Source organism: Legionella saoudiensis (assembly GCF_001465875.1).
GTDB lineage: Bacteria > Pseudomonadota > Gammaproteobacteria > Legionellales > Legionellaceae > Legionella > Legionella saoudiensis.
In genome coordinates, this window is sequence record NZ_LN901321.1 from 1 (window position 1) to 57671 (window position 57671).

The window sequence follows — 57671 nt, forward strand, 5'->3', positions numbered from 1 at the left end:
CGGGAGCCGCTGTGTTTGTTTCTGCAGTCTGTAAATGATTACCCAATACCCATCTCCCGCGCGTGACCACAGAGCCTATCAAGCTTCATTCGTGGGCGAGAGAGCCAAATACCAGCCATTATTTTAATTTTGAATCCTCCCATAGAACCCCATTGCCAGAGAGGAGTATGATTTTAATAGGGCTCTTCGCAAAATTCGCTCCCCGTCATTGCGAGCGCAGCGAAGCAACCCAGGGGTTCCGTGCCTCGATCAGCCTACCATTAATAGAATTAAATGCTAGCCTCAAAATCTTTCACGTAAGAGGGCTGATTATGAAGCATAAGAAAGGATCATGCTCACTATCGTTTTAGTTGCTGTTCAAGGAAAACCTGACCACTTAAATAGCAATAATTAATATTCATCTTGTTTCGAACTGATTAAAATAAATTAGCCCCGAATTTTTCCTATACAAAACGGCTAGAGAAATAAAAAGCAACTCATGCTTTATTTGTTCAATTAGTTGATTGTAAAGCCATTTTATTAATCAAAAGTTGCTTTTTTCTCGTCTTTCGTTTAAGTTATTTCCATTTAGGATAAATAATAAATTTTATGAAAGTCCAACGTATATCGCAATATATTGATGAGCTGCGCAAGGAAGAGATACAGGCTGAAGGCGATGCAGTTCTTTTGGATAGCATTTCAAGCTATTTTATTAATAAACCCTCAGAAACTCCTCTTGATAAGCAAGATATTATTTTTTTAATTGAATGTTTTAAGACACGCTGGGATTCGGAACGAGGTAAGGATCATGATTACACCTTAAGTAATTCTCCAATTGAACTAAAATGGGTTAACCTAGCTAAAGAATTGGGTGCATACGCAGATATTCCTTATTTAAAAATACTGATGCACACCATTACTAATAATACTGATCCGCATGACGGTTCCGCTTTAACGGAAACCGAAACAATGACAAATTTTTACCTTGCAAATAAGGGAACACTTCTCTGCCGTAAAAGGAGTCTTTGTGATCATCTATTAGATCACGGCCTTGAGCTTGCAACAAGTAGGAGTACAGAAGCTGCGGTTATTTTTACTTTAGAGGAATTAAGTAATTTAAAGCGTTGCAAAGTTAGCTCAGTTTTTTCTGTAGAAACCAAAATAGATACCAATCAAAATGGCATAAAAGAGAAACTTAAGATTACTGAATATTTCACAAGCTTTTGGGATTTTCTACAGAGAAAGATATTTGCGCATGGCTGCGTAAATGCCGAGGAATTACCCATAACCTTTTTTTCTCAGTTACTTGAGTTAATTGAGAGTTATATTAGCTTGAAAGCTGATGGCAAAGAGTTTGGTATATTTCAAAAAGAGGTGGGTAAATTTTTTGAGTATGTATATAACAGTCCTTTGCCCAAGGTTAATTCCCTATATGGAGAGAGAGTTTTTTACAAAGGTAGAGAACATTATTTAATCGATGTCTTGATTGCAATTTTTGATGCTACTCAATTTAACCTTGAACCAGAAATGCTAAGCATCGCTCGATTATTATTTACTATCCATCCAGAGCTAGAAGTTAAGAATAATGCTTTAAGGTTATTCTATCTTGATGAGCAAAAGAAGGTTGTGTACACCCAAGAAAATGAAGTTGAAGCTTATATTAATTGCTGCCGTTTGCTAGTTTCAATGTATGCAACTAAATTTGATTTTGGTTTTTTTGTTTATAAAGGGGAAGACATATTTGCTTGGGATCAAGAAAATGAAATCCCTCATGAATTTTCTAATATATACATGCACCTACTAAAAGTTTTTAATTCTGACAGGCCGAATTACATTGATGCTTATTATAATATTATTAAAAAAGAAATTGCATCTTTAGTAAGAGAAACGACTCATTGGGCTCGGGTAATTAGAACAAGTACTTCTCGCGAATGGTTGAAGAAGGTTCATAGTTCATCTTTTGCAGACATTAATGGATATTGGTATCCTCCAGAGGTCATTATCCATCGACTATTAAAATTTATCCAAACTAATACAACGTTTAAAAAGCAAATTAATGAGTTTTTGGATAAATTAGTTACTACTTATGCTCAGGAACAAGGTGATTTTAGAAAAGAGTTACGTGTTAATATATTGTTTGCACAGTTTCTTTCTAAATTAAGTGAACAGCAATGCAATAATTTAATTACGTTCATGAATAAGCGAGATGACGTATTAGCTGATGGAATTAAATCTGATTTTTTAAATCACTGTATTACACATATTAATAGTCGTTTAGTGGAGTTGGGCTATCATCGTCCGATTGAGAAATCCATTGGTTTCTTCCAAGTGCAGCTTAATTATGAAATTGATCCAGCGTTAGTGTTAGGAGTTGAACGTCTTATTGATGTGGTGGAGCATTATGCTACAGGACTGGAGTTAGGCCATCTTGATATTGAAGTGCAGGGGAAAATCCGCCGCTTTTTATTTGATTTAAAAGATCCAATTTTAAGCTGCGTTGATAGGAAAGAAAGTATAAAAGATTCGGAAACCAGGGTAGACCCTATTGGGCAGCCAAGCTGATAGGAAGGACAAGATAACTGATAAGCATAATTATGCATCATCACGAATGAGTTGGAGCAACCGGGATTTTGTGTCAAAATCCATAGGTTGCTTTCTTTATGACATTACTCTTATGACAAACGGATTTATGATGCCTTATATTGCGCACAAAGCTTAAGGAAGTTTTCATATCTTTTTTTCGCAATTAGTCCTTCTTGCATTGCCTTTATAATTGCACAATGAGGTGTATCTTTATGGGTGCAATTTCTAAATTTACATTGTGCTAAAAATGGCCTGAACTCACTATAACCCCGAGCAATCTCTGCTGCATCGATATGCCATAAACTAAATTCTCTAACGCCTGGCGAGTCAATTAGTGCTCCACCACTAGGCAAATGATAATAACGAGAATTACTCGTAGTATGGCGCCCTAGCTCAGAAACTTCGGAAATAGCTCCAGTCGCTATATTTTCTTCATGGGGTAAAACCGCCGAAATTAATGAGGATTTTCCCACCCCAGATTGTCCTACAAAGACACTTACTTGATGATCTAATATCCTTTTTAATTGAGCAATGCCATCAACATCATCTTGGCTGGTAAAGAGCAGGGGATAACCTAAATGTTGGTAGTCAGTCTGTAATTGTTCTTTAAGTTTGTCACAAGGTAAATCAATTTTATTTAAAAGTATAATTGCTGGTAATTGCAAGGTTTCTGCCATAACTAAGTAGCTATCTAGTAATGGCCAAGAAACCTCAGGTTTTGCTGCAATAACGATAATAATCTGGGTAATATTGGCAGCTACTGGTTTTACCACGCCTGTTCCTGTAGGTTTGGCAAGTACACTTTTTCGTGGATACAAACTTAGAACTACTCCTTGATTCGTTCCTTCGTTCTGCCATACCACGCGGTCTCCGGCAACTAATGTTTCGAGATTAGGACGAATGGAGCAGCGAATGTGAGTACCTTGATTATCTTCAAGTTCTACGTGGCGGCTAAATCGCGTAATGACTAGACCATCCATTAAATTATCATGGTCTTCCTTATTTGTTTGATACGTTTGTTGAATTTTTTCAATACGTGCAGACTGTTGTTTGTTAATACGTCTTTTACTCATGATTGCAATCTATATTATAATTAGGATAGTTTTTTCAAATTTTGTGCATTATTGGATAATAGAACAGAATTTGCTCCATTATGGCAAATATAAAATACAAAATTAACAAATACTTTTATTTAAACAGTATGAAGGTAAATTACATATAATGAAAGTCTACTTAGTTGGTGGGGCTGTTCGTGATCAGTTGTTAAATCTACCCGTAAAAGAGCGGGATTGGGTAGTTGTAGGCGCTAGTCCTGATGAATTGCTAAAAAAGGGGTTTCGACAGGTTGGGAAGGATTTCCCGGTATTTTTGCATCCCGAAACTAATGAAGAATATGCTTTAGCGCGAACCGAACGCAAAGCCGCACCTGGTTATTATGGTTTTACCTGTGATTTCAGTAATACGGTTAGCTTAGAAGAAGATCTAGCCCGGCGCGATCTAACCATTAATGCTATGGCTATGGATGAGCAAGGACAATTAATTGATCCTTATCACGGGCAGCAGGATTTACGCGATAAATTATTACGACATGTATCTCCGGCATTTGTTGAGGATCCCGTACGTGTTTTACGGGTTGCACGTTTTGCCGCACGTTTCCATCATTTAGGTTTTAAGGTTGCAGATGAAACGCGTTCGTTGATGTATGCTATGGTACGCAATGGGGAGTTAGCTCATTTAGTTGCAGAACGTGTTTGGCAGGAATGGCAACGAAGCTTAGAAGAGCGAAACCCGGAGCAGTTTATTAGTACTTTACGGGCGTGTGATGCATTGCGTATTATTCTCCCGGAAATACATGCTTTATTTGGTATTCCTAATCCTTATCGTTATCACCATGAAGTAGATAGTGGAGTGCATACGCTCATGGTCCTGCAAGCAGCAGTGGCTTTAACAACGGATCCAGTAATTCGTTTTGCAGCCTTAGTTCATGATTTAGGGAAAGCAACTTCACCGATGTCGAACTGGCCGAGCCATCATGGACATGAAGAGCGTGGCGTGCCAATTATTGAGGCCTTATGTACTCGTTTGCGAATTCCCAATGAATATCGTACATTGGCAATAACCGTTTCACGGTTTCATTTGATGATTCATCGCTTATCGGAGCTGCGTGCCGCGACTATAGTAAAAGTTTTAGAACAGGCGGATGCATTCCGAAGGCCGCAGCTATTTTATAATATGCTTATTGCCTGCCAAGCAGATGCTGAAGGATGTGGACGCCAGGTTGATTATCGACAAGCAAAGCTATGGAGTGGCTTATTAGCAGAATGTGCTAAGGTAAGTGTACAAACAATAATAGCGCAGGGTTATACCGGTGAGGCGATTAAACACGCGTTACACCAACACCGCATAGCCTGTGTTGATTTAATATTAAACTCCTGGAAGACAAATGAAAAACAATCATAATTTAATTTGGATTGACTTAGAAATGACGGGCTTAGACCCGGAAGAAAATCGTATTATCGAGATTGCTACAATTGTTACTGACCCCCATTTAAATATTATTGGTGAGGGTCCGGTTTATGCCGTTTCTCAGCCCAAGGCTTTATTGGATGCAATGGACTCATGGAATACTCGCCAACATGGCCAATCTGGGTTGGTTAAGCGGGTTTTAGAAAGCAGCGTCAATGAGAAACAAGCGGAGCAGGATACGATTAATTTTCTTAAACAATTCGTCGATAAAGGAAAATCTCCGATGTGTGGTAACAGTGTGTGCCAAGATCGACGTTTTTTATATAAATACATGCCCGAACTAGCAGCCTTTTTTCACTATCGTAATTTGGATGTAAGTACACTTAAAGAATTAGCGATTCGCTGGAAGCCGGAGTTATTAAATGGCTTTAACAAGCAATCAAAACATTTAGCTTTAGATGATATTAAAGACTCAATTGCCGAATTGGTTTATTATCGGCAGCATTTTATAAATTTACCGGAAGTAACACAATGATAGAAAGAGAGCGATTAGAATTGCCTAATGGGGCAGATAAATTATTACTGCACTCCTGTTGTGCGCCATGTTCTGGTGAGGTAATGGAAGCTCTGATCAGTTCAGAAATTAATTTTTCAATATTTTTTTATAATCCTAATATTCATCCAGTTCAGGAATATGAAATTAGAAAGCAGGAAAATATCAAGTTTGCCGAAAAGCATAATATACCGTTTATTGATGCAGATTATGACAAAGATAATTGGTTTGAGCGTGCTAAAGGCTTAGAGTGGGAGCCTGAACGTGGTAAACGCTGCTCCATGTGTTTTGATATGCGCTTTGAACGTACGGCTTTATATGCTCATGAACATGGTTTTCCCGTGATAAGTAGCTCCTTAGGTATTTCCCGATGGAAAGATATGAACCAAATTAATGATAGTGGTCTTCGTGCTGCTGCTCATTATCCTGAACTAGTTTATTGGACCTATAATTGGCGCAAAAATGGTGGTTCGGAGCGCATGTATGAAATTGCTAAGCGTGAGCAATTTTATAAGCAAGAGTATTGTGGCTGTGTTTACTCCTTACGGGATACTAATGCTTGGCGTAGGCAAAAAGAACGTAACCGCATTAAAATAGGCATTAATTATTACAATGCCGCAGAGTCTGAAAACAAAGAGGATTTATGAGTACACATTCACATGGTGATGCACATGAGCATCATGGGCATGCTCATTCGCATGGTCCTGTAACCTACGACCGGGCTTTTTTAATCGCAATCCTTGCAAATGGTCTATTTGTTCTTTTGCAAATTGTGTTTGCTTACTTATCAAATTCAACCAGCTTATTAGCTGATGCTTTCCATAATTTAGGGGATGTATTAGGCTTGGTTTTAGCGTGGATTGCGACGAGTCTTATGAAGCGAGCTCCCACGATGAAAGCAACCTATGGGCTGAAAAAAATCTCTATTTTATCGGCGCTAGCCAATGGGATTTTACTGGTATTCACTTGCGGTATTATTGCTACGGAAGCAATGTATAAGTTATTTTCGCCAACAGAAATCCAAGCGGTGTCCGTTATGATTGTTGCTGGTATTGGTATTGTCATTAATTCTGCCACGGCTCTTTTATTTATGCGAGGCACAGATGATTTAAATATCAAGAGCGCTTATCTGCATTTATTTTATGATGCATTAATTTCTGTGGGGGTAGTGGTATCTGCTGCTTTAATCTATTTTACCGGTTGGCAGTGGCTTGACCCTGTCGTTGGTTTAGTGATTGCCTTTATTATTTTAAAAGGTACGTGGTCTTTATTTGTTAATAGTTTCCGATTAATTATTGACGGCGTACCAGAGAATATCTCCTGGACGGCAGTGAGCGAATTTTTGCTAGCAAAACCCGGGGTTGATAGTTTTCATGATTTGCATATTTGGGCAATGAGTACACAGGAAAATGCCTTATCTGTGCATTTATATATGCCTGAAATCGAATTAAACGATCAAGTTCGGCTTGAGTGGACCGAACAATTAAGACACGAGTTTAATATTCAACATGTAACCATCCAAGTAGAAAAGACAAAATCTGCGTGTAATGATAATTGTCATACCCCAAGCTTTTTATAAATAAACAGCAGAAAAGCTTTTTTCGCGATTAGGCTCAGAAGCGAAATCATATTCCTCAACCTATACTTAATGTAAATCTTATAAATAGGTTGATGGAATTATGGCATTAAAGGAAATTCGCAATGAATTTACTCCTGCAGTAGTTGAGCACGTAGCGAGTAGTGCCCTTTTTTCTCATGATGTCTCTCGTGGTACTTTAGCGGGCTCTGGGAAAACCTGGATCAAAAAGGAAATGCTCGATCCGGAAGTGGCAAAAATAGAGCTTCTCGCGCAAGAGTTTTTCCGCTTAATTATTCCTCACCAAGGTGAAACACGTCTGTTAGAAAACAAAAGTACAGGAGTTCACTATATTCTTTCTGAAGAGGTTAAAGGCTATCGTGACTTACCTCGGGGTGAAGCTCATAATTTTGCTAATGGACATTATACCGGCTTGGGGCAAGCACTTGTTACTGCCATGTTTTTGCAGGAAATAGATCTTAAAAACGGTAACATTGGCCTTGATGAGCAAAATCGAGTGGCAAAAATTGATGGAGATTGGTGCTTTGCTGAGGGTCGTTACGGTGGAGGCTCATACAAAATTACCCCAGAGGCCATCGCACGACTTCCTTATCCACAGGATTTTTGTACCTTTAATTGGCTTGATCTCATTATGCAAAATACCATGCGTGCGAAAAGCCAGATTGTAAATCCATCATTAAGTAGTTCCCCGCAATTTCGCGCAGAGGTCAATCAGGCCTTATTGATGATTTGTTTGCTGCCAGATAGTTTTATTGGCCATTTTGTTGATGCCTACATGCCAGCAGGAGGGGAGCGTTTCGTTCATTTAATTAAATCACGTCGCGATCAATTACTTACCAGCGCTTTGCAAAATTCCTCATTTTTAGAGTATTGCAATTCGGCAGCAGCTCTTCAGGACTATAACAATCTTATGGTGCATATGGATTCGTTCCAGGCCAATGGGGAGGGTAATGTTCTCCCACTACATGCTCAAGAAGCCAATCATACTTCGGTTGCTGGACGATTAGATATTATAAATAGCTTCCTGGCCATAAGAGAGCATGGGCAAATAATCAATAAGATTTTATCCCACCAAGTAAATGATCAGGACATTCTTTTACAAACTTATGTCGCGGACATGCGAAAAGAGCTAGTAAAACACAGTTCTAATCCGCAAAAATTACAAGAAATAAAAAAACAATTGCTTGACGTGTTGGCTTCCGTGAGTTCGGCTGAGGTCTTAGCTGTGAAGAAAGCCGTAAGTGATTTACGAGATAACAGCCACTGGTATACACGAGGTATAATTAAAAAAACAGAACGGATTGAAGCCGCGTTATGTACAATACCGCTTCTTGAGCGAGGAACTGTGATTAGTGATAATGGTCCAGCAAATAAAGTTCAGGAAGCGCTTGCATCACATCGGCATTGGGGAAAAGGTGGGGCAGTCTATAAAGCGGGTGAGCAAATTGATATGGAGTATTCCGCTAAGACGTTTAAAGATCTAAAAGCACAATTTACTAAGTCGCGTGCCCCTACAAATGATGAGGATAGTCCTAGTCAAAATCCTCAAGTAAAATGATGAATCAAATTATTTAAGGATCTATCTATGAGCAATGACAAATTATATGGGTTATATGGTAAAGGGGCAAAAGATCCAGAAGAGCAGGTTACGGTCTTACGTAGTAAGCTAAAGGCTTTAATTGAAGAAAATAATAATATAACAAAACAAATATGGGATATTGATTTTCAACTTAATAATGCAGAGCTTTCCGAGACGCAACGAGCAGAGCTCATGGCTTTAAGTGAGGAATTGAACAAACAAATTTCGAAAGGAGATTATGCTCATCGAATTGATGAGTTTAAGCAACAGATCATTGATTTAGAAATGGAATTGTATGGACATTCAGATTTAGATAGTAATTCGCCTTATTCTATATAAGGAGGATTGGTTGCTTGTTTATAGGGTTGTAATCGCCAGCTAGGAGAAACCCTCTTCGCGGGCGAGGCAGCTAACCTTGGCATGAGGTGGCTTCCCGCCCGCGGGATAAGTTAGATTAATAACGTATTATACTAATATATGATGTGTTGTTAAGGCCAATCCCTTTTTATAACTATTACAGGCTTGATTGGCATCACCTAATTTTTCCTGTAGCTTGCCTAGAGTCATGTATGCCAATGGCGAAGGCTCGATTTCATTTGATTGCTCAAGATAATATTTGGCCTTTCCCCATAATTGACGATTAATACATAGTTGCCCTAAGCATAAATAAAGTTCTGCTGAATGCGCATGCTTTTTTAATAAACTCTCAGCAAAGGCAAGTTGGCTATCGTCACTGGGTAATGAGCCATAAAGCGTAATAAGTTGGGGATTAAATTCCTTACGAAGGTTGCGTCGTAATAGTTCTTTTGCCTTAGCATGTTCATTGTTCTTTAATAAGAAACGAACATACTCGGTAACGATATTGGGATCTGCTGCTAATGGCTTTGGCAAAGATTTAAATAATTGCGTTACTGCCTCTGGCTGATTTTGCTTTGTTAAATCCATAAGCGCTTGCAAATAAGCATTATGTTGTAAGGCCTCAAACTCTTGTGGCTCAATCACATTATATCGTTTTAAGCTCGGTAGTAAGGCAATTAATTGAGGCCAATCTCGAACTTCTTGGTACAGTTGCATGAGTAGTTTTAATACATAAGGGTGCCGTGGAGCAATATCATGCAAGTGTCTTAGAGTGGCTAATGCCTGCTCCCATTGATGGTTTGCCAATTGCAATTGAGCTTGAGTAAGCTCTACGGCAATTTTTGCTTCGGGCATTGATTGTTGTGCTTCACGGAGAAAGTCATCGCGTAATTGGCTATCTCCCATTTTTTGCGCTGCACGAGCAGCGGTTAAGTAATTTAGCAGTGGGGTATCGGTGTTAGGCAGAGCCTGAATTAAATGATTTTTCGCTTTATCCCAATATCCTTCACTGTATTCGATTAATCCTTTACGTGTAATGGCCTGAGCTTTTTGCGCTAAACGTTTAGAGTGCCAACGGCTCATCGCTTTAGGGGCACGAGTAACTTTATGGCATATGCGGGCCACTAAATATAAGATAAGAAATATAAGAATTAAGCCTAAAATCATCACCCATAATGTGGTTTCAACAGTCCAATGGTTTATAGCAATTAGCACATAGCCGGGATCTTTATTAAGCTGTACCCCTAAAATGATGGCGGCTAATAAGATAAAAAATGCAATAAAAAGACGCATCATTGTGAGGTTCCTCCCTGTCCTTCTTTCTCGGCCGGCTTGGCAGTGGGCTCTTTAGAATCAATTAATTGATTTAGTAACGGTAATGCGCTAACACCAACCTCGGGTCTTTTTTGCACTAATTGAATTTGCTGCAGTTCATTTAATTTTTTTATGAGGGCTGCGGTATTTGCTGCATTTTCATTAAAATTCTTTTTTAAAGTATTTATAGCCTGATTTAGCGCCAATTTATAGACCTCTGCATTATTATTCAGTACAGCCCATTGTGCTTCCTGTAAATTTAAGCGAATAGTTTCTTTGAGTAGGGCTTCAAGGGCTGGAGAAATAAGAGGTTTAACCTGCTCATCATTACGGCGAATGACCACGAGCTTACTTAATACATTCATGCTGTCTTGCCAGCGAAGACGCCAAACTGAAGTTTTATTTTCAGGGGTAGTAGTAGAGGTTTCTGCTGCTGGAGTTGCAGGTTTTACATCACTTAACGCCGAGGCAATACTTAAATTCTCAAGGCTATTTTGTGCTGCATCCAATTGGCTTAAGGCTCCTGCAATATCCATTTTAGGCATTGCTTTTAATTCGGCAATGTCTTTAGCTAGTGCTTGGCGGATTTCAAACACCTTGGGATCATTTAATTGCAGTAATAACTGATCCCCTTGTTGTAATAAGCTGATGGTAGCATCAATGCTATTACTCCAGTGTGCATTAATTTGCGCTAGCTCAAGATAATAGCGAGCTTTGAGCAATTGCCAATTTTGGTTTTGATAAAAACGCTCACTCATTGCCGCTTGTAATTGCTTGTTTAGCTCTGCAAATTGGTTTTGTAAAGTAGAGCGCGTTTCTTCAAGCTTATTGGTTTTAGTCTCAAGCTGGGCTTGGGTTTTATCTTGGTTTTGCTCTAGTTTATCTAATTGCTGACTTACTCGGCTGTTTTGACGGCTCTGATTGGCTAATTGTGCTTGTAATTGCTGATTGAGTGAGAGCGAATAGAGCGATGAGCCAAGGGCAGCAAGTGCGATTACAATAGCCCCAGCAGCTATGACTGGCTTTGTTTTAGCTCGTGGAGGATTAGTTTGCTCCATAGTCTGTGTGGGTTGTGCTTCTGCTGCTTTTTTTTGTTCTTCATTGCCATTGGTCATAAATTAATCCTTGATAACAGAGTCAAACAATGCATTCATTATCCCCTCGGGATGGCTACGAATAATATGTTTTATTCCCAGTGAGGAGGCACTTTGAGCCAGGCGTTCACTAATAACCAGGCATGTTTTACTGCGCAGCCAATGATGAGCATCTTTAGGAAATAATTGAAAAAGATGATGCATAGACTGCTCGCTAGTTAACAGTATAATATCCACTAAATCATCGCGCCAGATTGATTTTATAAATTGAACATTTATTTTTGGCAGGGCGCGTCGGTAAACATTTAATGCAATTAAATCAGCACCTTGTTGCAACAAGCGCTCCTCAATAAGAGGCCTGCCACCTTCTCCTTTAAATAATAAGATTCTTTGTTGCTCGGGTTGTTGTAAGCTCGGCAGTGCTAATAAATGTTCACTGTCGGGTATTGAGGGGGTGGCATGCACCTCTACTGCAAATTGCTTAAGGAGTGCGGCGCTACCGCTGCCAATGGCAATGACCTTAATGGTTGATGGCCAATGAATATGGGCTTGCTTTAATTGCATAAAACAATGCTGCACCGCATTTGCACTAATAAAAATAGCTTGTTGTACACTACTTAAATCGGGTAAATGGTCAAGCCAGTTAGTTACTGTTTGTATTTCCAGCGTAGGTAACTCAATAGCGATACCTTGCGCTGCCCGGATACTGGCGCTTAATTGTTGCGCTTGCTCTTGGGGGCGGGTATTCAAAATACGTAACCCATGCAGTGAATCTGTCATTTAGGAATCGACGCCAGAAGTTCTGCCCCACCTTCTGCAAGTAATTCTTGAGAACAACGTCTTGCTAATTGTGACGCGTCCTCCAGTGCCCCTGTTTGCTGATTGCTAAGAGCTTGTGTGCCGTCTTCATTTAATATTTTTGCGCGTAACATCAATTGATTGGCAGCGATGGGGGCGCAATAAACGGCTAAAGGCACATGGCAGTTACCACCTAACTGGGCATTTACCTGACGTTCGGTGTGGACACAAATAGCAGAGATAGGGTCATTGAGCCCAGCTATTAACGTTTGGGTATCTTGATCATCCGCTCGGCACTCAATAGCTAATGCCCCTTGCCCACAAGCTGGGAGCATAATATGCTCAGGAATTTGTTCGCGAATCGCTTCCATAAATCCCATGCGCTCAAGGCCTGCAGCAGCTAGAATGATGGCTTGGTATTCACCAGTCTCTAATTTCGCAAGGCGAGTATTGATATTTCCACGTAAAGGTTTAATGTATAAGTCAGCACGATATGCTAGTAATTGCGATTGGCGTCTCAGGCTTCCTGTTCCTACTATGGCTTGAGGAGGGAGATCTTGCAAGCTGTTGTATTGTTTACTAACCAGGACATCAAAGGGATTATCTCGTTTACAGATAGCAGCTAAACTTAAGCCCTCAGGAAATTCTGCAGGCATGTCTTTAGAAGAATGAACCGCTATATCTGCGCGTTTATCCAATAACGCTTCTTCTAATTCTTTGACAAATAATCCTTTTCCCCCTACTGCAAGCAGCTTATCTTTTAGAAATTTATCACCCGAAGTGGTCATCGGCACCAGTTCAATCTTTAGCATAGGCCATTGTGCTAATAACAAATCGCGCACATGGTTAGCTTGCCATAAAGCAAGAGGGCTTTGGCGGGTGGCAATACGTAGCGTTTTGATATTCATAGACATTAGAACGACTTGTTAATGATGCGCTATCATAACATTTTATTTGCAGGAGCGTGAGTTAGGTATCAAGAAATGTAACCTGGATTAGGCATTGCCTTGATCCAGGTTATATGTTTTTATCTTTTGTATCCCGCACGTAGCGCAAGAGCCATGAAAATATAAGTCCAACCGCTAACGATCATGTCTATGGCAATGAACATTCCGATAACCCATAAGCTACTCATCGGCCATTTGATAAGAATTAGAACTCCTAAAATCAGGGAAGTAATACCAGCAAATAATATCCAACCCCAGCCCTCAGTATCCCTTAACGAGATAGACATTGAGATGCGAGTTACGCCAATAATAATGAGTAACCAGGCAAGCATGGCAGTAATCACTGCGGATGCTAGAATAGGGTCATATAAAACCACCCCTGCCGCAATAACGTATAAAAAGGCGATAAGAATTTGCCATACAGCCCCTTTCCATTTTTTGTATTTGAACGCATCTGCAAAATGCGATAAGCCTGAGATTAACAGCATGGCTGCAAAAAAATACATGCTCATTAAGGTCAGCATAATATCCATGCCTAAACCAATAGTCCCAATAATCAGAAGAATTATTCCTAGTCCTAACAGCCACCCCCAATGACGTTGTAGTGAATCGACCATTGGGATCTGCATCTTTTCTGTGTTATCCATATCAGTTCCTTTTGATTGTATTATTTTTTAATATAGCCTATTTTCAGGCAGTTGAGATTTCTAATATTTTGGCTCAAACTAGCTGAATCTAAACTGCTCATAGTCTCTAAAACGATACAATTAATGAATAATTATCCGGTATGCTGGAAAAAAAGCTTACTTCTAGGTATGATTTTTAAATTGTGTTTTCGAGGTGTACGGGTATGAAATGGTCTGTGGTGATGCTGTTGTCTTTTTTCTCATTTGCAGGACATGCAAATAGTGATACAGAGCGTCAGGAAACGCAATTACGAATTCAGCCTATAGGCCAAGTTTCAGTGCAAGAACAGCCCGGTTCTGAACAGAAAACGGTTGCTGCGCCTGTCAAAAAAGAGCCAGGTGAAGAAACTTATGAGCAGTATTGTATTGTATGTCATAAAGCGGGTTTGGCTGGTGCTCCCAAGTTTCGTGATGAGCATGATTGGAAGCCCCGTTTAGCCGGTAGAACATTAGATGATTTGGTTGCCTCTTCAATAAAAGGTTTAAATGCGATGCCTACAAAAGGAACTTGTTTTAAGTGCAGTGAAGATGATCTGAAGGCTGCAATTTCTTATATGTTGCCTAGATCATGACAAAATTAAATTTTAAACGAATTCAAACATTCAATGCGGTAGTTACGTTATTTGTGCTGTTCGCATCATTTTACTTTCAATATATCGTGGGCTTGGTGCCATGCCCTTTATGTATGATGCAGCGTATTTGTGTTTTTTGCTTATTGGCCGTGATGAGTTTTAGTTTTCGGACGCAAAAAAGGGCGCATGCAATTAGCGGGTGGATAGTTTTTTTTGCCGCTTTAGGACTATTTTTTGCCGTTCGTCAGTTATGGTTGCAATCATTACCCGCAGGACAGGTTCCTGCTTGCATGCCGGGTTTGGATATTATGATTCGCTATTTCCCATGGAAGACTGTGGCTCAAGCTATGCTCTGGGGGTCTGGAGAATGTGCTGAAGCCACTTGGCATTGGTTGGGTATTTCTATGGCTGGTTGGAGCGCAATGTATTTTATTTTTATGATTGTGATGGGGATATTTTTATTTTGGCATACTCATCGCTCTCGCTTTGATATGATGTATTCAAAAATGTAATCAGTTCCCATCGTTAAATACGTGAGCGGGCCCATTGGCGATTAGGAGTGAGCCCGCTGTTGATAATAAATCGATCTAAATTTCTACTGTCTTATTAAATTTATCATTGGGTCCGGCAATAACTTGAACTTCCTCAACTGATTTTTTTCCATGTAAAGAATAGGGCGAACTATGTCCTTTAGAAAAACGGACCATCTGTTTTTTAAAAGCGGCAATGCGGGCAGCAGATTCAGGAGTTTGTTTAAGAGAGGAGGATTGCATTAGCTCCAATAACAATTCACGGGGTTGGTGGCATACGATTAACATATCACATCCTGCATTAAGCGCTCGTTCAGCTCTAGTTTCTAAATTGCCAATATCGGCACCTTTCATACTTAAACAATCACTTAAAATCAATCCATTAAACCCTAACTTAGTGCGTAGGATATCGTGCAGCCAAATCTTAGAAAAACCCGCGGGATTATCTTTATCAATCGCTTCATAGGTTACATGTGCTGGCATAATCGCAGTTAATAACCCTTTATTGATTAACTCACTAAATGGCTTTAAATCTTTTGCTTCTAATTCTTCTAAAGATGCTGAGGAGCTAGGCATCGCAATATGCGAGTCCGATACAATAGAACCATGACCGGGAAAATGTTTTCCCACCCCAGGCATACCTGCATCATTCATGCCTTGAATAAAGGCACCTGCTAATGCAGTAACTGCATCAGGATTTACATGAAATGCTCTATCTAAACCGGCTATAACACGGCTGTTGCCCTCTAGATCCAATATAGGGGCCAGACTCAGATCAATTGCATGGGCTAAAAGTTCTTGCGCCATGATTTTTCCATATTCTTGGGCATGAGCTAAACCTACGTCTTCATTGAGGTCATAGACCTTGCCATAGGAGCGCGCTGCCGGAATGGAGCTAAATCCCTGGCGTTGAAACCGTTGAACATTACCTCCTTCATGGTCAACTGCAATAAAAAGGGTGGAGTTAATGCTTCTTATCTCACCAATTAATTGTGCGAGTTGTTCTGGATTAATAAAATTACGGGTAAACAAAATTATCGCGCCCACACTTGGGTGCGCTAAAATTGTCCGCTCTATATTAGATAGCTTCGTTCCCTCTATATCAACCATGAATTGCGCTGGCATAATAATGCTCCCGTTTAACGTAACGCACGTCACCTCTCATTGTAAACTTGATGACGTAATTTAAGGTCTTAGACCTCATTACCGTTTAAATTAGCGCATGATTTTATCATAGATTGACGAAGGATTAATATTTCTGAGTATCCTTTACTGGTAATCTGAAGTCGAGTTAGCTATCATCGCCTTTTTGAATTATTTTTGACAAAATGAAAAGCTTTTCTTGCGAAGTGCTGTATCGGCATTCAGCCACCAAAGCACGGGTTACCCGTGTTACCACGGCCCATGGTGAATTTATCACACCAGTATTTATGCCTGTTGGCACGCGTGCCGGTGTAAATAATATGATGCCTGCTGAGCTACAAGAAGCACATAGCCAAATTATTTTAGGAGGTAATACCTATCATATGCTATGTGCTCCAGGTATGGAGGTTATTGAAAAAGCCGGTGGCATGCATCCTTTCATGGGATGGCATGGTCCTATGTTAACGGATAGCGGTGGCTTTCAAGTTTTTAGTTTGTCCAGAAATAAAGAAATTTGTACCATTGATGAAGAGGGGGCTCATTTTGTCTTGCCTGGCAAGCAAGGAATAATCCATATGACTCCTGAAATGTCTTTAAAAACTCAGAAGATTATTGGTGCCGATATCATTATGGCCTTTGACCAGTGTACACCAGATAGCTGTACTAAAGATGAAGTCAGCCACATTATGACGCGCACGCATCGTTGGTTAAAGCAATCAATCCATTATCATCAGCAGCATCCAGAATCTCGTTATGGCTACCAGCAAGCGCTATTTGGCATCATTCAAGGGGGCACGTTTAAGGATTTACGGCGAGAAAGTGCTGATTTTGTTTCATCTATGAATACGGATGGTCTTGCTATTGGGGGCGAGACTATCGGTTTTGATATGAACACTACCGTTGAAGTAATTCGTTGGGTGCGCGATTATTTGCCGGAAAATAAGCCGCGTTATACCATGGGGGTGGGTATGTCACCTCAAGATCTTTTGGACGTAGTTGCAGAGGGAATCGATATGTTTGACTGTGTTGCGCCAACGCGTAATGCACGACATGGAGCTTTGTATTGCGGTAAGTTAGTGCACGAAGGAAATTGGCTGCGTTTTGCCAGTGAGTATGAGAATGAACGTATTCAAATTAAGAAATCATGCTTTGCTGAAGATATGTCGCCCATTATGCCGGATTGTACTTGTTATACTTGTCGTAATTATTCACGCTCTTATTTACACCACTTAATAAAACAGAAGTCTAATCTTTTCACTGCTCTGGCGACAATTCATAACATCCATGTGATGCATGATGTTTGTGATAAAATGCGCGAGTTGGTAATTAATTCACAGGAGAAATAATGGTAGTTATTAGTACATCTAAAGGTGATATTCATCTTCAGTTAGATACAGAAAATACTCCAGTTACAGTTGAGAATTTTTTAAGTTATGTGCGCAGCGGGTTTTACGATAATACAATTTTTCATCGCGTCATTTCTGGCTTTATGATTCAAGGGGGCGGACTCGATTCCAATATGGAACAAAAGCAAACGCAAAGTCCAATTAAAAATGAAGCAAAAAATGGTAAGCCGAATAAACGGGGTACGATTGCTATGGCAAGAACTATGGACCCACATTCTGCAACAGCACAATTTTTCATTAACGTAGCAGACAATGCCTTCTTAAATTATACAGCAGACTCAATGCAAGGTTTTGGCTACTGTGTATTTGGTGAGGTAGTTGAGGGGATGGATATTGTCGATGCTATTGCTAAAGTGAAAACCGGGCAAAGCATGGGGCATGCCGATGTTCCTGTTGAAGAAGTAAGTATTCTTTCAGTTAAAGAAGTCGAGTAATTGCTTATTCTTATGAATTTGCTGCATGACTGATTTTATAAATCTGCCGTCATGACGAGCAAAGTGAAGCAACTCAGGTTTCGTATGGCGAACTCCTGAGTTGCTTCGTCACTCCGTTCCTCGCAATGGAAGATAAGTTAATATTTATGTCTATTTCTTAATTTACACTTTGCGTCATTGCTGTAAAGGGAAGCAACCCAGAGTTTTGTGCTGCGAGCTTCTTGCTATGTTCTTTGTATTAGGAAACTCATGAACGGAAATTCTATTCGCCTCGACGTTTCTTAATACTTTCCGAATAATCAAAAATAGGTATCTCAATATGAAAGAAAATAGCCAGTAGGCGTGCAATGAAAATACTTATCAGAGTAATGATTACACTAATATTTTCGGTAACTTGAAAATGATTCAGGGTAATAAAAAGCAGGGCTCCTGCAATAGCAATGACCGCATACAATTCTTTTCTCAGAACTAACGGAATGTCATTACATAAAATATCACGAAGCATCCCACCACAAATGCCGGTAATTACCCCACTAATTACGGCAATACTCGGAGACAATCCATGATTTAATGCTTTTTGAGTGCCAATGATAACAAAGGTTGATAGGCCCAACGCATCGAGAATTAGAAAGAGTTTCATAATTTTTATTAATGAATGAGCAATAAAAATAGTGAGAAATGCACATAAGGATGTGTATAATAAGTACTCTGGATGAAGTACCCACGTCAATGGGTAAGTATTAAACAGCGAGTCTCTTACGGTACCACCACCAAGAGCTGCAATACATGCAATAAGCATGACGCCAAAAAAATCCATTTTTTTGCGGCCGGCAGCCAGTGCACCTGTAACTGCTTCGACGCAAATGCCCATGATGAAAAGAAAATGTAACAACATACAACTCACTGCCTGTAAAAGGGCCAATGATAACATTGTTGAGTCAAGTGGCGGAAGATATAAACGTGCGAATTCTTTGTACAGAACTCGCATTAAAAGTATTTTTTATTTGGAGCGTATTCATGGAGATAAGTATGCCGTTTTTCCTAAATGAAATTGATACAGATGCACGTAAAAAAATTCTGGAGCTTGACCAAAAACTAAAGACTTTACGCGCAGAGGTAGAGTTGAAATTAAATGAAGCAGAGGAAAGCCATTTGCCTCATTTAATGCAAGATATTGAACAAGCTATCAAAGCAATCACACCAGTGGTGTCATTGGTTGCTGATGAATAAGCATGTTTCTAGCCCGTATTAGCGCAGTGTAATACGGGAAGATAAACCATTAATTATAATGAATACTAAATACCGGCGATTCATCTTTAATAGATGCGCTGGCATATTGATTCTTACCTAAACGATATCGTTGTGCCAAAATTTTAATATTGGTTAACACTATGGCCGCTAAGATAATAATGATTAGACTAGGGGAGCTAGGCATTTGGGTTTTTCGTGCTAAATAATCGGAAAGTAAGGGGGGAACGCCTGCTGCTAAACTGGCCGCAATTGAGTAAACAATAGACAAAGCAGTGCAACGTATCTGCAGCGGGAATAGCTCGGTGAGTAAAACGGTTGCTACACTGTAATAGCATGCGCAGGGAATAGAGATGAGCAGCTGCATTAAAATATAATAACCTGCATTCCCATAATTAATCCCATGCATAAATGGATACGCGAGTACTAATAAACCGCTGCTGGCAAACGTGAGCATTTTCAAACGGTCTTGTTTATCAGAAAGCCAACCAAAAATGGGAATCAGCACGGTGACTAAGGCTAGTGCTAAGGTATTTGAGGTCATAATTAAGGAGCGGGAAAGATGCGCATATTGAATTGCATGCAATGGAATATAAAGGTAGAAAAAGAAGCCTGTGGTGACTGAGAGAAAACTGGAGAAAAATGCGTAATGGAACATGAAGGGGTATTTTTTAACGTAATTTACCGATTGCTTATAGATATCCCGGGTTGTAGGTTTTGCTCGATTTGCATAATAGACAATATAGGCAAGGCTTTCTGGCATCTTAGCACGGATCGCAAAACCAATAATTGTGGTCAGCAAGGCAAATAGAAAGGGAAGACGCCAGAGATAATCTATTTCTGGATGAGCATCCGCGAAATAACGCATGCCCTCAACAATCAGGCATGCAAGTAAGTACCCCGCTTTGACACCAACTGAAGACCAACAGCCGCGAAAACCGCGTTGCTTATTATCACCACTTTCAACTAATAAGGATGCTGAATTCAAAAACTCAGAGCCTAAGGCCATACTTTGAATGATGCGTAAGGTTAATAATAAGCCAGCAGCGGCAAGACCTATGTGCTGATATCCAGGAATAACGCCAATTAGAGCAGTAGAAATCCCCATAATTAGGATTGATACCATCAGGACATTTTTTCGTCCATATAAATCCGAAAATAAACCTAAGATAAACGCGCCTAAAGGTTTCGCTAAATAAGCAATAAAGATTAAGGATAAAACAACAGTAAGACTGCCCTTATTATCACCAATCAAGTAGCGGGACATTTCTGTAGCCATAAAATAACAGATGGACATGTCATAGGCTTCTACGACATTTCCCATAAGGCCGCCGAGTATGGATTTATTTTGGTGTTTCATAGTTCAACCTGTATGGGTAATAGGGGTGAGGAGAACGGATCATAGATATTTAAAAGAGGAACTAGATTAGTTGAACAATATTGTCCAATTTTATAAAAGTCCTCATGTTGATTCGCAAAAAGTTCACGTGTATGCGCACAGGACTTTCGACTGGCCAGAGAATAGACAAAATATTCTTCCCCCATTTTGGCCGCAAGGCTTAATCCTAGGGGATAGCTGTGTTTGATTTGTTTTAAATAATACAGTTCATCGTAACGCGTATAATCATATAAGCTTTGCCAATAATCTTGTATGCATAATTCAAACCACTGATGTCGATAACTTTTATCATAACGCCAGAGAGGGCTATTAAATAAATTAAACTCCATAGCAGGGGTTGAGGATAAAGCAAGCAATTGATTGTTTTTGTTAATACGGGCAAAGGCAATGTGATCAATTTCATGTATGCCTAACACATCTCGGAATACAGATGAGACTTTACTTCTAAAGGCAAAAAGTACTTCCAGCAATTCTGGATGACAGGTTACTTCATTACGACAATTTTCCATAAAACCATTCTTATTTCAAGTTCCATGCGGCCGGCTAAAATGCTTTATTGAAGCTAAAGCCAGATCAATAATTCTTGTTGACTGCTCTTCATTGGCATTGATTAAACTTACGTCATTAATCAATTCCATCAAGAAGTCGGAGACTTCTTGTTCCATAAGCTGGCCATTATATAGATTTGCTGCCTTGGTGAAAATATAGTGAAGCAAAGTTTTACTAATTGAGATTTTATCTTGCTGTAAGCCGCGATCATCATGAGAGTCACCAAATAATAACCAGCCGGGCGAAACATGTAGTTTCGTAGCGATTTCAACAAGTTTTAATGGTTCAGGAATGGCTTCACCACGAAGGTATTTTCGGCAAATCTGTAACGAATAGCCGGTTATTTCCGATAGTTTATGAATGCAAACGCCAGATGTGGAGCGTTGAGAATTAAAGCCTGCAGCAATCATGGCATCGCGTAAGCGGTATGCAAATTGTTTTGTTAAATCAACTTTTTCCATGGGGCGTGCAATAACTTAAGAGTGAATCTGTGCTGAATTGTAGCAAAGGCCAACGCAACCTGCAAATTTTAGTAGTGAATGGAAACCTTTGGTTTCCTTTCGAAATTAATTGTTGACATTCGAAACTTAGGCGCTATAATGGCTGTGAAATTTACGGAAATAATTTCAACAAAGTCCAAAATACATGGAAAAACATGGCACCCGATGGAACATAGTGTCATGAATAGTTCAACAAACAGGAACAGTGGTTTTACCATAGCGGTGAACCTCGCAACACCAAGGCTTGAATGATGGAAATCATTCAGGCCTTTTTTTTTATCGCCTCTGTCCAAATGCAGCATCATCGATTGCCGAAGAGCAATTGTTGAAAAGTAATTTTGATTTAGGGGGCAAATGCCTGTTACTTAATCAGCCCTTAAGCTTGATTTTTTTATACTTTGGCAATGCAAAATTTGAGATAAAAAATGAGTAGAGCAAAATTAGAATGTCTGTCGAGTTAAAGAAATCGTATGCAGGGAAAGGACCTAGCCAACCTTCATTGGCTAGGAACCGATATCGAATAGTTATATAACTCCCATTCCTAACATACGGATAAATTCACGGTTAATTTCTACCATATGGTCAAGTTCGGTATCTTTGGAGTTTGGCCAGAACGTAAACTTTGCGTTACTCGAGTAATATTTTTTGGCTTCTTCTTTAGATGACATAACTTCGGGCTTTGGTGCAAGTGCCGAATCAAGAGATTTACTGCGTTGTCTTTTATGGCCTTTTTCTTCAAGCATAGGCTCAGCTTTTCTTTTAGGAAGCTGCGCATCTGCAGAATTGCTTCGCGGGCGTGTAGCAGGTTTTGTGGCATCTTTGGCTTCGTTATCTTTGCGTCGCTGTAACTCTGCTTGTTCCAGATATTCTGTCTCCAGAATTACATAGGTCGTTTGCAAGTGAGGGGATAGTGTTCTTGCCTCGGCATTTTTTGTGGAGATAAATTGTGCAAGAATTTCTTCCTTTTTCTTAACGTTGGCATAGCTTTCATGAGTGGTTTTAAGATTGGCACTTTTTAAATTTTTGTTTTCACCAAGAACCTCATTGAGGAACAATACGTCTCTGGATAATAAAAAGGTTGGTCTAAAGACTTTAGAGTCATTATTTGCTTGGATATGTTTTCTTAACTCTCGGAAATTTCCAACAGGGCTTACGTACGCTTGCAGTGCTTTATAGGTATCATAAGCGGTATCGGATAATTTTGTATCTAAAATTTTTAAATCAGTTTCTACTACAGACAAACGCAACATAACTAAGGCAAATGCCTCATAATTTTGGTACTGATTAAGAAGTATATTGGCGACTTCTATCCATCGTTCAAAAGCATGATATTGGGCCGATTTTTTAGTATGTGCGGCGATATTAGTTCCAACGTACTTATCTAGAATAGCGTAACATTGCAGATAGTTTTGTAGGTTGATACTACCGCGGCTACTGTCAGAAAAACCAGCTGGATTTGCTATATCCTTTTCTTCTAGTTTTTGAAAAAAGCTTCTTAATTTAATATCGAGCAGGTCGGCGTAATCTTGGGCGAGGCGTGCTTCAACTTGTTGGCACCGATCATTGGTTTCGGGACGGGTTGCCACAATTTTTCGTACCTCTTTTTTAGAAAATTTTTTGTCCCATTCTTGAGAGGTGGGAAGAGTATCTACAAATGAATTGTTTTCTTGGAACCAAGTCGAGAACGAGCGTGCTCTGAACCAATTTATAATAGTGTTTATTGGATTTGCCATGATTATTATTCTTATAAGTTAGACAAGAGACGATCACTATGTATTTTCTTTGTCAAAAAGTCAAATAAATAATTGCATAACTACGGTAAATAATAAGTTGCTTTGCCGCAAGCACTATTATATACTGCCTAACTATGCTTTATGCAGGTCTTTTTCTAGGCACGTAGCTCAGTGGTAGAGCACCACCTTGACATGGTGGTGGTCGGTGGTTCGATCCCACTCGTGCCTACCAATGTAACAGAATTCTTTTAAGTTATTAAGTGTAGAATATTTTACGCTTAGATTGTAGTTATTTTCAGATTATGTTAAGCCCTGCTCTGCAGGGTTTTTTTTTGAGATAAATGATCGTCGGACATACGGATACTAACCATGCCAAACATTAAATTACCTGATGGAAGTGTAAAACATTTTGAAGCGCCTCTGACTGTTTATGATGTGGCACACAGTATTAGTCCCGGATTGGCAAAAGCTGCTTTAGCAGGCCGTGTCGATTCACGTCTGGTTGATACGTCTTATTTGCTGGAGAATGACTGTTCTCTAATTATTATTACGGAAAAGCAAGAGGATAGCTTAGAAGTTATCCGCCATTCCACAGCACACTTATTGGCACAAGCAGTAAAAAGCTTATTTCCAACGGCTCAAGTAACCATTGGTCCAGTAATTGAAGATGGTTTTTATTATGATTTTGCATTTCAGCGGCCATTCACGCCTGAAGATTTAGAACAGATTGAGGCGAAAATGCAGGAGTTGGCCAAGGCTAATTATCCGGTCAGCCGCAGAGAGTTGCCTCGGGATGAAGCCATTAGCTATTTTAAGAGTATTGGTGAGGAATATAAGGCAAAGATTATTGCAGATATCCCCGCGGATGAAGTGCTCTCCCTCTACAAGCAAGGTGATTTTGAAGATTTATGCCGTGGCCCGCACGTACCTTCTACTGGCTTTTTAAAAGCATTTAAATTAATGAAAGTTGCTGGTGCCTATTGGCGAGGTGATTCTAATAATGAAATGTTGCAACGTATTTATGGCACTGCTTGGACTGATAAAAAATCTTTAGCTGATTACCTGTTTCGTATTGAAGAGGCCGAAAAACGTGATCATCGTAAGTTAGGTAAAAGCTTAGAGTTATTTCATTTCCAAGACATTGCTCCTGGAATGGTGTTTTGGCACCCCAAAGGATGGACCATTTATCAAGAGCTAGAGCGTTATATGCGTTCACGCTTAGTGGATTTTGGTTATCAAGAAATTAAGACACCTCAATTGGTTGATCGCGTTCTATGGGAAAAATCGGGTCACTGGGCTAACTTTAGAGATGAAATGTTTGTTACAGAAACCGAGAATCGCCATTATGCGGTAAAGCCAATGAACTGTCCTTGCCATGTGCAAGTTTATAACCAAGGCTTGAAGAGCTATAGAGATTTACCCTTAAGATTCTCTGAGTTTGGTAATTGCCACCGTTGTGAGCCTTCAGGTTCATTGCATGGCTTAATGCGAGTACGTAATATGGTGCAAGATGATGCCCATATTTTCTGTACTGAAGATCAGATTCAATCTGAAGTAGATATGATGTTGCAATTAGTGCAGTCAGTCTATGCCGATTTTGGCTTCCAGGAAATTAAATATCGCCTGGCATTACGCCCTGAAAAACGCGTGGGGAGTGATGAGGTTTGGGACAAAGCCGAAGGTGCTTTGAAACAAGCAATGAAAGACCGCAATATTGAATGGGTTGATGCTCCAGGCGAAGGTGCTTTTTATGGACCAAAGATTGAATGCTCTTTAGCGGACTGCTTAGGACGAATCTGGCAGTGTGGTACTATTCAAGTTGATTTTTCTATGCCAGGCCGTTTAGAAGCAAGTTACGTAGCAGAAGATGGCAGTAAGCAGACTCCTGTAATGGTGCATCGGGCAATTTTAGGATCTTTTGAGCGGTTTATGGGAATCTTAATTGAGCATTATGCTGGAAAATTGCCTTTATGGCTGTCTCCAGTACAGGCCGTAGTTTTAACTATTAGTGAAAAACAAAACGCATATGCTGAAAAAGTAACCCAAATTTTACAAAAAAGAGGGATTCGCGCCAACTTTGACTTGAGAAATGAGAAAATTGGTTTTAAAATTCGCGAACATACGTTACAAAAAGTTCCTTATCTCTTAGTGATCGGGGACAAAGAAGTCGAAGCAAACCAAGTTGCTGTACGTACCCGTGAAGGTGCAGACTTAGGTGTGATGACAATAGATACAATTTGTGATACCTTAGTGCAAGAAATTGCCCATAAGGGATCAATATCCAATTAACCAGCAGGGGAGATTAAGCCATTAGTGCACCGACTAAGCGTGAAAGTGATCGCGCACGAATTAATGAACAGATCAATGTACCTGAGGTACGCTTAATTGATGTCGATGGTAATCAGGCAGGAATTGTATCAATACGTGAAGCCCTGCGCCTTGCGGAAGAGGCTGGTTTGGACTTGGTGGAAATATCCCCAACAGCCAAACCCCCTGTATGCCGTATTATGGATTATGGAAAGTTTCTCTTTGAGCTGAGCAAAAAGCAGGCTGAGGCCAAAAAAAGGCAGAAGCAAACTCAGGTTAAAGAGCTGAAATTCCGTCCTACGACGGAAGATGGAGATTATCAGGTCAAGCTACGCAACCTGATCCGTTTCCTCAATCATGGTGATAAGGTCAAGATTACACTACGTTTTCGTGGTCGTGAAATGGCGCACCAAGAACTTGGTATGAAGATTCTTGAGCGTATTCAACAGGATACTGCTGAATTCGCTGTTGTTGAACAACATGCGAAACGCGAAGGAAGACAATTACTGATGGTATTATCGCCCAAAAAAACTAAGTAGCAGAACAAATGCGGAGTAATATGCTATGCCGAAGTTAAAATCACATCGTGGAGCGTCCAAGCGTTTCATTAAAACAGCAAGTGGTCGAGTAAAACGCCGTGGCGCTTACAGAAACCATATTCTCACCAAGAAGTCTACAAAGCAAAAACGCCATTTACGCGTTGGTGCGAGTAGTTTGAAAGCATGCGATGCACGTTTAGCAGAACGTATGTTGCACGGTAGTTAAGGGGAGAATAGAAAATGCCAAGAGTTAAACGTGGTGTGACTGCCAAAGCGCGTCATAAGAAAATAATGGTCCAGGCGAAAGGTTACTACGGTGCCCGTAGTCGTACCTATCGTGTTGCCAAACAAGCAGTGATTAAAGCGGGTCAGTATGCTTACCGTGATAGACGCCAGAAAAAGCGTCAATTTCGTGCATTATGGATTACTCGTATTAACGCACAAGCTCGTGAATGTGGATTATCATACAGTCGCTTAATTGATGGTTTGAAAAAAGCATCAATTGATCTAGATAGAAAGGTTCTAGCTGATCTAGCGGTTCATGACAAAGTTGCATTTGCTGCTATTGCTGAACAAGCAAAAGCTGCATTAGCAAAATAATTGCTTTAGCTTAACTGTTATAACAGTTAACTAGGACAACTATAGTGTATTTCTTAAGGAGGCCTAGGCCTCCTTTTTACTTGTGGGTATAATTATGCAGGATATCACCGCCATACAAGAACAAGCTTCTGACGCAATTAATCATGCACAAGATGTTGCCGCTTTAGAGTTAATTCGCGTTGATTTTTTAGGTAAAAAAGGCCGATTAACTGAAATCCTAAAAGGATTAGCTCATTTATCCGCTGAAGAAAAGCCTAAAGTAGGACAATTAGTCAATCAGGCCAAACGCGAAATTACCGCACTGATTGAGGCTAAAATGTACGAGCTCAAAGAAAAGCAATTATTAGAAAAGCTTACAGCAGAGCAAGTCGATGTGACCCTTCCAGGCCGTAATAAAGATAGCGGTTCATTACATCCTGTAACCCAAGTAAAACATCGAATTAATGAATTTTTTAGTCGTTTAGGATTTGATATTGTTGATGGTCCTGAAATAGAAACAGAGTTTTATAACTTTGAAGCGTTAAATATTCCTGGACATCACCCCGCACGGGCGATGCATGATACTTTTTACTTTGGCGATGGCCGCCTTTTGCGAACCCATACTTCACCGGTACAAATTCGCACAATGGAGCAACGTAAGCCACCATTTCGCTTAATCGCTCCTGGACGTGTTTATCGTTGTGACTCTGACTTAACGCATACACCAATGTTCCATCAGGTAGAGGGCTTGCTCATCGATAAGCAGGCGACTTTGGCTGGACTAAAAGGCCTATTGCAAGACTTTTTCGCTCATTTCTTTGGGCGTGAACTCGCGTTAAGATTCAGACCCTCTTATTTTCCGTTCACTGAACCTTCAGCAGAAGTGGATATTGAATGTACTCAATGTAAGGGTAAGGGCTGTCGCTCTTGTAAATTCACTGGTTGGTTGGAAGTATTAGGTTGCGGTATGGTACACCCAAATGTTTTAAAAGCAGTCAATATTTCTCCTGATGAATATCAAGGCTGGGCATTTGGTATGGGGATGGATCGATTAGCCATGTTGTATTATGGAATCGATGACTTGCGTATGATGTTTGAAAATGATTTTACTTTCTTAAGTCAATTTTAATTAGGTGGTAAGGACTATAAATGAAATTAAGTAAATTATGGTTACGTGAATGGGTTAATTTCTCATTAACAGAACAAGAATTAGCCGATCAATTAACAATGGCAGGTCTGGAAGTCGATGCAGTAAGCCCTGTAGCTGGAGAGTTTACCCACGTAATCGTTGCTGAAGTTCTTAGTACTAAGCCACATCCTGATGCCGATAAATTAACTTTGTGTGAAGTAAACATTAATACGGATACTCCTTTACAAATTGTTTGTGGTGCCTCTAATGTGCGCCCGGGGCTAAAAGTTGCATTAGCTATGATTGGCGCGGTCTTGCCTGGTGGCTTTAAAATTAAAGAATCAAAGTTACGTGGCCAGCTATCACAAGGCATGCTGTGCTCCGTAGCAGAACTAGGGATGGCAGAACAATCAGATGGAATTTTGGAACTGGAGCACGAAGCCCCTGTTGGCATGGACTTACGGGAGTATTTAACTTTAGATGACCATGTTCTGGATGTTGATTTAACCCCCAATCGTGCTGATTGCTTTAGCGTATTAGGGATTGCTCGCGAAGTCGCTGTATTAAACAAATTACCTTTGCTCGAGAAACCAATACCAGAGGTTGCTCCCAGCATTGATGATGTTCTTCCCGTAACACTGCTAAACCCAGAGGCCTGTGCACGCTATTGTGGTCGTGTTATTCGTAATATTAGTCCTCATGCAAGTACGCCTGTATGGATGTCAGAGCGCTTGCGTCGCGCTGGTATTCGCTCATTACATCCTGTTGTTGACATTATGAATTACGTCATGCTTGAGCTTGGACAGCCAATGCATGCTTTTGATCTGAACACGATTAAAGGCGAAATTAAGATTCGTTTTAGTCATGAAAACGAACAATTAGAATTACTCGATGGTCAAGAGCTCTGCTTCAACGCGAATGTATTGGTTATTGCCGATCAAGAAAAGCCCTTAGCCATGGCTGGAGTAATGGGGGGAGCGAATAGTGCCGTACAAGAGCATACAACGGATGTTTTCCTTGAGAGCGCATTCTTTAATCCCATTACTATTGCTGGTGTTGCTAGAAAATTTGGTCTATTTAGTGATTCGTCACAGCGTTTTGAGCGAGGAGTCGATCCTTATTTACAACGAAGAGCTCTGGAGCGTGCCACCGAACTTGTTTTGTCAATTGTTGGTGGGAAAGCGGGTCCTGTAATTGAAGCGAATAACAGCACATATATACCTACTACCGTTAATTTTTCTTTTGATACTGACAAAGTGAAGCGCTTGACTGGTCTTAATATCTCACGTGAAGAAATGAAAAGCCTCTTACAAGGAATTGGCATCTCTGTTGTCAACGAACACAGCAATACGATTCTTGAGGTAAGCATTCCTTCACACCGTTTTGATATTCAGCAAGATGTTGATTTAGTAGAGGAAATTATTCGCTTATACGGCTATGATAATTTAAAAGCAGAACCAATGCAGGCTTCGGTACAAGCAGGAACCACCTGTGCCAATGAAGAGATTGCGACTCGCGTAGCACGTTGGTTTAGCAGTAATGGATACAATGAAACCATCAGTTACAGTTTCGTAGATCCTCAACTACAAGAAGAACTTTATCCGCAATACCAAACCATGCAGTTATTAAACCCCATTTCTTCAGAACTATCGCAAATGCGGGTAGGAATGTGGCCAGGCTTAATTGCTTCGATGATCCACAATGTTCACCGCCAGCAGCAATCGGTAAAGTTTTTTGAGGTGGGAGTAGTTTTTGACCTTAAGCAGCAACACTTAGCCGAGCGCCCTTGCGTTGCAGGTTTGATGATGGGATCGATAGGTGATGTAAATTGGAGTGAAACCAGCCGCAAATTTGACTTTTTTGATTTAAAAGGTGATTTGCAATCTTTATTTGCTGCGTTAAAATTAAACCGCGTTGAGTTTATTGCGGCATCGCATTCAGCATTACATCCCGGGCAATCTGCTGAAATTTTAGTAAATGGGGTATTTGCTGGGTGGATAGGGGCATTACATCCGCGCTTAATTGATGCTTTAGATTTGCAAGACGATGTGTTTTTATTTGAATTAAATTTAAATGCACTTATTGGCCATGGTGCGCCTCGTTATCGACCCATATCAAAATATCCACAAATCCGCCGAGATTTGTCGTTTTTAGTGGACAAGCAAATTAGCGTGATGCAGATTGAGTCGGCAATTAGATCGGTTATTAAAGAAAATTGGTTGAAAGCCTTTGACGTATTTGATGTATATACTGGCCAAGGTATTCCAGAAGGCAAGAAAAGTTTAGCTGTTGCAATGACGTTACAAGATGATAGTCGTACATTAGTTGACGCTGAGATCAATTCTCTAATCAGTGCTATAATCAAAGCGTTAGAAAATGAATTTTCAATCATATTGAGGGAATAATCGTGAATGCACTTAGCAAAGCAATAATGTCTGAAACCTTGTGTGATGAATTAAACATGTCTAAATCTGCTGCAAAAGAAATGGTAGAAAATTTTTTTGAAGTATTACGACATGCACTTGAACATGGACATCATGTAAAATTATCAGGTTTTGGTAATTTTACCCTAAGGGATAAGCCACAAAGACCTGGTAGAAACCCGAAGACAGGTGAAGAAATACCTGTTGTTGCCCGTAGGGTAGTGACGTTTAAATCAGGTTTGAAGTTGAAAACCAAAATTGAAGAAATAGGAAAATAGTTCGTTGACTTATTATTCGAAACATGTACTTATATGCACTAACCAGAAGGCTGCAGGCAAACAATGCTGCGCTAACTCTGGTGGTGAAGAGTTTTTTACTTACATGAAATCACGCTTGTCGGAACTGGGTATGCATGGCCCAGGAAAAGTTCGTGTGAGTAAATCAGGTTGTCTTGGACGTTGTGATTTAGGGCCTTGTGTTGTTATTTATCCCGAAGGTGTATGGTATACCTACTCATCTTTTGCTGATATTGACACCATTATTGACTCGCACTTGATTTCTGGGAATATTGCCCAGGAATTAGCAATTGATCCTGAGCACGTGTAAATTATTTTACCTGCGCTCATAGGATAATTAAGGTTGTGAATGCATAATCACACCCATGTAAGAAAAAATCGTAGGCTGGGCTATAAGCTCAGCAGCGGTATTTCGATGAAGCCATTGCTGGGCTTCACAGCCCAGCCTACATCCATATTAGTTCGGTAATGAAACATCTGTATTTTTGTTTCTTTAACTGAACAATATTTTTATAGTGGTTTTATCAGACAGAATTTGTTATATTTACGCGGATTTATTTATTTGTTTGTAAATTTTTATCCTTTTTACTTGTAGGATGTTTCTGTTTTGGTTAAAATCGCCCGTCCATGATAGAAGATTACTAATTTAGGCAGTTCGGAGTTCATTTAATGAAGACATTTAGTGCCAAAAGCCATGAAGTCAAACGTGACTGGTTCGTGGTTGATGCCAGCGATAAAGTTTTAGGTCGCTTAGCTACTGAGATTGCCCGTCGTTTACGCGGAAAACATAAAGCTGAGTATACCCCCCATGTTGATACTGGTGACTACATTATCGTCACAAATGCAGAGAAAGTTACTGTGACCGGTCGCAAATTCAAAGACAAAATGTATTACCGTCACACAGGTCACCCAGGTGGTATTAAATCAGATAGTTTTGAAAAACTACAGGCTAGAAACCCTGTTCGAATTATCGAATTAGCTGTAAAAGGCATGTTACCAAAAAATCCTTTGGGTCGTGAGATGTATCGTAAACTTAAAGTATACGTTGGCAACGAGCATCCACATACAGCACAACAACCCAAGCAACTTGATATTGAGGAATAAGTATTATGGCTGAAATGAAGCAATACTATGGCACTGGCCGTAGAAAAAGTTCAACAGCTCGTGTGTTTTTGCGTCCTGGTAAAGGTGAGATCAAAGTTAATGGTCGCACTTTGAAAGAATATTTCTGCCGTGAAACTTCTTGCATGGTTGTGATGCAGCCACTAGAAACTGTTGATTTAGTTAACAAGTTCGACATCTACATTACTGTTGTTGGTGGTGGTGTTTCTGGTCAAGCTGGTGCCGTTCGTTTAGGTATCGCGAGAGCCTTAGTTAATTATGATGAGCATGGTTTAGCGGAAGATGCAGAACCAAATCCCGATTCATTCCGTAGAAAGCTTCGTGCTCGCGGCTTGTTAACACGTGATTCACGTCGTGTTGAAAGAAAGAAAGTGGGTCTACACAAAGCACGTCGTGCTACTCAGTACTCCAAACGTTAATCGTTTATTGGACACCAAAAACCCCGCTGTTGCGGGGTTTTTTATTGGTTGGGCTGTAAAGCCCGGACTACTGAGTTAAACTGCCCGGATACCCTAATATCATTCTGAGGTGCTCTCATAATGAGTGAAGTTACCGATCCAAATCAAAAAGTAGAAGATTCTATAGATGAAGGCAGACGCCGCTTTTTACTGGGCACTACCTGTGTTCTAGGCGGTATTGGCGCTTTATGCGCGTTGACGCCTCTCGTCTCATCTTGGTTGCCAAGTGCCAAAGCCCAAGCTGAAGGCGCTCCCATTCACGTTGATTTAAGCAAAATGGAACCTGGTGAGCAAGCAGTTGTTGAATGGCGTGGTAAGCCAGTATGGATTATTCGTCGTACACAAGAAATGCTACACAAGCTTAATGAAAATACCGGACAATTAAGAGATCCTCAATCCCTCACCGCTCAACAACCAGCTTATGCACAAAATCCACATCGTTCACTTAATCCGGAGTATCTTGTATTAATTGGCATTTGCACCCATCTTGGCTGTTCGCCAAAATACAAACCAACACTTGGCGAGTTGGGTCCTGATTGGCCTGGAGGCTTCTTTTGCCCCTGTCATGGCTCTACTTTTGACCTTGCCGGTCGAGTTTTTAAAAATGTACCGGCACCGATAAATATGGAAGTGCCACCTTATTATTTTATTGATAAGCATACCCTGGTAATTGGCGAAAATAGTAAAATGTAGCTACTTTAGAGAAAATGAATGAACAGATTATTTAAATGGTTGGATGTACGCTTCCCATTGATAAGTACCTGGAAACAATACTTTAGCGCCTATTATGTGCCCAAAAATTTAAATTTCTTCTACTTTTTTGGTTCTATTGCCTTGGTTGTTTTAGCGAACCAGTTTATTACTGGTTTATGGCTCACAATGTTTTACACGCCCAACTCAGAGCAGGCTTTTGCTTCAGTGGAGTACATCATGCGCGATGTCAATTACGGTTGGCTGCTGCGTTATATGCACTCGACAGGGGCTTCCGCGTTTTTTATTGTAATTTATTTACATTTATTTCGCGGCTTGCTTTATGGCTCCTATCAACGACCACGCGAATTAGTATGGCTCTTGGGTATGTTATTGTATGTTTTACTTTTAGCTGCGGCTTTTTTAGGCTACTTGCTGCCTTGGGGGCAAATGTCTTATTGGGGAGCAGAGGTAATTACTTCATTGGTAGGTGGTATACCCTATATCGGGGACAGTCTTGAAATCTGGTTAAGAGGCGATTATTCGGTGACTAACGCAACACTTCAGCGCTTTTTTGCGTTGCATATTGTTGGCATACCATTACTTTTTCTATTTCTGGTTTTTTTACATATTGTTGCTTTACATCAGGTTGGCTCCAATAATCCCGAAGGCATAGACATAAAAAATAATTTAGATTCGAAAGGAAATCCTGTTGATGGCATTCCGTTCCATCCCTATTATGTTGTTAAAGATTTTCTTGGCGTTTTGCTTTTTTTACTGTTCTTTTTTGCGGTGGTATTTTTTGCCCCAGAAATGGGAGGGTACTTTTTAGAGCATAGTAATTTTGCTCCTGCCAATCCTATGGTAACACCGGATCATATTGCGCCCATGTGGTATATGTCCCCATTCTATGCCATTTTACGCGCTATTCCTGATAAACTTTTGGGAATTATAGGCATGGGAGCTGCTGTTGCCATCTTTTTCTTTTTGCCTTGGTTAGACCGTAGCCCCGTGCGCTCTATGCGTTATAAAGGTCGTTTTTCACGCATCATGTTATGCCTCGGAGTTATGGCATTTTTAATTTTGGGGTATTTAGGCACTATTCCTGTAAATCCTTTGCGCTTACTCATATCCCGTATTTGTGCGGTCCTTTATTTTTCATACTTTATTTTGATGCCATTCTACACACGCTGGGAAGTCACGCGTCCAGTTCCGCTGCGGATAGGAGGCTAATATGCGAAAGCAAAGAGCACTTCTAGCAGGAGGAGTATTGGGATGCTTGTTGCTCCCAATATTGGGGGCTCAATCTTGGGCAATGGATAATAAGCCCAGCTTGCAGCGTGGAGCCAAGCTGTATATGAATTATTGTTCAGGCTGTCATTCATTAAAATATTTGCGTTACAACCATATGGCAGAAGGCTTAGGCCTTATAGGTTTTGATGGGCGTATTGATGAAGATTTACTTAAAAATAATCTTATTTTTACTGATGCAACCGTGAATGATCCCATTCGTATTGCCTTACCGCCAGAAGATGCCAAACAATGGTTTGGGGTAGTACCTCCTGATTTATCTTTAGTTACTAGAGAAAAGGGCGCCAATTGGTTATTCTCGTACTTAAAAAGTTTTTATACTGATAACTCCAGGCCTTTTGGGGTAAACAATTTAATGGTACCTGGGGTTGCCATGCCGAATATTTTGGAGCCCTTAATTGGTGAAATGACCTTAGTGCCTGGAACTAAAGAACAGGCGCCTCATTTATCCTTGGTTAAGGAAGGGGAGTTATCTGCGGCCCAACTCGATAGTCTTTTGCAAGACTTAGTGAGCTTTCTCATTTATGTAGGTGAGCCTACACAAGCGATTCGGCATCGGTTAGGTGGCATTGTATTGGCGTTCCTGCTGGTGTTTTTACTGGTTGTTTTCGCTTTAAAACGCGTGTATTGGCAAAAAACATCGTAGTTTAGATAACAAAGTAACCCAAAAGATTAAAAATATGGTAAAATGTTACGTTTGTACTGTAGGGTAGGGATTTGAGCAATAGCTCAGTAGTTTTCCACAGAATTATTACCCCTAGGTGCCTTACCGTTTTTCATGAAATGATAGGAGTTGCTCATGGCAATTGTTGCAAAGCGCACTATAATGTCTTTATTTTCTGATATTGATGATGTGTACAGCCATCAGGTTCGTATCGTTTTGGCAGAAAAAGGAGTGAATGTCGAAATTCTACCTGCCAAGCAAAATGAACCCAGCGCTGATCTTTTAGCTCTGAACCCTTACGGAACAGTGCCAACTCTGATTGATAGAGAACTTGTGCTGTATGAACCACGCATTATTATGGAATATTTAGATGAGCGTTTTCCTCATCCGCCATTATTGCCAGTATATCCTGTTGCACGCGCAGAAACACGTAAAATGATGCATCGAATTGAACATGATTGGTATTACTTAATGAACCAAATTTTAAGAGATACTAATGTAGAAGAAGCAAGAGCAAACTTATTTGAAAGCTTAACCAGTTTAGATCCTGTTTTTGCCGACAAGCCTTACTTCTTAAGTGATGAATTTTCGTTGCTGGATTGTGCTTTAGCTCCTTTATTATGGCGTTTGCCTCGTTTAGGTATTGATATTGGGCCTGAGCATAAAGGATTAATTGCATACATGCAGCGCTTGTTTAAACGGGAGTCGTTTCAAGTTAGCTTAACTGATGCTGAGCGACAATTAAGAGCGGCATAAACATGACTATGACATCAAACAAACCTTATTTAATTCGTGCTTTTTACGATTGGATTGTAGACAACGGATTAACACCTTACGTATTGGTTAATACCGCCTATGCGGGTGTACAGGTTCCTCATGAGCACATTGTTGAGGCACGGATCGTGTTAAATATATCTCCTGCAGCCACTCGCGGGCTCTTATTAGAAAACGATCGCATCGTCTTTACTGCGCGTTTTTCTGGGAAAACTGAGCAAATTTTTGTTCCTCCTAGTGCGGTATTAGAAATCTATGCCAAAGAAAATGGTCGCGGTATTGCGTTTGAGCTTGAAGAAGAGCCACCATCTTCGCCTCCACCAGCAACTGCTGGAGCTGATGCCGCTGCAACTATGGCTAAAAGTAAGCCGTCGTTAAAATTAGTTAAGTAATGTAAGGCTCGTCGCCTGCACGAAGTGAAGGATCTCCTGAATAAATCATTGATACTATGGTGCTATTCAGGAGGTCCTTTGTTGTAAACTTCTCAGGATGATAGGTAATAACATTCAGTTCAAACCAGGGTCTGGTAACAGCCCGATCGTTATTGGAGCAAACAGGTGATTAAACCAGAAAATGCCCTTTATCGTTGTGAACACATTAGAGCTTGCGAACAGCAAGCAACATCTTTATATCACCTAGATGAAAATGAATTAATGGCTCGAGCAGGTGCAGAAGCGTTCGCCTATATTCAAAAGCTCTATCCTCAGGTGAAACATCTCGCAGTATTTTGTGGTTCAGGTAATAATGCGGGTGATGGTTATGTGGTAGCCCGCTTGGCTCATGAATACGGATTAACAGTGACCATTTACCAGGCTAAGGCTTTAGCTGATTTACCTCACGCGGCACAATATGCGGCTTTAATGGCTATTGATGCGGGCGTCGAGTGTCAACCTGTTGATGAGCCTCTTGATAGTGAAGTTGAACTCATTGTTGATGCCTTGTTAGGCATCGGCTTGCAAGGCCCAGTTCATGGGTTAATTGCTTCTGCCATTAACCAAATTAATGACAGTGGCATACCGGTGGTTTCTTTAGATATTCCCTCAGGGCTTAATGCGAATACAGGTTGTGTCGAGAATCTTTGCGTTAAGGCTGCAACCACATTAACTTTTATCGCCCTAAAAGCGGGTTTATATACTGCCGATGCTCCTGATTATTGCGGCGATATTTACTGCTGCCCCATACAATTGGAAGCTTGTTTAGTCAAGCAGCCGCTTGCAGCGAGTTTATTGGGGCCGACAAATATTGGCCTGCCGTTAATGCCACGCAAAAAAAATTCTCATAAAGGTGATTATGGGCATGTATTAGTAATTGGGGGCGGGCCAGGTATGCCTGGGGCAATTAGTTTGGCTGCTAAGGCTGCCATGCGTACAGGTGCAGGCTCTGTAAGTATTGCAACCATTCCTGAACATGCGAAAGGAGCATTAGCGTTGATTCCTGAGGCGATGGTTTGGGGGATTAGTTCTGCATCAGAACTCCAACCTTTGCTCGCCAGAGCGAGTGTTTGTGTCATTGGTCCGGGTTTAGGAGATAGTGATTGGGCAGTTAGCTTATTTTTAGCGGCGATCACATCGCAATTACCCATGGTAATAGATGCTTCGGCCTTAAGGCTCTTGGCAGAACATCCGCAATTAGATGATAATTGGATTTTAACCCCACACCCTGGTGAAGCCGCAGCATTGCTTTCTTGCTCTACAGCTCAAGTGCAACAGGATCGCTATCAGGCTGCCGCAAACATTCAAAAGCAATATGGGGGAGTGGTCGTATTAAAAGGAGCTGGTTCAATCATCCAAGCCCCGGAACAAAAAACCTTTGTTTGCCCTAAAGGCAACCCGGCGATGGCGAGTGCGGGTATGGGGGATGTTTTAAGTGGCATTATTGCTGGCCTTTGTGCCCAAGGTTTGTCATTATCAGAGGCGGCTCGTTGCGGAGTATATGCTCATGCACTTGCAGGAGACAAAGTGGCTTATGCGCAAGGAGGTGTTGGATTATTAGCGAGCGATTTGTTTGACGTTTTACCTTATGTATTAAACTACTGTGAATGAATTAAATAAAGTGTTTATTTTAGACTTACCTGACGAACAAGCCAGTGAGCAGTTCGCGACCCAATTGGCTTCTTGCCTAAGTTCTCCGCTTATTCTTACTTTTAGTGGTGACTTAGGGACCGGAAAAACAACGATTGTTCGAGCGATGTTACGCCGTTTAGGCGTGCAGTCTGCGATTAAGAGCCCAACTTTTTCGCTTGTCGAAAGTTACTCTTATCAGAATGGAGTAATTCATCATTTTGATTTGTATCGTATTCATCATGAGGAAGAGTTAGAGTATTTGGGGTTTCGCGATTATTTTACAAAAGAGAGTATTTGCTGTATTGAATGGGCTGAAAAAGCAGGAAGGGCATTGCCTAAAATGGATATTCGTTTTAAGTTAAGTATTAAAGGGGTTGGACGTGAAGTGCAAATCGCTGCATTCAGTGATGCTGGCCAAAGAGTTTTAGCTTGCCTCTCAGGGGAATTATGATCTTACGTTCTTGGTCCTTATTGCTCGTGCTGCTTTTTAGCTCAGTAGATGCCTTCAGTGCTCAGCTCAAGGCTATTGCTTTAAAACAACAAAAAAATCAAACGTCTCTTTTTTTTACGCTTAATGGGCCGTTCATGCATAAGCTTTTTGTCTTATCTCAACCATACCGAGTGGTCGTGGATTTAAAAGACACGCAATTAGCAACTAATTTAAATCATCCCAGTTTAACGAATGCGCTTATTCGCCATATGCGTACGGGTAATGCTGACTCTAGAACCTTAAGATTGGTTTTGGATGTGAGCCAAAAGGTACAGGTCCGCTCTGCGCCCTGGCAGCCTCCTGGAGGTACGTATGGTGTGCGTGTTGATTTAATGTACACGCATGAACCGATCGCTGGGGTTGGGGCCGCTGGAACAGTCCCTGCGCCTACTCCAGTTAGAGCTCCTGTCTCCTTAAAAACGACAGCACCGCCTATAAAATCTATTTTAGCGCATCAAGCCCCAGTGAAGGTCAGTGCTGCTCCTGCAAAAGCGTTGCGTAACGTCATTGTGGTGTTGGATGCGGGGCATGGCGGTAAAGACTCAGGAGCACGAGGCCCGCATGCATCTAAAGAGAAGGATGTGGTTTTGGCTATTACCCTTAAATTAAAACGCCTTATCGATCAACAACCTGGAATGCATGCCGTCTTAACGCGCTCCGGTGATTATTACGTGGGGCTTAGAGAGCGTTTAGACATTGCCCGCAAATATAACGGTGACATTTTTGTCGCCATTCACGCGGATGCTTTCCATAATCCCCATTCTAATGGTGCTTCCGTATTTGCTCTATCACAAAGGGGAGCGACCAGTGAGGCTGCCCATTGGTTGGCAGAAAAGGAAAACTATTCTGAGTTGGGCGGCGTGAATTTAGGCGAATTAGACGATCAAAATGGCATTGTGCGCTCCGTATTAATCGATTTATCGCAAACGGCAACCATTAATGCTGGTTTAGAGATGGGTAAACGGGTGTTAAATCAGTTGGGCGGTTTTGCTAAGTTACATAATTCACGGGTGGAGCAAGCCCGTTTTGTAGTGCTTAAGTCACCCGATATCCCGTCGATTTTGGTAGAAACAGGATTTATCTCTAACCCCAGAGAGGAGCAAAATCTGACAAGCCCAGCCTATCAGTTGCGTTTAAGCCAAGCAATTTTCCAAGGAATAAAAGGTTATTTCTGGGAAAATCCCCCGCATGGTTCGCGAATTGAAGCCATGGTTGCAAACAAGTTCCATTTGGTGCGTGCGGGAGAAACCTTACCCGCAATTGCTGCTCGTTATCGCGTGACGGTGAATGCATTGCAGGCAGCAAATCATTTACGCGGAATAACACGCTTAAAACCAGGACAAAAATTAGTGATTCCAGCGGCATGGGCATGAGAATACATCAATTACCGCCATTAATCGCCAACCAAATTGCCGCAGGGGAAGTAATTGAGCGCCCCGCATCTGTAGTTAAAGAGTTACTGGAAAATTCTTTAGATGCAGGCGCAGATGCAATCACCATAGAGATTGGCTATGGCGGTTTGAATCAAATTAAAATCAGTGATAATGGGGTAGGCATCGTTGCGGAGGATTTACCTTTAGCGATTGCGGCTCATGCTACCAGTAAAATTAATACGCTAGATGATTTATATGCTATTGAGAGCATGGGCTTTCGCGGTGAAGCATTAGCCAGTATTGCTTCTGTAGCTAAAGTCACGATTAGCTCTAAACCGGCAGCACAAGATACGGCAATGGCGTTACGTGTTCAAGGGACGGATGTGACGATTACTCCATGTGCACGCAGCCAAGGAACGACCATTGATGTAGTGGACTTGTTTTTTAATGCACCGGTACGTAAACGATTTTTAAAGGGGGAGAAATTAGAGTTTCAAGCTATTGAAATAGTGGTGAAACGCTTTGCCTTAAGTGCCCCAGGCATCGCTCTAATCTTAAAGCATAATGGAAAGCAGGTTTTAACTCTGCCCGCGGCAACCAATGAGCAAACTCGGTTAACCCGCATGACGCGCATTATGGGCAGCACGTTTATGAAAAATGCTATTTACTTAGACGTGGAACGTGGCGCTATGCGACTTTACGGCTGGATTAGTGGTACTGGATTTCAGCGTAGTCAAAATGATCGTCAATGGGTTTACATTAATCAACGCATGGTCAAAGATAAGTTAATTACCCATGCGATAAAACAGGCATATGATGATTTATTGTATCCTGGTCGCTTCCCTGCCTGCGTATTATATTTTTCTATTGACCATATCGAAGTGGATGTTAATGTACACCCAACCAAGCACGAAGTACGCTTTCAACAACCACGCCTAGTGCATGACTTTTTTACCTCACAGTTGGCTGCGGCATTGCAATCGGCGCGGGTTGAACCTGAGGCAGAAAAAAATTATAAGCCAAGCTATACAATCTCCGCGCCATTGGCAAAAGAGATTTGTGAACCTTATCCGCAACTGGACTTACTCAGTAGAGAACGCACCCGTGTAGAGACAGATGTATCTTGGATTATTTTAAATAATCAGTATATCCTTAGTTTTGTACAGCATAAACCCTACCTGATTAATCTCTTTGCGTTGCATCAGCATGCAGTGCAAGAGCGTTTAGCACAACAGACTTTACCTTGGGCGAGTCGTCCTTTGTTGGTTCCTATTCGCTATGTCTTAGAGCCTGAACGGGCACTTAAGATGGTCGACTTAAACCATAGCCTTGAGCAATTAGGCATTCGTTGTGAGCTTTCAGCAACGCATGAGGTGCTGGTTCGCACGATTCCTATCAGTGTTCCTTATTTGGATTTGCGTTTATTTCTAGACGCTGTAGTTAGCTTAGATGGATGGAATTTGGAACAGCTCATCGAGTTAATGTGTCAGTCACAAGTTTTTGATCCACGATTATTAAGTCGGGAAGAAAAAATAGAATTAGATCGGATATTTGTTAAGCTTCATGGAGGGAAGGATAAAAAAGCAGGGCTCTTTAAGGCCTTAACAATTGAACATTGTCAGAGTTTGTTACATGTCTAAATTGATTTTTTGTTTAATGGGGCCAACTGCTTCAGGGAAAACCGCTTTAGCAATCGAATTAGTCAAGCAGTTCCCGTTTGAAATTATTAGCGTTGATTCCGCTATGATTTATCGCGACATGGATATTGGTACTGCCAAGCCTAGCGCGGAGGAATTGCAGGCAGCACCTCACCATTTGCTTGATATTATTAACCCTACGGAAAGCTATTCGGCCGCTCAGTTTTGTGCGGATGCAACATCTTTAGCGGATGAGATTCTCCAAAAAGGCAAGATCCCTTTATTGGTCGGTGGGACCATGATGTATTTTAATGCCTTACAACGGGGCTTATCGGCCTTACCAGAAGCTAACCCAGAGCTGCGCCAGCAACTCGAAGCGGAGGCGGCTAAGCACGGCTGGGCTATGATGCATCAACGGCTAGCGCAAATCGATCCTAAAGCAGCATTACGCATTCATGCAAATGATACACAAAGGATTCAGCGTGCTTTGGAGGTTTATCATTTAACCGGGACGTGCTTATCTGATTTTCTCGACCAACAGCAAAAAGAAGAATCCGCTTATATCTTTGCCAATTTTATTTTGTTTCCAGAACATCGGCCTTGGTTGCACGAGCGAATTGCTTGGCGTTTTGAGCAAATGTTGGCGCAAGGTTTTGTGGAGGAAGTCCAACGCCTACTGCAGAAGTGGAGTTTAACAACCAGTATGCCTTCAATGCGTTGTGTAGGCTATCGTCAAGTAATGGACTATTTGCAAGGTAATGATGATTACCCTATGATGCGTGAAAAGGGTATCGCAGCTACACGGCAATTAGCTAAGCGGCAGTTAACCTGGTTGCGACATTGGGAAGAGGGAGCGCGTTATGATCCACAAAATGCAGCTTTTGCTGATGAGGTTATAGCGAAAATTAGGGAAATATTAGATAATCGCTAAATGTTTCGGGGTGCATTGCACTTGATTCTTACCTCTTACTCATCGATAGGGGTATTTTCTAATTGAGGAACACAATGTTAAAAGAAAAGCTAGAACCAGCAAGTACAAAAAAAAATTATGTGGTACACCGTGATCAATTGCCTTTAAGCTGTCCTACAGATGATATGGTGTTGTGGAATGCGCATCCTAAAGTTTATCTACCTATAGATAAAACTGGTGTGGAAGTTTGCCCTTACTGCGGTTCGCGATTTGTATTACAGAATGATTGATTCTATTTGTATTGTTCGATTATCTGCTTTAGGTGATGTCCTAATGGCGGTTCCGCTCATTAGGACATTACAAGCCAGTTTACCGCACGCCCAATTGACCTGGATTATTTCTCGACCTGCTTTTGACTTAGTAGAGGGGATGGATGGTGTTGAGTTTATTGTAATCGATAAGCCTCATCGTTTAGTGGATTATTGGCGTTTTAAAAAACAAATGAGTGGTCGCGTTTTTGATGTGCTGTTAGCTCCACAAGCTAGCTTGCGTACCAATTTTTTGTATCCTTTTATTAAGGCAAAACGTAAAATTGGTTATGATGATCATCGGGCTAACGATGCGCATGGTTGGTTTGTTAATGAGCGTATTACTCCAGGTTTTGAGCATACTTTGGATGGTTTTTTAAAGTTTGCGGAAGCTTTGGGTATTAAAGAAAGAGTAATTCGTTGGGATTTACCTATTACTCCCGCTGATTATGAATGGGCAGAGCAACAATTACCAAAAAATAGGCCTATTTTGGTAATTAACCCCGCCGCGAGTAAGCCAGAGCGTAGTTGGCCTGTGGCCCGGTATATTGAGGTATTGCGCCAGGCCCAGGCAAAATGGCAGGTTCAAGTGGTTATCACTGGCGGACCAGGGGATTTTGATAAACAATTAGCTGAACAGATTCTTCAAGAAATTCCCGCCATTAATTTAACTGGGAAAACAAAGCCTAAGCAATTATTGGCATTGATTAGTAAAGCAACCGCTGTTCTTTGTCCTGATACCGGCCCATCGCATATGTCTACTGCGGTAAATACACCGGTTATTGCTTTGCATGCAGTAACTAACCCGCTTATTTCCGGCCCTTATCTTTTTCAGCATTTGGTGGTGAATCGCTACCCTGAAGCCGCCGAAAAAATTTTAGGTAGTGCCTCCATTGAGGATGTATGGGGACAGCATGTGCATGGTGAAGAAAGTATGCAGTTAATTTCGGTGGACGAGGTCATGAAGAAGCTTTCGGAAGTGTTATCGTAAGATTTGCTGCGCGAACGATCTTTTGCTGATCACATATACCTTAGCTCCATGTGATGGTCAGGCCTGAACCTTTACTTAATGGCGTCATAGGCTGAGCTGGCAAGCCCAGCCTACAATTCATAAGCATCCTCTCAAAGTAACCTGCTTAAAAGGCCAAAATACAGATTAAAAACCTTGATTACCTAGACATTGGATTGTCGAGGTGAGCTGATTGGTGTACTTGAATCGTCTCTGGGAGTTGTCGGTTCTGTGGCAAAAATAGAGAAAACACTTGCTTTTCCTTCTTTGCGTGGCGTTATTACGTTGCCATTGCGTCGACGTTGTAATCCTGAGAACTCTTCAGTCATCAATAATTCACTTAATTGCTGTATGGCCACAGAAGCATCAAGAGGAGCTATTTTGCTGTCATTATGGGTAGGGGTTACCGAGCTTATTTGTGGCAATTGTAAATTTTCTTCGATTGCTCCATAGAGTTCCATTCGGAACGATTCATCATGGGAGACACTATTAAACATCGCTGAGGCCAATGACTGCTTATCAAGTTGTTGCTCAACCCAGGAGGAACCTGGTGCTGGCTCTTTTCCATTGGTCTGTATTAACGGGGCGGTAATCGCTTGGATTGCTGAAATAAGTGTGTGAACATACCAGGTTTGTAAGTTAATCAGTTTCTCATTGCAGCGATCTTCACCTTCTGATTTTAGGTTAAACACACCAATAGAATTTAAATTCTCCAATGTTAAATGCTGCTTTGCTTCGGTAAGAATAATAGGATTGATAAAGCGCAATACGATGAACACCATAAGAGTGCGCATCAACGAATCATGATTGCCTGTTATATCATTTCGATTTACCAAATCACGGTACGCGCATTTTATTATTTCTTGCATTAATGGAGGGAAGTTTTGTGGATTAAGTATTTGCTTCACTACTGAGGCAAAAGCTTTTTGCAGCACTTCAATATCTCCTTGCTCTGCAGAAAAACTCTCAGGCTTAAACATTAAGGAGGAGCGTTGTTTAATATTAATTTTATCGAGCGGTTGTTTTAACGTAAAAACGGTATCCCAAATCAATTTTTTATACTCATTAAAACTAGGATGCGCTAAATAATGTTGGAGTAAGGTGTAAATAAGTTGATTGCCCCGACACCAACTTTGTTGATGTTCTAGCTTAAATAATTCAGCAAATACAAAAATTAATTCCGATTCACTTAAGTTTTCAAACAAGGTCTTGGTAATGTCTAGATGGTATTTATTGCTAGCAGCATTGAGGGCAGGAATTCCCCAGGAGTATTCACGCGTTGCTAAGGCAATTACAAATTGAGCAGCCTTTTCCCTATTACTGTCAAATAACTCCTCGAAATAAGTTTCCAGGCTGTCCTCCGCTAAAACTTGCGGTGCACGCGGAGATAGCTTGGCATTTGAAGAAGATGCCGCAGCGGAGTTAAGCGAAGGCACTTTGTAAAAGCTAAGATTTCTTGAGCGCTGTTGACTATATTCGCCTCTTAATTGAGCGCTACTGGTGGAGTTTGGCTTTTCCTCTTTTAGTAATGAGCTCAACGCAGCTATTTGCGGAACTGATGACTCGGTGTTAGAGCGACGGCGGCTATGTTGTACTTCTTTGGAAGCTTTGGTTTTTAAGGCCGAAGAGCTTGCATCGTAAGTACTTGGGAAATTAAGTGCCTCCATTAATTGCGTTTGTACATGAACTACAATATCCGCGAAGGAAAATTCTGTACCCTTGTGTTCCTTTATTTTTTTAAATGTTTTCTCACTGGGTTTAAAAAGCTTTTCAAAATCAAATTTTGTATTTGATTTGCTAAATAGAGCAATTAATTCTTTTTTTACTTGAGCATAGATTGTTTTTAGTGATTCTTCGGATGAGCCTTTGACTTTACTATTAAGATTTATAGCCTTTAGCTCGTTGGTTACTAAGGTAATATCAATAAGTTTTTTAAGCTCTTCCAGACGTGTAAGCTCAAGTTTATCATCGTGTTTTGCTGCCTCAGTCGCAGTTTTTATAATAGCAACTAAGAGTTGGTATTTTTCATGGATATTTAGGTGCATTAAGGTTCTCTGTGTATCAAGGGGGAAAAGGTTGCATTATACATCAATGAGGTTAAAAAAAGAACTAATCATTGCTTGTTCAGTCACCTTGAAAAATACCTGACATTTATTGGAAATGGTAAGTCAAAACTTAGTTGATTTGTCGAAAGATTTTATGCGATTCTAACCCCCCGAACCTAGTTGTATTTAACCATTTTATTTAAGGAAGAATGTATGGCTAAAATTCTTTGTGTTCTTTATGATGATCCCATTACTGGTTATCCTACCTCTTATGCGCGTGATGATTTACCTTCTATAGCGAGTTATCCTGATGGTCAAAGCTTACCAACACCACAGCATTCGGATTTTAAGCCTGGGGTATTATTAGGTTCCGTTTCTGGTGGATTAGGCTTACATCACTTTTTAGAAGCACAAGGGCATCAATTTATTGTTACCTCCGATAAAGATGGTCCTGACTCAGTTTTTGAGCGGGAGTTGGTGGATGCCGATGTGGTAATTTCACAGCCATTTTGGCCTGCTTATTTGACGGCTGAGCGTATGGCTAAAGCGAAGAAGTTGAAATTAGTCATTACGGCTGGTATTGGTTCTGATCACGTCGATTTGCAAGCGGCAATGGAGCATAACATTACCGTTGCTGAAGTAACCTACTCCAATAGCATCAGTGTGGCGGAGCATGTGGTGATGATGATTTTATCTTTAGTACGCAATTACATTCCGTCTTACCAATGGGTAGTAAATAAGGGATGGAATATTGCTGATTGCGTTGCTCGCTCTTATGATCTGGAAGGCATGACGGTGGGCACTGTGGCAGGTGGACGTATTGCAGTTGCAGTAATGAAGCGTTTAAAACCCTTTGATGTGGCGTTACATTACACGGATCGCCATCGCCTGCCAGAACATGTGGAAAAAGAGTTAGGACTTGTTTTCCATGAGGATGTGCAATCGCTGGTGAAAGTGTGTGATGTGGTTTCCATCCATTGCCCATTGACTCCCGACACAGAAAATATGTTTGATGAGCGCTTAATTAGCCAAATGAAACGGGGTGCTTATTTGATTAATACGGCCCGTGGCAAAATTTGTAACCGTGATGCAGTGGTCCGAGCTTGTGAAAGCGGGCAGCTTGCTGGTTATGCAGGAGATGTTTGGTTTCCTCAGCCTGCACCGAAAGATCATCCCTGGCGCACAATGCCACATCATGGCATGACACCCCATATCTCCGGTACGTCATTATCGGCTCAAGCACGTTATGCGGCAGGAACACGAGAGATATTGGAGTGTTGGTTAGCCCAGCGGCCTATTCGTGATGTGTACCTGATTGTTGATAAGGGGCAGCTTGCTGGGACAGGAGCTCATTCTTATATCGCGGGGAATGTTACGGGAGGCTCAGAGGAGGCGGTTCGTTTTAAAGAATAATAATTAGGAGTCTGATTGCTTGCAGTCGGTTTCTTACAAATATAGCGGTGCGGCGTTTCATGCTGGGCTTAACAGGCCCAGCCTATCGCTACGTTAATTGGGCTAACGCATCCAGGGTTTCTTGGTACAAAGTATCAACTAATTGGCTCGCATTCATACTGCGGATTAAATTGACACCTTGGCCTGCCCATAAGGATAAAAATTCTGCTTTGCCTAATTCGGCTGCTTTTTTTCGTATATCACGTGTAAACGCATTTTGTGCAGGGAAGGGTAAAATGGGTGACTGCTCCATTTCTTGCATAAAACGATTTGGTATTCCTCGTGCCCAGCGGCCGGAAAAAACGCGGGTAAGTTGGGTTCCCTGGTGGGCATTCTTTAATGCATCTCGATAAGCAGCAGTTGTTCCAGCTTCATCACATAATAAAAAGGCGGTGCCTAGCTGTACTGCTTGAGCCCCCAAGAGGAGTGCAGCAACAATGCCGCGCCCATCCATAATACCGCCGCTTGAGACTACCGGGATTTCTAAGGTCTGCGATAAAATGCGGGTTAAGGCAAAGGTCCCTATTAATGAATCATGTTGCTCTGGAGTAAAGGTGCCACGATGTCCACCGGCTTCTGCACCTTGGGCAATTACGGCATCTACTCCATATTCTTGGAGAATTAACCCCTCTTCTAAAGTGGTTGCAGTGCCCATAGTAAAGATTTTTTGTCGGTGGCATTCTTGCAACAGTTCTTTTTTTATGAGGCCAAAGGTATAGCTTAATACGGCAGGTCGGCAGCGCAAAACGCTTGCGAATTGCTCTTCAAAATTTTCGCTGAAAGGTGCTTTTATCGTGGGTGCAATGAGGCCAAGTTCTTGCCGATAAGCTTGGGTGGCCTTGCACGCTGCATCAATCGCTTCTTGGCTTAAATTAGGCATGTTTGCTGGAGCAAATAGATTAACGCCAAACGGACGTTGGGTGAGTTTTTGTGTTTCTTTAATTGTTTGTTCAATGCTTTGAGGAGATAAATAAGCCACTCCCAAAGAACCTAAACCGCCAGCATTTGAGACGGCAGCAACTAGTGCTGGAGTGGTTGGGCCTCCGCCCATAGGGGCTTGGATAAGCGGCCATTTTATACCTAATTGCGTGCAGAATGAGTTGTGAAGTAGCTTATTGGGCATAATTGTGCCTCCTTTCGTACATGCTATTAATTTGTTTTCCTTTTAGCCAATAATCCATTAAAAAAGTAATTAATACGTTGTTCTAACCAACACTTAGATTGATGTTTATTTTTGCCCGTAATAAAACCTACATGCCCGCCATGTTGACTTAACTCCAATATTACATTTTCAGAAAGCTCGCTAACGCCAGGAATCGTTGCAGGAGTCATAAAGGGATCATCTAAGGCATGAATAATTAAGGTGGGTACGGTGATGCCGTTGAGATATTGCCGAGAGCTCGCTTTTTGATAATAGTCTTCTACGCTGGCGAATCCATGTAAAGGGGCAGTGATTTGTTGATCAAAATCATAAAGCGTTTTTAGGCTAAGTAAGCGCTCCTCAGTGATAGGCAATTGGCAGTTTACAATATCCAGTTTTTGCAAAAATACCGCGCGCAAGCGTTGTAATAAGTTGGCTTGATATACTCGGGCGAATCCTTTATTAATATGGCTTACTACATCATGCAACTGAAAAGGGACGGATACGGCAACGGCTGCATCAATTAGTGCCTCTGAGCCTGACTCACCAAGCCATTTCAGCAGCACATTGCCTCCAAGGGAAATTCCAACTGCTGCTTTTGGGGTTTTAGGTTCCCTGGTTTTTAACAGCTCAAGAACATAGGATAAATCTGCGGTATCTCCTCCGTGATAGGCACGAGGCAGACGATTGGGTTCGCCGCTGGCTCCACGAAAATGCATGAGCATTCCTCGATAACCGAATTTATTAAATGCAGCCAGGAGGCCGGCTACATAGGCGGAGTTAACACTGCCACCTAAACCATAAAGTAAGATTACCAGCGGAGACTCGGAGCTGAGTCCATTAATTGCCCAGGCCAGATCAATAAAATCTCCATCGGGTAACTCAATACGCTCATTGAAATCAATGGGTGCCTGTAAACGGTTAGTCAGGGTACGATACAATGTTTGACCATGTTTGTTTGTTAGCCACCAAGCAGGCTTGAACTCACTATGAATAATCACGATACAACATCCAAAAAGTTGTTCTTATCTATTTAGTATAAATTTAAAACAACAAGAAATAAAATTGCTGCAACTCACATTGTGGCTATTCAGAAGTAAATTTACAATCCATCAATGGGATAGCCTTAGTTTTATTTATCCACTTATGCCCCAACCAAATGCATATAAATAAGGGAATGCATAGGTATGAAATCAGTAAACCATACCAGTCAATCGGATTTGCTATAAGTGCTGAATAGTTTTGTCCTCCGATAACAATCGTACATAAGACAAAGGCACAGATAGGCCCAAAAGGATAGGCTTTTGCGACATAGGGAAGTTTTGATAGGTCTTTGCCCTGGCGTATATAGGCTTTGCGAAAACGATAATGACTAACAGCAATTCCCATCCAGGCAATGAATCCGGAGAGACTGGTGGCATTAAGTAGCCAAAAATAAACAGTACCATTGCCAAAGATTGAGGATAAAAAGGCTAAAATGGCCACGCTACTGGTTAATGCTAAAGCATAAATAGGTATGCCTCGATGGTTTACGGTAGAAAAAATTCGTGGCATATGGCCTTCTTTGGCTAGATACCACATCATTCTGCTACTTATATACATGCCCGTATTGGCAGTAGAAATAATGGCAATGAGGATAACAGCGTTGACGATACTTGCCGCAAAAGTTTCATGATATTGTTTGAGCACTAAGGTAAAGGGGCTGGTTATCACATCCTCAGTGGCAAGTTGTGGTGCATTATAGGGTAGTAATAAGCTAATAATGAAAATGGATAAGATATAGAATATTAAAATTCGCCAGAAAACCATCTTAATGGCTTTCGGGATATTTTTTCGGGGCTCACTACTTTCTCCTGCCGCGATACCAATGAGCTCTGTGCCCTGAAATGAAAATCCAGCCACCACAAAAGCTCCGATTATTCCGCCCCAACCTCCATGGAAAGGGCCATCGCCAATATTCCAGTTGTGGAAACCTCCAGTTTGCTGGCCAGCAATGCCGGTCACTAAAAAAAAGCCAGTGACAATAAAGAGTACTACTACGGTAATTTTAATAAACGATAACCAGTACTCTACTTCACCAAAAGTCTTGGTGGAGATGGCATTAAACCCAATAATTAAAAAGGAAAAAATAGAGCACCAAATTAAGGGAGAACTATCGGGAAACCAATAACGCATAATCAAAGCTGCTGCGGAAATTTCTGAGGCAATATAAATGGCATAGCTATACCAATAGTTCCATCCCAAAGCATAGCCGAGAGATGGGTCGCAAAATTCGGAGGCATAAACATAAAAGGAGCCTGTAGTAGGCATTAGTGCAGCCATTTCACCTAGGCCTGTCATCAAAAAATAAACCATAATGGCCATGGTACAGTAGGCGAGCAGGGTGCCTCCAGGGCCTGCTAAGGCTAGGGCATTACCGCTGGCTAAAAAAATACCTGTGCCAATTGAGCCCCCCAAGGTAATCATGACTAAAACACGAGCGCTAAATTGCCGCTGTAAGGTGGGTTCTGGAGTTAATTCCTGCATTATCAATCCTTGTATCTTGAGAGGAGAACGATCCCTCATCATTTTTAGTCATTAAGAAACTCACACAGTAGACGTTGGAAATGATGTGTTCCTTGTTCTTTAGTGGGGGAGAAACGTCCAGTATTGTAAAAACGTGAACGGATCCCTTTTTGTACTGACTCCACAACGGCCTCATCTTCTCGCTCGACCTTATCCAGATCTCCTCCTGCTCCTTTGCCTAATTTTTCCGCATTCAGCACATACGTCAAAAATGAAACTTTAGTTAGCTCAGGTCCTAGCGGTTTGACAATGTTAACAGAGCATCCCCAGGGGTAGAAGTTGAGCATCGTATTGGGGAATATCCAATAGTAATAGGCCGCGACTTGTTTGCCATAGTCAGGTGAGTCTTTCGGTATATCAAAGCTTTCTTCTCCTGGACTTGCTAAAGCCAGTTGCAAATTACAGTAGGGATATAATTCAGTGGTATAGGTTGTACAGTCGATGACTTTTCTTAATGAATGGTGTACAAAGGGTATATGTAGCGCTTCAAGATAATTTTCACAGTACAAAGCCCAATGTGCTTTGACTAGATAATCTCGAGAGCGATTGCTATCTAAACGCATTTTTTCCATTGGTAACCAGTAAAGACGCTCCTCTATTTCCCTAAATACATCATTGAATGGTATTTTAGGAGTTAATGAAGCAAAAAGAAAAGGAGATAATTCGCCATAGGGGATTTGCGGTAAATTATCTTTGGCTGATGGAAAATTGCAGGCTTTTTCAAATTCAGGCATATGCAAAAACTCCCCGCGTAAACTAAATCGGCGTCCATGATAAGCGCATTTAATTTTTTCCGCAGTGCAGGGTGCTTCAATGAGGATATTGCCTCGATGTGTGCAAACATTACTTAGACAGTGGATTTTATCATCATGGTCACGTGCAAATAATAAAGGCTCATCCAAAAGCCCTGGAAGCAGGGTAAAGGGGACTAGTTTGGCATCTAATTGTAAGTCTTCAGTACTTAAACAAAATTGCCAGGTCGTGGTGAATATTTTTTCTTTTGCTTGTTCGTACCAGTCTGCAGAAGTATAGAAATGAGCCGGCAGGGTGGATGCTTTTTCAATGTCGGGGTCAACATACAATCTATTCATTACAAAAATCCCTTAATTAATACTGTAGCCAATTCTTTTCTGGTATTCTTTCGCCAGAAATTGTCTCATAAGATTTAAAAATATCACCATCTTGAGACAATAAAATTGCTATAGGTCGAGTGGCTTCGAAATGGGCAAATATGATCATCATCATCACCGTAATAGGTACGGAAAGAAACATTCCGAGAACACCCCAGATAGTGCCCCAAACTGTTAATGAGAGTAAAATGGCTAGGGGGCTTAAATTCAATGAGTTACCAAGAAAACGAGGCTCAATTATGTTCCCGACAAGAAATTGTATGGAGCCAAGACCGATAATGATTTCTAGAAAATGAAGCCAGTCGGCAAACTGAACTAGAGCTAATGTCGCTGGGAAAAAAATGGCAATAATTGCACCGATATTAGGAATAAAGTTGAGAAAGAAAATAAGTAGGGCCCAAAATTCTGCGAAATCAACCCCCACCCATTTCATAATGAACCAACTTGCTATTGCCGTAGCAATACTTAAAATCGATTTTAAGCCTAAGTAAATTTGGGTGTCATTAACAATGTGGGTCAAGATATTATTCACTAATTGTTGGTTTTCCAGTGAGGGAATTAGCGCATCGATCTTTCTTAGAAAGTAGTGTTGCTCTACAAATAAAAAAGCAACGTATAAGGCGATGAGTACGGTAGAGCTTGCTAGTGTAGTAAACACACCAGAGATTTTTAGAAGCATAGTTTGAATATTAATGGTCTTTATGATGTTATTTACATTGGTTAATACCTCAATGTGATAACGCGTATCAATACCATCAATGATAGACAATAAATGCTCTTGATAACGTCCAGATGCAAAAACAACGTTACTGACATTATTAGAAATAATATTCACGAAGATGCTAATAAAAATTCCAGCAACACCAAAGGCTAAAATCATACTTAACCAATTTGGAAGTAGAACGCCAATCTTAGGAGTGCGTTGGATAATACCTCGGATGGTATTGAGAATGTGCCAAATGAAAATGGCTAAAACAACAGGTATCAAGATGCTGCTACCGACGATAAGAAAATAACCTACTATCCATACGATAACTAAGCTGGCTGCAAATCCAATAACGCGCCCCATCGCTTTATCTCTTTTAAAGTGAACTCACGTTAATATACCTACTTTTTTTGAGCTGTGCTATGTTCGTAAGTGTTTAGAATGGTGTATTTTTTTTAAATGTCCTCATGGTTTACCAGTAAAACAACCACAGGGACCGTGCTTTTGAACTTCTGGGTTGCTCCGCCACTACGTTCCTGCTTAATTTCCACCAAAAACTCGATAAGAAGTCCCTGGGAGCGATTTCGCTTCATACATCGCCGCATCCGCTTGTAATAAGACAGACTCACTGCTGATATAACGATTATTATGGCAGTTAACAATACCAATACTAAGGGTTATGGGGAGTTCATTTCCCGATAAATTAAAAGGCGCATCCATCAAAGTAGCAATTTTTTGTGCGACAATTTCACTTTGATGAGGCTCCGAGAGGTTTTCGAGTAGGATTGCAAACTCGTCTCCGCCAAAACGTGCCACCACGTCATAGGAGCGCAACGATTGCCTTAAGCGAGAGCTTACTTCTTTTAGTAGTTTATCTCCAGCAATGTGCCCATAGGTATCATTTACTTGCTTGAATTTATCCAGATCAAGCAAGAGCACACTAATGATGCCTCCCAGTTGTCGCATTTTTGCCAGCGCAATTTCCAGGCGATTTTCAAAAAGCATACGATTGGCAAGGCCAGTTAGCATATCGAAATTGGCTCGAATAATAAGTACGTCTTCGAATTGTTTTCTTAATACCGCATATTGGATCGCACGTTTTATCAAATCAGCATCCAATTGATCTTTAAATAAATAATCTTGAGCTCCCTGCTTAATGGCTTCGAGAGCTAAGCGTTCGTCTTTGTAGCCGGTTAAAAAAATGATAGGCAGTTTGGGTGACATATTTTGGATACTATGCAATCCATTAAACCCATAAGAGTCAGGTAACGTACGATCTAACAATGCAACATCAAACTCTTGTTCGGATACAATCTTTAGTGCTTCACCAATTGTCGCTGCTCGTTCCAATATATGAGCTTGGGGCATAGCCTGCTGTAATACCCTGCTAATAATCATGGTATCGCCGACTGAGTCTTCGATGAGGAGGATTTTTAGCGGATTAGAGGCAGATGAATCGTGCATCATGTTTTCCTATGTTATTTAACATATCCGTAGGTGTCGTTTGCACTGCGAAGACATCAAAGTATTTTAGCTGCTATTATAATACTAGTCCTCTTATTTAGGCATGTAAACCGTTATTGTGTTTTGGAAGGGTAAGGGTAAAGTTGCTGCCAATTCCTAGCCTTGATGATACTGATAAAGAGCCATGATGATATTCAGCGATTTTTTTACAAATGGATAGACCAAGTCCGCTTCCTTTAATTGACTCCCATGCATGCAGACGTCGAAATGGTTCAAAAATTTCTTTAATAAATTGCTCATCAATTCCAAGCCCATTGTCTTGGATGTTGATTTTCCAGTTAGGGTCCGCATCCTCTACGCCAATATGAATAATAGGAACATTACCTGCAGGCTGGTATTTTATGGCATTAGTAATTAGGTTTTGCAGTACGCGCATAATTTGCATGGGGTTGCCGTAAAGCATGGGCATAGGATCATGGGTTATTTGCGCTTTTTGCTCTTCAATTAATGCTTTGATATTTTCCAAGGCATTATTTAAGATGTTTTCCCCATCAAAAAGAATACTCTTAGCATCCTCATGAACACGAGAATAAGTAAGTAAATCATTAATTACCTCACGCATACGAAGGCCTGCATTGGTCATAATTTTTAAATACTCTTTGCCCTCATCGTCAAGTTTATCCTGTTTTTCGGTTAATAAAAGGTCGCCGAAATTATTAATCACACGTATAGGCTCTTGCAAATCATGGGAGGCAACATACGCAAATCGCTCTAGTTCCGCGTTTGAACTTTCTAAGGCTTGCAGGAGCTTTTTGTTTGCTGCCTCTGCCTTTTTGCGATAGGAAATATTTTGCACTAATGAAACAAAGTATTTGGGGGCGCCCTCGTTATCCCACACTAGGGAAACACTTAGTAACCCCCAGACAATATGACCATCTTTATGAATATACCTTTTTTCCATTTGATAGCTATCTATTTGTTTATTGAGCATCAAAAGTACATTTTCTAGATCGGTTTCTAAATCATCGGGATGCGTTAGCGTTTGAAAATCGCTTTGCAATAATTCTTCTTCCGTATATCCAAGCATGGAGCAAATGGATTGATTTACTTTTAACCACTTGCCAGTAGGAGAAATTAATGCCATCCCAGTCGAAGCATGTTGCATGGCAGAGCGGAAGATTTCTTCACTGGCTTTGGTTGCATCTTCTTCCGCTTTGCGTTCAGTAATGTCTCGGGCAATAGTAGTAAGGCAAACCGGCTCTCCCATTGCATTTCGGTGTAAGCTTACGGATTGCAGTACGGGAATTTCTCGGCCACTCCGATGTAATAAAGCCAACTCCCCAGTCCAAAACCCTTTTTCAAAGGCACTAGGTATTACTTCATTAATTACTTTTTGTATGGCCCACTGAGGATGCATGTCAGAAATTTTTAGCGGTGACATATCATAATCATCGGGTAGACCAACCATTCGTTTGGCACTGCGATTATGATAGAGTAAATTTCCTTGTAAATCGGCAATGCCTACAAAATCGGAGGATTCCTCGATTAGCGCAATCAGTCTGGAATGTTCTTCCTCCATTTTGCGGTTTTCTGTGACATCCCGAGTTATATTCACAAATCCGGCTAATCTTTTTTTATCATTGTAGATAGGTTCTATTAAAACATGTGCCCAAAAAGGGCTGCCATCTCGGCGAATCCGTATTCCCTCTCCTTCAAATTTCCCTTGTTTTTGTGCTGTAGTTATCACATTTAAGGGAACACCTCTAACTGCATCTTCCCGAGAATAAAACAAAGAAAAGTGCTTGCCTATGATTTCTTTGTCCGAATATCCATAAACTCGTTGGGCACCAATATTCCAGCTTTTTATATGTCCTAAAGGCGTTAGGGTGAAAATCGCATTGTCTTTGATGCTATCTAAAATTATTTTATAGCGCTGTTCATTATCAAACAGTGATTTACTTTTTTCGTGTGATTTAAGTATTAAATACATACACACCGCCATGAGAACAGTTATCAGTAAGCAAAAAGTAAAAATAAGCAGTACAACCTGGAGGGCAGCAGAAGATTCCCCTATCCAACGGTGCAGGGTAATTAATGAAAAACTCATCACAATAATCAAGCATAAGAAGATAATCCATGCCCATGCGTTGAGTTTTCTATAATTTACTTCGCTCATCATTTTCCAAGGATTCATAAGAAGATTATTTTTTATATATTGAGGGCACTTTTTCTCCAAAAGCTCCATTGATAATGGACATCAAATATGGAGGGATCCTATTTTAAGCTTAGCAGGATATTAATCAATTTATGCATTTTAAATAAAATATGGTCTATATTTATTTATGTAAACTACGGATATGGAGTTCCAAATGAAGAAGAATAATTCAGCAATTAAGTATATTAGTTTAAGCCATTTTGTTATTGCGTTATTTTTGTTTGCTAGTCCTTTAGCAGGAGCCTATGCCGCATGTTGCGCAGGCCATGGTGGGGTCGCTTCATGTAATAAGGCTACAGGCGTTCAGATGTGTAAAGATGGTACTGCTTCACCAACCTGTACTTGTCCTAAATCAAAAACTACGAAGAAGAACGTTGCGCCTAAAACAACAAGCGCTACAGTCCCCGCAACAACCACCACAAAAAATAAAACAACCAAAACAGTTCCTGCAACCACTAAGAGCACCACAAAGTCAACAACGACAAAACCCAAAAGTAGTTGGTGGGGTGGTAAATCAAAATCTACAACAACAACCCCTGTAACTACAAAGGGAACTACAACTTCAGGAAGTGCTAGAGGTTGTTGCTCTAACCATGGTGGTATTGCTCAGTGTGACAAGTCAACTGGCCACCAATTATGTAAAGATGGCACACAATCACCATCCTGTACTTGCCGCTAAACCCGATATACTTGTGGTAGGGTTTCATACGAAGTTCCTGGCTCTACTAAGCAACTAGAGCTAGGAGTCGTATCATCTAGCGACTGCTTCAACTGAGAATCTTGTAAGCAGCGCTCTCTATTTTCACATGTAGGCATTCTCCGTAGCATATGTGAATGAGATAGCGTTTGAGATATTTGTTGAGATTCTTGGGCCTCTTCGGTCAAATGTTCGAGTGGTTGATTTTTAAATCGATAAACATTTAATAAAATGAGGCAGGCTTGAGACATCATCAGAACAACGCCAATTGCTGGGGGAATGGTGATGCTTGCAGTAATAAATAATAGACCAGAAGCAGCGACCATACCAAAATTGTAGGCAAAGCTTCCTGCCATGTTTTGATTAATATTCGCGACGGTTTGTTGGGAAATGGCAAACAAGGAGGCGATTGCCATTAACGCTCCGGGATGAATTACAGCATCCGCAGCTTCCTGAGTGACCTGATCTCCAGAGGCTATGGCGCCACTAAAATCGCTTGCGGCCATTGCTTCGGCGTCATTCCCTGCATCACCAAACATGGCTACTTTTCGTCCTCTGTTTCTTAACTCATTAATGTAAATCGTTTTTTGATTGGAAACGCATTCTGCATACACATGGTCAAGATTAATGCCCAGTTCTTTTGCATAGCGAAGAGCCGTTTCTTTGGCTGCTCCCGTACATAGATGAATTTCTTTGCCCATCTTTTT

General features: G+C 40.9%; 57 protein-coding genes and 1 tRNA gene (1 of these 58 running past the window's edge). 37 read left to right on the forward strand and 21 right to left on the reverse strand.

What is annotated here, in order from left to right:
* Nucleotides 1–588 precede the first annotated feature (588 nt).
* Nucleotides 589–2541, forward strand: coding sequence for a hypothetical protein (locus BN3124_RS02380; RefSeq protein WP_058533274.1), 1953 nt, complete (start codon nt 589–591; stop codon nt 2539–2541).
* Between the two features lie 125 nt (nt 2542–2666).
* On the opposite strand, the gene rsgA is transcribed toward BN3124_RS02380, so the two are convergent.
* Nucleotides 2667–3635 carry a small ribosomal subunit biogenesis GTPase RsgA gene (gene rsgA, locus BN3124_RS02385; RefSeq protein ID WP_058533275.1) on the reverse strand — a complete coding sequence of 323 codons (969 nt, stop codon included), beginning with the start codon at nt 3633–3635 and terminating at the stop codon, nt 2667–2669.
* Between the two features lie 148 nt (nt 3636–3783).
* Between rsgA and BN3124_RS02390 the strand changes: the two genes are divergently transcribed.
* The 6 genes from BN3124_RS02390 (at nt 3784) to BN3124_RS02415 (ending at nt 9096) form a co-directional block, all read left to right on the forward strand.
* Nucleotides 3784–5022: a multifunctional CCA addition/repair protein gene (locus BN3124_RS02390; protein ID WP_058533276.1), complete on the forward strand. Its 1239-nt coding sequence runs from the start codon at nt 3784–3786 to the stop codon at nt 5020–5022.
* Nucleotides 5006–5563: an oligoribonuclease gene (gene orn / locus BN3124_RS02395; RefSeq protein ID WP_058533277.1), complete on the forward strand. Its 558-nt coding sequence runs from the start codon at nt 5006–5008 to the stop codon at nt 5561–5563. Before BN3124_RS02390 ends, orn begins: the two co-directional genes overlap by 17 nt.
* Nucleotides 5560–6228, forward strand: a complete 669-nt coding sequence (locus tag BN3124_RS02400) for an epoxyqueuosine reductase QueH (protein ID WP_058533278.1) — start codon at nt 5560–5562, stop codon at nt 6226–6228. Before orn ends, BN3124_RS02400 begins: the two co-directional genes overlap by 4 nt.
* A complete protein-coding gene (locus tag BN3124_RS02405; RefSeq protein WP_058533279.1) occupies nt 6225–7160 on the forward strand; it encodes a cation diffusion facilitator family transporter in 936 nt (311 codons plus the stop codon). Before BN3124_RS02400 ends, BN3124_RS02405 begins: the two co-directional genes overlap by 4 nt.
* A 100-nt stretch (nt 7161–7260) precedes the next feature.
* Nucleotides 7261–8736, forward strand: coding sequence for a hypothetical protein (locus BN3124_RS02410; protein ID WP_058533280.1), 1476 nt, complete (start codon nt 7261–7263; stop codon nt 8734–8736).
* Nucleotides 8737–8763: 27 nt separating this feature from the next.
* On the forward strand, nt 8764–9096 hold the full coding sequence (locus tag BN3124_RS02415; protein ID WP_058533281.1) for a hypothetical protein: 333 nt from the start codon (nt 8764–8766) through the stop codon (nt 9094–9096).
* A gap of 126 nt (nt 9097–9222) precedes the next feature.
* Here the strand turns inward: BN3124_RS02415 and BN3124_RS02420 are convergent, their stop codons facing one another.
* The 5 genes from BN3124_RS02420 to BN3124_RS02440 all read right to left on the reverse strand — a co-directional run bounded on the left by BN3124_RS02420 (nt 9223) and on the right by BN3124_RS02440 (nt 13914).
* Nucleotides 9223–10410: a heme biosynthesis HemY N-terminal domain-containing protein gene (locus tag BN3124_RS02420; protein ID WP_058533282.1), complete on the reverse strand. Its 1188-nt coding sequence runs from the start codon at nt 10408–10410 to the stop codon at nt 9223–9225.
* Nucleotides 10407–11543, reverse strand: a complete 1137-nt coding sequence (locus BN3124_RS02425) for a uroporphyrinogen-III C-methyltransferase (protein ID WP_058533283.1) — start codon at nt 11541–11543, stop codon at nt 10407–10409. The genes BN3124_RS02420 and BN3124_RS02425 overlap by 4 nt, the downstream gene beginning before the upstream one ends.
* Nucleotides 11544–11546: 3 nt before the next feature.
* Nucleotides 11547–12302 (reverse strand): uroporphyrinogen-III synthase, encoded by a 756-nt coding sequence (locus tag BN3124_RS02430; RefSeq protein ID WP_058533284.1) that lies wholly within the window; start codon nt 12300–12302, stop codon nt 11547–11549.
* Nucleotides 12299–13228 carry a hydroxymethylbilane synthase gene (gene hemC / locus BN3124_RS02435; protein ID WP_058533285.1) on the reverse strand — a complete coding sequence of 310 codons (930 nt, stop codon included), beginning with the start codon at nt 13226–13228 and terminating at the stop codon, nt 12299–12301. Before hemC ends, BN3124_RS02430 begins: the two co-directional genes overlap by 4 nt.
* A gap of 119 nt (nt 13229–13347) precedes the next feature.
* On the reverse strand, nt 13348–13914 hold the full coding sequence (locus BN3124_RS02440; RefSeq protein WP_058533286.1) for an HdeD family acid-resistance protein: 567 nt from the start codon (nt 13912–13914) through the stop codon (nt 13348–13350).
* Nucleotides 13915–14117: 203 nt separating this feature from the next.
* On the opposite strand from BN3124_RS02440, the gene BN3124_RS02445 reads away from it, so the two are divergent.
* Nucleotides 14118–14525: a c-type cytochrome gene (locus BN3124_RS02445; protein ID WP_058533287.1), complete on the forward strand. Its 408-nt coding sequence runs from the start codon at nt 14118–14120 to the stop codon at nt 14523–14525.
* A complete protein-coding gene (locus BN3124_RS02450) occupies nt 14522–15037 on the forward strand; it encodes a disulfide bond formation protein B (protein WP_058533288.1) in 516 nt (171 codons plus the stop codon). Before BN3124_RS02445 ends, BN3124_RS02450 begins: the two co-directional genes overlap by 4 nt.
* A 75-nt stretch (nt 15038–15112) precedes the next feature.
* Here BN3124_RS02450 and nagZ read toward each other — a convergent pair whose 3' ends face one another.
* On the reverse strand, nt 15113–16180 hold the full coding sequence (gene nagZ, locus BN3124_RS02455) for a beta-N-acetylhexosaminidase (protein WP_058533289.1): 1068 nt from the start codon (nt 16178–16180) through the stop codon (nt 15113–15115).
* Nucleotides 16181–16383: 203 nt separating this feature from the next.
* On the opposite strand from nagZ, the gene tgt reads away from it, so the two are divergent.
* Nucleotides 16384–17544: a tRNA guanosine(34) transglycosylase Tgt gene (gene tgt, locus BN3124_RS02460; RefSeq protein WP_058533290.1), complete on the forward strand. Its 1161-nt coding sequence runs from the start codon at nt 16384–16386 to the stop codon at nt 17542–17544.
* Nucleotides 17544–18038, forward strand: coding sequence for a peptidylprolyl isomerase (locus BN3124_RS02465; protein WP_058533291.1), 495 nt, complete (start codon nt 17544–17546; stop codon nt 18036–18038). Before tgt ends, BN3124_RS02465 begins: the two co-directional genes overlap by 1 nt.
* A gap of 262 nt (nt 18039–18300) precedes the next feature.
* Here BN3124_RS02465 and BN3124_RS02470 read toward each other — a convergent pair whose 3' ends face one another.
* Nucleotides 18301–18933: a trimeric intracellular cation channel family protein gene (locus tag BN3124_RS02470; RefSeq protein ID WP_058533292.1), complete on the reverse strand. Its 633-nt coding sequence runs from the start codon at nt 18931–18933 to the stop codon at nt 18301–18303.
* Nucleotides 18934–19067: 134 nt separating this feature from the next.
* On the opposite strand from BN3124_RS02470, the gene BN3124_RS02475 reads away from it, so the two are divergent.
* The gene (locus BN3124_RS02475; RefSeq protein WP_058533293.1) at nt 19068–19268 is read left to right on the forward strand and encodes a hypothetical protein; all 201 of its coding nucleotides are present in this window, start codon (nt 19068–19070) and stop codon (nt 19266–19268) included.
* A gap of 49 nt (nt 19269–19317) precedes the next feature.
* Here BN3124_RS02475 and BN3124_RS02480 read toward each other — a convergent pair whose 3' ends face one another.
* The 4 genes from BN3124_RS02480 to BN3124_RS02505 all read right to left on the reverse strand — a co-directional run bounded on the left by BN3124_RS02480 (nt 19318) and on the right by BN3124_RS02505 (nt 23467).
* On the reverse strand, nt 19318–20646 hold the full coding sequence (locus BN3124_RS02480; protein ID WP_058533294.1) for an MFS transporter: 1329 nt from the start codon (nt 20644–20646) through the stop codon (nt 19318–19320).
* The gene (locus tag BN3124_RS02485; protein ID WP_058533295.1) at nt 20643–21194 is read right to left on the reverse strand and encodes a hypothetical protein; all 552 of its coding nucleotides are present in this window, start codon (nt 21192–21194) and stop codon (nt 20643–20645) included. Before BN3124_RS02485 ends, BN3124_RS02480 begins: the two co-directional genes overlap by 4 nt.
* Before the next feature lie 15 nt (nt 21195–21209).
* Entirely contained in the window at nt 21210–21695 is a 486-nt protein-coding gene (locus BN3124_RS02490) for a helix-turn-helix domain-containing protein (protein ID WP_058533296.1), read from the reverse strand.
* 563 nt (nt 21696–22258) lie between these two features.
* Nucleotides 22259–23467 carry a RasGEF domain-containing protein gene (locus BN3124_RS02505; protein ID WP_058533299.1) on the reverse strand — a complete coding sequence of 403 codons (1209 nt, stop codon included), beginning with the start codon at nt 23465–23467 and terminating at the stop codon, nt 22259–22261.
* A 157-nt stretch (nt 23468–23624) separates the two neighbouring features.
* Between BN3124_RS02505 and BN3124_RS02510 the strand changes: the two genes are divergently transcribed.
* The 23 genes from BN3124_RS02510 to BN3124_RS02620 all read left to right on the forward strand — a co-directional run bounded on the left by BN3124_RS02510 (nt 23625) and on the right by BN3124_RS02620 (nt 43531).
* Nucleotides 23625–23699: transfer RNA gene (locus tag BN3124_RS02510), tRNA-Val, on the forward strand.
* A 137-nt stretch (nt 23700–23836) separates the two neighbouring features.
* Nucleotides 23837–25756, forward strand: a complete 1920-nt coding sequence (thrS, locus tag BN3124_RS02515) for a threonine--tRNA ligase (protein WP_058533300.1) — start codon at nt 23837–23839, stop codon at nt 25754–25756.
* Between the two features lie 20 nt (nt 25757–25776).
* Nucleotides 25777–26313, forward strand: coding sequence for a translation initiation factor IF-3 (gene infC / locus BN3124_RS02520; protein ID WP_058533301.1), 537 nt, complete (start codon nt 25777–25779; stop codon nt 26311–26313).
* 25 nt (nt 26314–26338) lie between these two features.
* On the forward strand, nt 26339–26539 hold the full coding sequence (rpmI, locus tag BN3124_RS02525; protein WP_058533302.1) for a 50S ribosomal protein L35: 201 nt from the start codon (nt 26339–26341) through the stop codon (nt 26537–26539).
* A 14-nt stretch (nt 26540–26553) separates the two neighbouring features.
* The gene (gene rplT, locus BN3124_RS02530) at nt 26554–26913 is read left to right on the forward strand and encodes a 50S ribosomal protein L20 (protein ID WP_058533303.1); all 360 of its coding nucleotides are present in this window, start codon (nt 26554–26556) and stop codon (nt 26911–26913) included.
* 94 nt (nt 26914–27007) lie between these two features.
* Nucleotides 27008–28021: a phenylalanine--tRNA ligase subunit alpha gene (gene pheS / locus BN3124_RS02535; protein WP_058533304.1), complete on the forward strand. Its 1014-nt coding sequence runs from the start codon at nt 27008–27010 to the stop codon at nt 28019–28021.
* Nucleotides 28022–28041: 20 nt separating this feature from the next.
* Nucleotides 28042–30426 (forward strand): phenylalanine--tRNA ligase subunit beta, encoded by a 2385-nt coding sequence (pheT, locus tag BN3124_RS02540; protein WP_058533305.1) that lies wholly within the window; start codon nt 28042–28044, stop codon nt 30424–30426.
* A 2-nt stretch (nt 30427–30428) separates the two neighbouring features.
* The gene (locus tag BN3124_RS02545; RefSeq protein ID WP_058533306.1) at nt 30429–30722 is read left to right on the forward strand and encodes an integration host factor subunit alpha; all 294 of its coding nucleotides are present in this window, start codon (nt 30429–30431) and stop codon (nt 30720–30722) included.
* A gap of 4 nt (nt 30723–30726) precedes the next feature.
* Nucleotides 30727–31050, forward strand: a complete 324-nt coding sequence (locus BN3124_RS02550) for a (2Fe-2S) ferredoxin domain-containing protein (protein ID WP_058533307.1) — start codon at nt 30727–30729, stop codon at nt 31048–31050.
* A gap of 359 nt (nt 31051–31409) precedes the next feature.
* The gene (gene rplM, locus BN3124_RS02555) at nt 31410–31844 is read left to right on the forward strand and encodes a 50S ribosomal protein L13 (protein ID WP_058533308.1); all 435 of its coding nucleotides are present in this window, start codon (nt 31410–31412) and stop codon (nt 31842–31844) included.
* A gap of 5 nt (nt 31845–31849) precedes the next feature.
* Nucleotides 31850–32281: a 30S ribosomal protein S9 gene (rpsI, locus tag BN3124_RS02560; RefSeq protein WP_058533309.1), complete on the forward strand. Its 432-nt coding sequence runs from the start codon at nt 31850–31852 to the stop codon at nt 32279–32281.
* A 120-nt stretch (nt 32282–32401) separates the two neighbouring features.
* Nucleotides 32402–33013 carry a ubiquinol-cytochrome c reductase iron-sulfur subunit gene (gene petA / locus BN3124_RS02565; RefSeq protein WP_058533310.1) on the forward strand — a complete coding sequence of 204 codons (612 nt, stop codon included), beginning with the start codon at nt 32402–32404 and terminating at the stop codon, nt 33011–33013.
* Between the two features lie 18 nt (nt 33014–33031).
* Nucleotides 33032–34243 (forward strand): cytochrome b, encoded by a 1212-nt coding sequence (locus tag BN3124_RS02570; protein WP_058533311.1) that lies wholly within the window; start codon nt 33032–33034, stop codon nt 34241–34243.
* Nucleotide 34244: 1 nt separating this feature from the next.
* Nucleotides 34245–34967, forward strand: a complete 723-nt coding sequence (locus BN3124_RS02575; RefSeq protein WP_058533312.1) for a cytochrome c1 — start codon at nt 34245–34247, stop codon at nt 34965–34967.
* A 153-nt stretch (nt 34968–35120) separates the two neighbouring features.
* On the forward strand, nt 35121–35741 hold the full coding sequence (locus BN3124_RS02580) for a glutathione S-transferase N-terminal domain-containing protein (protein ID WP_058533313.1): 621 nt from the start codon (nt 35121–35123) through the stop codon (nt 35739–35741).
* Nucleotides 35742–35743: 2 nt separating this feature from the next.
* Nucleotides 35744–36151: a ClpXP protease specificity-enhancing factor gene (locus BN3124_RS02585; protein ID WP_058533314.1), complete on the forward strand. Its 408-nt coding sequence runs from the start codon at nt 35744–35746 to the stop codon at nt 36149–36151.
* Between the two features lie 165 nt (nt 36152–36316).
* Nucleotides 36317–37801 (forward strand): bifunctional ADP-dependent NAD(P)H-hydrate dehydratase/NAD(P)H-hydrate epimerase, encoded by a 1485-nt coding sequence (locus BN3124_RS02590; RefSeq protein ID WP_058533315.1) that lies wholly within the window; start codon nt 36317–36319, stop codon nt 37799–37801.
* On the forward strand, nt 37794–38273 hold the full coding sequence (gene tsaE, locus BN3124_RS02595) for a tRNA (adenosine(37)-N6)-threonylcarbamoyltransferase complex ATPase subunit type 1 TsaE (RefSeq protein WP_058533316.1): 480 nt from the start codon (nt 37794–37796) through the stop codon (nt 38271–38273). The genes BN3124_RS02590 and tsaE overlap by 8 nt, the downstream gene beginning before the upstream one ends.
* On the forward strand, nt 38270–39685 hold the full coding sequence (locus tag BN3124_RS02600) for an N-acetylmuramoyl-L-alanine amidase family protein (protein WP_058533317.1): 1416 nt from the start codon (nt 38270–38272) through the stop codon (nt 39683–39685). The genes tsaE and BN3124_RS02600 overlap by 4 nt, the downstream gene beginning before the upstream one ends.
* Complete coding sequence (mutL, locus tag BN3124_RS02605) at nt 39676–41325, forward strand: DNA mismatch repair endonuclease MutL (RefSeq protein ID WP_058533318.1); 1650 nt, start codon at nt 39676–39678, stop codon at nt 41323–41325. The genes BN3124_RS02600 and mutL overlap by 10 nt, the downstream gene beginning before the upstream one ends.
* Entirely contained in the window at nt 41318–42253 is a 936-nt protein-coding gene (miaA, locus tag BN3124_RS02610) for a tRNA (adenosine(37)-N6)-dimethylallyltransferase MiaA (RefSeq protein WP_058533319.1), read from the forward strand. Before mutL ends, miaA begins: the two co-directional genes overlap by 8 nt.
* Before the next feature lie 74 nt (nt 42254–42327).
* Nucleotides 42328–42522: a zinc-finger domain-containing protein gene (locus tag BN3124_RS02615; protein WP_058533320.1), complete on the forward strand. Its 195-nt coding sequence runs from the start codon at nt 42328–42330 to the stop codon at nt 42520–42522.
* Nucleotides 42515–43531 (forward strand): glycosyltransferase family 9 protein, encoded by a 1017-nt coding sequence (locus BN3124_RS02620; protein WP_058533321.1) that lies wholly within the window; start codon nt 42515–42517, stop codon nt 43529–43531. Before BN3124_RS02615 ends, BN3124_RS02620 begins: the two co-directional genes overlap by 8 nt.
* Before the next feature lie 182 nt (nt 43532–43713).
* On the opposite strand, the gene BN3124_RS02625 is transcribed toward BN3124_RS02620, so the two are convergent.
* The gene (locus BN3124_RS02625; protein WP_058533322.1) at nt 43714–45594 is read right to left on the reverse strand and encodes a RasGAP domain-containing protein; all 1881 of its coding nucleotides are present in this window, start codon (nt 45592–45594) and stop codon (nt 43714–43716) included.
* 213 nt (nt 45595–45807) lie between these two features.
* Between BN3124_RS02625 and BN3124_RS02630 the strand changes: the two genes are divergently transcribed.
* Nucleotides 45808–47007, forward strand: coding sequence for an NAD-dependent formate dehydrogenase (locus BN3124_RS02630; RefSeq protein ID WP_058533323.1), 1200 nt, complete (start codon nt 45808–45810; stop codon nt 47005–47007).
* Between the two features lie 88 nt (nt 47008–47095).
* Here the strand turns inward: BN3124_RS02630 and BN3124_RS02635 are convergent, their stop codons facing one another.
* From BN3124_RS02635 to BN3124_RS02665, 7 genes are all read right to left on the reverse strand, one after another.
* On the reverse strand, nt 47096–48169 hold the full coding sequence (locus BN3124_RS02635; protein ID WP_058533324.1) for an NAD(P)H-dependent flavin oxidoreductase: 1074 nt from the start codon (nt 48167–48169) through the stop codon (nt 47096–47098).
* A 26-nt stretch (nt 48170–48195) separates the two neighbouring features.
* The gene (locus tag BN3124_RS02640; RefSeq protein ID WP_058533325.1) at nt 48196–49188 is read right to left on the reverse strand and encodes a hydrolase; all 993 of its coding nucleotides are present in this window, start codon (nt 49186–49188) and stop codon (nt 48196–48198) included.
* Nucleotides 49189–49273: 85 nt separating this feature from the next.
* Nucleotides 49274–50713 (reverse strand): amino acid permease, encoded by a 1440-nt coding sequence (locus BN3124_RS02645; RefSeq protein ID WP_058533326.1) that lies wholly within the window; start codon nt 50711–50713, stop codon nt 49274–49276.
* 44 nt (nt 50714–50757) lie between these two features.
* Nucleotides 50758–51843: an SRPBCC family protein gene (locus tag BN3124_RS02650; RefSeq protein WP_058533327.1), complete on the reverse strand. Its 1086-nt coding sequence runs from the start codon at nt 51841–51843 to the stop codon at nt 50758–50760.
* A 16-nt stretch (nt 51844–51859) separates the two neighbouring features.
* The gene (locus BN3124_RS02655; protein WP_058533328.1) at nt 51860–52951 is read right to left on the reverse strand and encodes an AI-2E family transporter; all 1092 of its coding nucleotides are present in this window, start codon (nt 52949–52951) and stop codon (nt 51860–51862) included.
* Between the two features lie 177 nt (nt 52952–53128).
* Nucleotides 53129–54055: a diguanylate cyclase response regulator gene (locus tag BN3124_RS02660; RefSeq protein ID WP_078061457.1), complete on the reverse strand. Its 927-nt coding sequence runs from the start codon at nt 54053–54055 to the stop codon at nt 53129–53131.
* Between the two features lie 94 nt (nt 54056–54149).
* Nucleotides 54150–56246, reverse strand: coding sequence for a PAS domain-containing sensor histidine kinase (locus BN3124_RS02665; protein WP_196398891.1), 2097 nt, complete (start codon nt 56244–56246; stop codon nt 54150–54152).
* 175 nt (nt 56247–56421) lie between these two features.
* On the opposite strand from BN3124_RS02665, the gene BN3124_RS02670 reads away from it, so the two are divergent.
* Nucleotides 56422–56946, forward strand: coding sequence for a hypothetical protein (locus tag BN3124_RS02670; RefSeq protein WP_058533331.1), 525 nt, complete (start codon nt 56422–56424; stop codon nt 56944–56946).
* Here the strand turns inward: BN3124_RS02670 and BN3124_RS02675 are convergent.
* On the reverse strand, nt 56943–57671 hold the 3' portion of the coding sequence (locus tag BN3124_RS02675) for a heavy metal translocating P-type ATPase (protein WP_058533332.1). It continues 1806 nt past the right edge of the window; 729 of the gene's 2535 nt are visible here — the last part of the coding sequence; its start codon lies beyond the right edge, outside the window; it ends in the stop codon at nt 56943–56945. The genes BN3124_RS02670 and BN3124_RS02675 overlap by 4 nt on opposite strands.

Coding starts and splice junctions, on each gene's coding strand:
- BN3124_RS02380 (WP_058533274.1), top strand. CDS start 589: ATGAAAGTCCAACGTATATCGCAATATATTGATGAGCTGCGCAAGGAA.
- rsgA (WP_058533275.1), bottom strand. CDS start 3,635: ATGAGTAAAAGACGTATTAACAAACAACAGTCTGCACGTATTGAAAAA.
- BN3124_RS02390 (WP_058533276.1), top strand. CDS start 3,784: ATGAAAGTCTACTTAGTTGGTGGGGCTGTTCGTGATCAGTTGTTAAAT.
- orn (WP_058533277.1), top strand. CDS start 5,006: ATGAAAAACAATCATAATTTAATTTGGATTGACTTAGAAATGACGGGC.
- BN3124_RS02400 (WP_058533278.1), top strand. CDS start 5,560: ATGATAGAAAGAGAGCGATTAGAATTGCCTAATGGGGCAGATAAATTA.
- BN3124_RS02405 (WP_058533279.1), top strand. CDS start 6,225: ATGAGTACACATTCACATGGTGATGCACATGAGCATCATGGGCATGCT.
- BN3124_RS02410 (WP_058533280.1), top strand. CDS start 7,261: ATGGCATTAAAGGAAATTCGCAATGAATTTACTCCTGCAGTAGTTGAG.
- BN3124_RS02415 (WP_058533281.1), top strand. CDS start 8,764: ATGAGCAATGACAAATTATATGGGTTATATGGTAAAGGGGCAAAAGAT.
- BN3124_RS02420 (WP_058533282.1), bottom strand. CDS start 10,410: ATGATGCGTCTTTTTATTGCATTTTTTATCTTATTAGCCGCCATCATT.
- BN3124_RS02425 (WP_058533283.1), bottom strand. CDS start 11,543: ATGACCAATGGCAATGAAGAACAAAAAAAAGCAGCAGAAGCACAACCC.
- BN3124_RS02430 (WP_058533284.1), bottom strand. CDS start 12,302: ATGACAGATTCACTGCATGGGTTACGTATTTTGAATACCCGCCCCCAA.
- hemC (WP_058533285.1), bottom strand. CDS start 13,228: ATGAATATCAAAACGCTACGTATTGCCACCCGCCAAAGCCCTCTTGCT.
- BN3124_RS02440 (WP_058533286.1), bottom strand. CDS start 13,914: ATGGATAACACAGAAAAGATGCAGATCCCAATGGTCGATTCACTACAA.
- BN3124_RS02445 (WP_058533287.1), top strand. CDS start 14,118: ATGAAATGGTCTGTGGTGATGCTGTTGTCTTTTTTCTCATTTGCAGGA.
- BN3124_RS02450 (WP_058533288.1), top strand. CDS start 14,522: ATGACAAAATTAAATTTTAAACGAATTCAAACATTCAATGCGGTAGTT.
- nagZ (WP_058533289.1), bottom strand. CDS start 16,180: ATGCCAGCGCAATTCATGGTTGATATAGAGGGAACGAAGCTATCTAAT.
- tgt (WP_058533290.1), top strand. CDS start 16,384: ATGAAAAGCTTTTCTTGCGAAGTGCTGTATCGGCATTCAGCCACCAAA.
- BN3124_RS02465 (WP_058533291.1), top strand. CDS start 17,544: ATGGTAGTTATTAGTACATCTAAAGGTGATATTCATCTTCAGTTAGAT.
- BN3124_RS02470 (WP_058533292.1), bottom strand. CDS start 18,933: ATGTTGTTACATTTTCTTTTCATCATGGGCATTTGCGTCGAAGCAGTT.
- BN3124_RS02475 (WP_058533293.1), top strand. CDS start 19,068: ATGCCGTTTTTCCTAAATGAAATTGATACAGATGCACGTAAAAAAATT.
- BN3124_RS02480 (WP_058533294.1), bottom strand. CDS start 20,646: ATGAAACACCAAAATAAATCCATACTCGGCGGCCTTATGGGAAATGTC.
- BN3124_RS02485 (WP_058533295.1), bottom strand. CDS start 21,194: ATGGAAAATTGTCGTAATGAAGTAACCTGTCATCCAGAATTGCTGGAA.
- BN3124_RS02490 (WP_058533296.1), bottom strand. CDS start 21,695: ATGGAAAAAGTTGATTTAACAAAACAATTTGCATACCGCTTACGCGAT.
- BN3124_RS02505 (WP_058533299.1), bottom strand. CDS start 23,467: ATGGCAAATCCAATAAACACTATTATAAATTGGTTCAGAGCACGCTCG.
- thrS (WP_058533300.1), top strand. CDS start 23,837: ATGCCAAACATTAAATTACCTGATGGAAGTGTAAAACATTTTGAAGCG.
- rpmI (WP_058533302.1), top strand. CDS start 26,339: ATGCCGAAGTTAAAATCACATCGTGGAGCGTCCAAGCGTTTCATTAAA.
- rplT (WP_058533303.1), top strand. CDS start 26,554: ATGCCAAGAGTTAAACGTGGTGTGACTGCCAAAGCGCGTCATAAGAAA.
- pheS (WP_058533304.1), top strand. CDS start 27,008: ATGCAGGATATCACCGCCATACAAGAACAAGCTTCTGACGCAATTAAT.
- pheT (WP_058533305.1), top strand. CDS start 28,042: ATGAAATTAAGTAAATTATGGTTACGTGAATGGGTTAATTTCTCATTA.
- rplM (WP_058533308.1), top strand. CDS start 31,410: ATGAAGACATTTAGTGCCAAAAGCCATGAAGTCAAACGTGACTGGTTC.
- rpsI (WP_058533309.1), top strand. CDS start 31,850: ATGGCTGAAATGAAGCAATACTATGGCACTGGCCGTAGAAAAAGTTCA.
- petA (WP_058533310.1), top strand. CDS start 32,402: ATGAGTGAAGTTACCGATCCAAATCAAAAAGTAGAAGATTCTATAGAT.
- BN3124_RS02570 (WP_058533311.1), top strand. CDS start 33,032: ATGAACAGATTATTTAAATGGTTGGATGTACGCTTCCCATTGATAAGT.
- BN3124_RS02575 (WP_058533312.1), top strand. CDS start 34,245: ATGCGAAAGCAAAGAGCACTTCTAGCAGGAGGAGTATTGGGATGCTTG.
- BN3124_RS02580 (WP_058533313.1), top strand. CDS start 35,121: ATGGCAATTGTTGCAAAGCGCACTATAATGTCTTTATTTTCTGATATT.
- BN3124_RS02585 (WP_058533314.1), top strand. CDS start 35,744: ATGACTATGACATCAAACAAACCTTATTTAATTCGTGCTTTTTACGAT.
- BN3124_RS02600 (WP_058533317.1), top strand. CDS start 38,270: ATGATCTTACGTTCTTGGTCCTTATTGCTCGTGCTGCTTTTTAGCTCA.
- mutL (WP_058533318.1), top strand. CDS start 39,676: ATGGGCATGAGAATACATCAATTACCGCCATTAATCGCCAACCAAATT.
- miaA (WP_058533319.1), top strand. CDS start 41,318: ATGTCTAAATTGATTTTTTGTTTAATGGGGCCAACTGCTTCAGGGAAA.
- BN3124_RS02615 (WP_058533320.1), top strand. CDS start 42,328: ATGTTAAAAGAAAAGCTAGAACCAGCAAGTACAAAAAAAAATTATGTG.
- BN3124_RS02620 (WP_058533321.1), top strand. CDS start 42,515: ATGATTGATTCTATTTGTATTGTTCGATTATCTGCTTTAGGTGATGTC.
- BN3124_RS02625 (WP_058533322.1), bottom strand. CDS start 45,594: ATGCACCTAAATATCCATGAAAAATACCAACTCTTAGTTGCTATTATA.
- BN3124_RS02630 (WP_058533323.1), top strand. CDS start 45,808: ATGGCTAAAATTCTTTGTGTTCTTTATGATGATCCCATTACTGGTTAT.
- BN3124_RS02635 (WP_058533324.1), bottom strand. CDS start 48,169: ATGCCCAATAAGCTACTTCACAACTCATTCTGCACGCAATTAGGTATA.
- BN3124_RS02645 (WP_058533326.1), bottom strand. CDS start 50,713: ATGCAGGAATTAACTCCAGAACCCACCTTACAGCGGCAATTTAGCGCT.
- BN3124_RS02650 (WP_058533327.1), bottom strand. CDS start 51,843: ATGAATAGATTGTATGTTGACCCCGACATTGAAAAAGCATCCACCCTG.
- BN3124_RS02655 (WP_058533328.1), bottom strand. CDS start 52,951: ATGGGGCGCGTTATTGGATTTGCAGCCAGCTTAGTTATCGTATGGATA.
- BN3124_RS02660 (WP_078061457.1), bottom strand. CDS start 54,055: ATGATGCACGATTCATCTGCCTCTAATCCGCTAAAAATCCTCCTCATC.
- BN3124_RS02665 (WP_196398891.1), bottom strand. CDS start 56,246: ATGAATCCTTGGAAAATGATGAGCGAAGTAAATTATAGAAAACTCAAC.
- BN3124_RS02670 (WP_058533331.1), top strand. CDS start 56,422: ATGAAGAAGAATAATTCAGCAATTAAGTATATTAGTTTAAGCCATTTT.